At 38.1% G+C, this 55,787-nt stretch carries 64 protein-coding genes and 1 riboswitch (2 of these 65 cut by a window edge); of the genes, 24 read left to right on the top strand and 40 right to left on the bottom strand.

Annotated elements, in window-relative coordinates; translation table 11 throughout:
- Positions 1-242, bottom strand: the 5' portion of a protein-coding gene (locus ACMX9J_RS24090; RefSeq protein WP_034267986.1) for an ABC transporter ATP-binding protein. The gene continues 502 nt to the left of window position 1, outside the view; the window shows 242 of its 744 coding nt (coding positions 1-242); its start codon is at positions 240-242; its stop codon lies off the left edge, out of view.
- Positions 243-933: 691 nt separating this feature from the next.
- Here ACMX9J_RS24090 and ACMX9J_RS24085 point away from each other — a divergent pair.
- Positions 934-1,368, top strand: a complete 435-nt coding sequence (locus ACMX9J_RS24085) for an HIT family protein (RefSeq protein ID WP_014461670.1) — start codon at positions 934-936, stop codon at positions 1,366-1,368.
- A gap of 84 nt (positions 1,369-1,452) precedes the next feature.
- On the opposite strand, the gene ACMX9J_RS24080 is transcribed toward ACMX9J_RS24085, so the two are convergent.
- From ACMX9J_RS24080 to ACMX9J_RS24070, 3 genes are all read right to left on the bottom strand, one after another.
- Positions 1,453-3,348, bottom strand: coding sequence for an acyltransferase family protein (locus ACMX9J_RS24080; RefSeq protein WP_416226279.1), 1,896 nt, complete (start codon positions 3,346-3,348; stop codon positions 1,453-1,455).
- A 302-nt stretch (positions 3,349-3,650) separates the two neighbouring features.
- Positions 3,651-4,094, bottom strand: coding sequence for a GNAT family N-acetyltransferase (locus ACMX9J_RS24075; protein WP_034267989.1), 444 nt, complete (start codon positions 4,092-4,094; stop codon positions 3,651-3,653).
- A gap of 17 nt (positions 4,095-4,111) precedes the next feature.
- The gene (locus ACMX9J_RS24070) at positions 4,112-4,666 is read right to left on the bottom strand and encodes a PadR family transcriptional regulator (RefSeq protein ID WP_028412553.1); all 555 of its coding nucleotides are present in this window, start codon (positions 4,664-4,666) and stop codon (positions 4,112-4,114) included.
- Between the two features lie 253 nt (positions 4,667-4,919).
- Here ACMX9J_RS24070 and serC point away from each other — a divergent pair, with 253 nt between their 5' ends.
- The 4 genes from serC to ACMX9J_RS24050 all read left to right on the top strand — a co-directional run bounded on the left by serC (position 4,920) and on the right by ACMX9J_RS24050 (position 8,327).
- The gene (gene serC, locus ACMX9J_RS24065; protein WP_033580646.1) at positions 4,920-6,017 is read left to right on the top strand and encodes a 3-phosphoserine/phosphohydroxythreonine transaminase; all 1,098 of its coding nucleotides are present in this window, start codon (positions 4,920-4,922) and stop codon (positions 6,015-6,017) included.
- Between the two features lie 124 nt (positions 6,018-6,141).
- On the top strand, positions 6,142-6,672 hold the full coding sequence (locus tag ACMX9J_RS24060; RefSeq protein ID WP_033580647.1) for a tryptophan transporter: 531 nt from the start codon (positions 6,142-6,144) through the stop codon (positions 6,670-6,672).
- A gap of 549 nt (positions 6,673-7,221) precedes the next feature.
- The gene (locus ACMX9J_RS24055; RefSeq protein WP_028412556.1) at positions 7,222-7,617 is read left to right on the top strand and encodes a YtxH domain-containing protein; all 396 of its coding nucleotides are present in this window, start codon (positions 7,222-7,224) and stop codon (positions 7,615-7,617) included.
- 113 nt (positions 7,618-7,730) lie between these two features.
- Entirely contained in the window at positions 7,731-8,327 is a 597-nt protein-coding gene (locus ACMX9J_RS24050) for an HTH-type transcriptional regulator Hpr (RefSeq protein WP_014461677.1), read from the top strand.
- A 3-nt stretch (positions 8,328-8,330) separates the two neighbouring features.
- On the opposite strand, the gene ACMX9J_RS24045 is transcribed toward ACMX9J_RS24050, so the two are convergent.
- Positions 8,331-8,675, bottom strand: a complete 345-nt coding sequence (locus ACMX9J_RS24045) for a DUF1878 family protein (RefSeq protein ID WP_028412557.1) — start codon at positions 8,673-8,675, stop codon at positions 8,331-8,333.
- Between the two features lie 476 nt (positions 8,676-9,151).
- Here ACMX9J_RS24045 and ACMX9J_RS24040 point away from each other — a divergent pair, with 476 nt between their 5' ends.
- The gene (locus tag ACMX9J_RS24040; RefSeq protein ID WP_013055312.1) at positions 9,152-9,331 is read left to right on the top strand and encodes a hypothetical protein; all 180 of its coding nucleotides are present in this window, start codon (positions 9,152-9,154) and stop codon (positions 9,329-9,331) included.
- A gap of 35 nt (positions 9,332-9,366) precedes the next feature.
- Here ACMX9J_RS24040 and ACMX9J_RS24035 read toward each other — a convergent pair whose 3' ends face one another.
- Entirely contained in the window at positions 9,367-9,462 is a 96-nt protein-coding gene (locus ACMX9J_RS24035) for a YjcZ family sporulation protein (RefSeq protein ID WP_016762974.1), read from the bottom strand.
- A 36-nt stretch (positions 9,463-9,498) separates the two neighbouring features.
- On the bottom strand, positions 9,499-9,588 hold the full coding sequence (locus ACMX9J_RS24030; protein WP_074682953.1) for a YjcZ family sporulation protein: 90 nt from the start codon (positions 9,586-9,588) through the stop codon (positions 9,499-9,501).
- 307 nt (positions 9,589-9,895) lie between these two features.
- Between ACMX9J_RS24030 and ACMX9J_RS24025 the strand changes: the two genes are divergently transcribed.
- Positions 9,896-10,819: a peptidylprolyl isomerase gene (locus ACMX9J_RS24025; RefSeq protein WP_013055311.1), complete on the top strand. Its 924-nt coding sequence runs from the start codon at positions 9,896-9,898 to the stop codon at positions 10,817-10,819.
- A 42-nt stretch (positions 10,820-10,861) separates the two neighbouring features.
- Here the strand turns inward: ACMX9J_RS24025 and ACMX9J_RS24020 are convergent, their stop codons facing one another.
- The 5 genes from ACMX9J_RS24020 to ACMX9J_RS24000 form a co-directional block, all read right to left on the bottom strand.
- The gene (locus ACMX9J_RS24020; protein WP_013055310.1) at positions 10,862-11,044 is read right to left on the bottom strand and encodes a sporulation YhaL family protein; all 183 of its coding nucleotides are present in this window, start codon (positions 11,042-11,044) and stop codon (positions 10,862-10,864) included.
- A gap of 65 nt (positions 11,045-11,109) precedes the next feature.
- Positions 11,110-12,051 (bottom strand): 3'-5' exoribonuclease YhaM, encoded by a 942-nt coding sequence (gene yhaM / locus ACMX9J_RS24015; RefSeq protein WP_013055309.1) that lies wholly within the window; start codon positions 12,049-12,051, stop codon positions 11,110-11,112.
- 162 nt (positions 12,052-12,213) lie between these two features.
- The gene (locus ACMX9J_RS24010) at positions 12,214-12,402 is read right to left on the bottom strand and encodes a hypothetical protein (protein WP_186807963.1); all 189 of its coding nucleotides are present in this window, start codon (positions 12,400-12,402) and stop codon (positions 12,214-12,216) included.
- Between the two features lie 118 nt (positions 12,403-12,520).
- Positions 12,521-13,774: an ABC transporter permease gene (locus ACMX9J_RS24005; protein ID WP_048020592.1), complete on the bottom strand. Its 1,254-nt coding sequence runs from the start codon at positions 13,772-13,774 to the stop codon at positions 12,521-12,523.
- Entirely contained in the window at positions 13,767-14,666 is a 900-nt protein-coding gene (locus tag ACMX9J_RS24000) for an ABC transporter ATP-binding protein (protein ID WP_028412559.1), read from the bottom strand. The genes ACMX9J_RS24005 and ACMX9J_RS24000 overlap by 8 nt, the downstream gene beginning before the upstream one ends.
- 141 nt (positions 14,667-14,807) lie before the next feature.
- On the opposite strand from ACMX9J_RS24000, the gene ACMX9J_RS23995 reads away from it, so the two are divergent.
- A complete protein-coding gene (locus ACMX9J_RS23995) occupies positions 14,808-14,993 on the top strand; it encodes a YhzD family protein (protein WP_028412560.1) in 186 nt (61 codons plus the stop codon).
- Positions 14,994-15,033: 40 nt separating this feature from the next.
- On the opposite strand, the gene ACMX9J_RS23990 is transcribed toward ACMX9J_RS23995, so the two are convergent.
- The 6 genes from ACMX9J_RS23990 to ACMX9J_RS23965 form a co-directional block, all read right to left on the bottom strand.
- Positions 15,034-15,306, bottom strand: coding sequence for an HU family DNA-binding protein (locus ACMX9J_RS23990; RefSeq protein WP_013055305.1), 273 nt, complete (start codon positions 15,304-15,306; stop codon positions 15,034-15,036).
- Between the two features lie 112 nt (positions 15,307-15,418).
- Entirely contained in the window at positions 15,419-16,222 is an 804-nt protein-coding gene (locus ACMX9J_RS23985; protein WP_028412561.1) for an enoyl-CoA hydratase, read from the bottom strand.
- Between the two features lie 6 nt (positions 16,223-16,228).
- Positions 16,229-17,842 (bottom strand): long-chain fatty acid--CoA ligase, encoded by a 1,614-nt coding sequence (locus ACMX9J_RS23980; RefSeq protein ID WP_416226278.1) that lies wholly within the window; start codon positions 17,840-17,842, stop codon positions 16,229-16,231.
- A 114-nt stretch (positions 17,843-17,956) separates the two neighbouring features.
- Entirely contained in the window at positions 17,957-19,459 is a 1,503-nt protein-coding gene (locus ACMX9J_RS23975; protein WP_182029536.1) for a coproporphyrinogen III oxidase, read from the bottom strand.
- A 344-nt stretch (positions 19,460-19,803) separates the two neighbouring features.
- Positions 19,804-20,682 (bottom strand): Cof-type HAD-IIB family hydrolase, encoded by an 879-nt coding sequence (locus ACMX9J_RS23970; RefSeq protein ID WP_028412564.1) that lies wholly within the window; start codon positions 20,680-20,682, stop codon positions 19,804-19,806.
- A gap of 179 nt (positions 20,683-20,861) precedes the next feature.
- The gene (locus tag ACMX9J_RS23965) at positions 20,862-21,212 is read right to left on the bottom strand and encodes a YlbF family regulator (protein WP_013055299.1); all 351 of its coding nucleotides are present in this window, start codon (positions 21,210-21,212) and stop codon (positions 20,862-20,864) included.
- A gap of 187 nt (positions 21,213-21,399) precedes the next feature.
- Between ACMX9J_RS23965 and ACMX9J_RS23960 the strand changes: the two genes are divergently transcribed.
- The 7 genes from ACMX9J_RS23960 to ACMX9J_RS23930 all read left to right on the top strand — a co-directional run bounded on the left by ACMX9J_RS23960 (position 21,400) and on the right by ACMX9J_RS23930 (position 28,790).
- Positions 21,400-22,746, top strand: coding sequence for a YheC/YheD family protein (locus ACMX9J_RS23960; protein ID WP_416226277.1), 1,347 nt, complete (start codon positions 21,400-21,402; stop codon positions 22,744-22,746).
- The gene (locus ACMX9J_RS23955) at positions 22,743-23,822 is read left to right on the top strand and encodes a YheC/YheD family protein (RefSeq protein WP_416226276.1); all 1,080 of its coding nucleotides are present in this window, start codon (positions 22,743-22,745) and stop codon (positions 23,820-23,822) included. The genes ACMX9J_RS23960 and ACMX9J_RS23955 overlap by 4 nt, the downstream gene beginning before the upstream one ends.
- A gap of 4 nt (positions 23,823-23,826) precedes the next feature.
- Positions 23,827-25,176, top strand: a complete 1,350-nt coding sequence (locus ACMX9J_RS23950) for a YheC/YheD family protein (protein WP_255899021.1) — start codon at positions 23,827-23,829, stop codon at positions 25,174-25,176.
- Complete coding sequence (locus ACMX9J_RS23945) at positions 25,173-26,333, top strand: YheC/YheD family protein (RefSeq protein WP_416226275.1); 1,161 nt, start codon at positions 25,173-25,175, stop codon at positions 26,331-26,333. The genes ACMX9J_RS23950 and ACMX9J_RS23945 overlap by 4 nt, the downstream gene beginning before the upstream one ends.
- A gap of 66 nt (positions 26,334-26,399) precedes the next feature.
- Entirely contained in the window at positions 26,400-26,609 is a 210-nt protein-coding gene (locus ACMX9J_RS23940; protein WP_028412569.1) for a YheE family protein, read from the top strand.
- Between the two features lie 29 nt (positions 26,610-26,638).
- Positions 26,639-27,541, top strand: a complete 903-nt coding sequence (locus ACMX9J_RS23935; protein WP_033580652.1) for a PucR family transcriptional regulator — start codon at positions 26,639-26,641, stop codon at positions 27,539-27,541.
- 139 nt (positions 27,542-27,680) lie between these two features.
- Positions 27,681-28,790, top strand: coding sequence for an ABC transporter ATP-binding protein (locus ACMX9J_RS23930; protein ID WP_025752961.1), 1,110 nt, complete (start codon positions 27,681-27,683; stop codon positions 28,788-28,790).
- A 23-nt stretch (positions 28,791-28,813) separates the two neighbouring features.
- Here ACMX9J_RS23930 and ACMX9J_RS23925 read toward each other — a convergent pair whose 3' ends face one another.
- On the bottom strand, positions 28,814-29,056 hold the full coding sequence (locus ACMX9J_RS23925) for a hypothetical protein (RefSeq protein ID WP_034268022.1): 243 nt from the start codon (positions 29,054-29,056) through the stop codon (positions 28,814-28,816).
- 292 nt (positions 29,057-29,348) lie between these two features.
- On the opposite strand from ACMX9J_RS23925, the gene ACMX9J_RS23920 reads away from it, so the two are divergent.
- A complete protein-coding gene (locus ACMX9J_RS23920) occupies positions 29,349-29,567 on the top strand; it encodes an alpha/beta-type small acid-soluble spore protein (protein WP_013055290.1) in 219 nt (72 codons plus the stop codon).
- A gap of 65 nt (positions 29,568-29,632) precedes the next feature.
- On the opposite strand, the gene ACMX9J_RS23915 is transcribed toward ACMX9J_RS23920, so the two are convergent.
- The gene (locus ACMX9J_RS23915) at positions 29,633-30,898 is read right to left on the bottom strand and encodes a hemolysin family protein (protein WP_028412572.1); all 1,266 of its coding nucleotides are present in this window, start codon (positions 30,896-30,898) and stop codon (positions 29,633-29,635) included.
- A gap of 184 nt (positions 30,899-31,082) precedes the next feature.
- Between ACMX9J_RS23915 and ACMX9J_RS23910 the strand changes: the two genes are divergently transcribed.
- Positions 31,083-31,703, top strand: a complete 621-nt coding sequence (locus ACMX9J_RS23910) for an NAD(P)-dependent oxidoreductase (protein ID WP_028412573.1) — start codon at positions 31,083-31,085, stop codon at positions 31,701-31,703.
- Positions 31,704-31,741: 38 nt separating this feature from the next.
- Here ACMX9J_RS23910 and ACMX9J_RS23905 read toward each other — a convergent pair whose 3' ends face one another.
- Entirely contained in the window at positions 31,742-31,939 is a 198-nt protein-coding gene (locus tag ACMX9J_RS23905) for a hypothetical protein (RefSeq protein ID WP_016762958.1), read from the bottom strand.
- Positions 31,940-32,120: 181 nt separating this feature from the next.
- On the opposite strand from ACMX9J_RS23905, the gene gpmA reads away from it, so the two are divergent.
- Complete coding sequence (gene gpmA, locus ACMX9J_RS23900; protein WP_047751687.1) at positions 32,121-32,846, top strand: 2,3-diphosphoglycerate-dependent phosphoglycerate mutase; 726 nt, start codon at positions 32,121-32,123, stop codon at positions 32,844-32,846.
- Positions 32,847-32,876: 30 nt separating this feature from the next.
- Here gpmA and thiD read toward each other — a convergent pair whose 3' ends face one another.
- From thiD to ACMX9J_RS23855, 9 genes are all read right to left on the bottom strand, one after another.
- Positions 32,877-33,686 (bottom strand): bifunctional hydroxymethylpyrimidine kinase/phosphomethylpyrimidine kinase, encoded by an 810-nt coding sequence (thiD, locus tag ACMX9J_RS23895; RefSeq protein WP_028412575.1) that lies wholly within the window; start codon positions 33,684-33,686, stop codon positions 32,877-32,879.
- A 22-nt stretch (positions 33,687-33,708) separates the two neighbouring features.
- Positions 33,709-34,728, bottom strand: a complete 1,020-nt coding sequence (locus ACMX9J_RS23890; protein ID WP_028412576.1) for a thiazole biosynthesis adenylyltransferase ThiF — start codon at positions 34,726-34,728, stop codon at positions 33,709-33,711.
- Complete coding sequence (locus tag ACMX9J_RS23885) at positions 34,725-35,492, bottom strand: thiazole synthase (protein ID WP_013055283.1); 768 nt, start codon at positions 35,490-35,492, stop codon at positions 34,725-34,727. Before ACMX9J_RS23885 ends, ACMX9J_RS23890 begins: the two co-directional genes overlap by 4 nt.
- 5 nt (positions 35,493-35,497) lie before the next feature.
- On the bottom strand, positions 35,498-35,701 hold the full coding sequence (thiS, locus tag ACMX9J_RS23880; protein ID WP_028412577.1) for a sulfur carrier protein ThiS: 204 nt from the start codon (positions 35,699-35,701) through the stop codon (positions 35,498-35,500).
- Positions 35,698-36,825 (bottom strand): glycine oxidase ThiO, encoded by a 1,128-nt coding sequence (gene thiO / locus ACMX9J_RS23875; RefSeq protein WP_028412578.1) that lies wholly within the window; start codon positions 36,823-36,825, stop codon positions 35,698-35,700. The genes thiS and thiO overlap by 4 nt, the downstream gene beginning before the upstream one ends.
- Positions 36,809-37,432, bottom strand: coding sequence for a thiamine phosphate synthase (locus ACMX9J_RS23870; protein WP_028412579.1), 624 nt, complete (start codon positions 37,430-37,432; stop codon positions 36,809-36,811). Before ACMX9J_RS23870 ends, thiO begins: the two co-directional genes overlap by 17 nt.
- Positions 37,433-37,553: 121 nt before the next feature.
- Positions 37,554-37,655: riboswitch (TPP riboswitch) on the bottom strand.
- Between the two features lie 158 nt (positions 37,656-37,813).
- Positions 37,814-38,029 (bottom strand): hypothetical protein, encoded by a 216-nt coding sequence (locus ACMX9J_RS23865; protein WP_013055279.1) that lies wholly within the window; start codon positions 38,027-38,029, stop codon positions 37,814-37,816.
- Between the two features lie 51 nt (positions 38,030-38,080).
- The gene (gene crcB, locus ACMX9J_RS23860) at positions 38,081-38,467 is read right to left on the bottom strand and encodes a fluoride efflux transporter CrcB (RefSeq protein WP_034268040.1); all 387 of its coding nucleotides are present in this window, start codon (positions 38,465-38,467) and stop codon (positions 38,081-38,083) included.
- Positions 38,468-38,866: a fluoride efflux transporter FluC gene (locus ACMX9J_RS23855; RefSeq protein WP_028412581.1), complete on the bottom strand. Its 399-nt coding sequence runs from the start codon at positions 38,864-38,866 to the stop codon at positions 38,468-38,470. It abuts the gene before it with no gap.
- A gap of 341 nt (positions 38,867-39,207) precedes the next feature.
- On the opposite strand from ACMX9J_RS23855, the gene ACMX9J_RS23850 reads away from it, so the two are divergent.
- The 3 genes from ACMX9J_RS23850 to ACMX9J_RS23840 are packed head-to-tail and all read left to right on the top strand — an operon-like array spanning position 39,208 to position 41,482.
- Entirely contained in the window at positions 39,208-40,029 is an 822-nt protein-coding gene (locus ACMX9J_RS23850; RefSeq protein WP_013081647.1) for an amino acid ABC transporter substrate-binding protein, read from the top strand.
- A complete protein-coding gene (locus tag ACMX9J_RS23845; RefSeq protein WP_034268046.1) occupies positions 40,013-40,717 on the top strand; it encodes an amino acid ABC transporter permease in 705 nt (234 codons plus the stop codon). Before ACMX9J_RS23850 ends, ACMX9J_RS23845 begins: the two co-directional genes overlap by 17 nt.
- Positions 40,718-40,747: 30 nt before the next feature.
- Positions 40,748-41,482 carry an amino acid ABC transporter ATP-binding protein gene (locus ACMX9J_RS23840; RefSeq protein WP_034268049.1) on the top strand — a complete coding sequence of 245 codons (735 nt, stop codon included), beginning with the start codon at positions 40,748-40,750 and terminating at the stop codon, positions 41,480-41,482.
- 34 nt (positions 41,483-41,516) lie between these two features.
- On the opposite strand, the gene ACMX9J_RS23835 is transcribed toward ACMX9J_RS23840, so the two are convergent.
- Positions 41,517-42,461 (bottom strand): nucleoside hydrolase, encoded by a 945-nt coding sequence (locus ACMX9J_RS23835; RefSeq protein WP_033580660.1) that lies wholly within the window; start codon positions 42,459-42,461, stop codon positions 41,517-41,519.
- 179 nt (positions 42,462-42,640) lie between these two features.
- On the opposite strand from ACMX9J_RS23835, the gene ACMX9J_RS23830 reads away from it, so the two are divergent.
- Positions 42,641-43,636, top strand: a complete 996-nt coding sequence (locus ACMX9J_RS23830; RefSeq protein WP_028412585.1) for an NADPH:quinone oxidoreductase family protein — start codon at positions 42,641-42,643, stop codon at positions 43,634-43,636.
- A 52-nt stretch (positions 43,637-43,688) separates the two neighbouring features.
- Here ACMX9J_RS23830 and ACMX9J_RS23825 read toward each other — a convergent pair whose 3' ends face one another.
- The 3 genes from ACMX9J_RS23825 to ACMX9J_RS23815 form a co-directional block, all read right to left on the bottom strand.
- On the bottom strand, positions 43,689-44,111 hold the full coding sequence (locus tag ACMX9J_RS23825; protein ID WP_328170825.1) for an Rrf2 family transcriptional regulator: 423 nt from the start codon (positions 44,109-44,111) through the stop codon (positions 43,689-43,691).
- Positions 44,112-44,177: 66 nt separating this feature from the next.
- On the bottom strand, positions 44,178-44,507 hold the full coding sequence (locus ACMX9J_RS23820) for an antibiotic biosynthesis monooxygenase family protein (RefSeq protein WP_033580661.1): 330 nt from the start codon (positions 44,505-44,507) through the stop codon (positions 44,178-44,180).
- 125 nt (positions 44,508-44,632) lie between these two features.
- Complete coding sequence (locus ACMX9J_RS23815) at positions 44,633-46,042, bottom strand: SpoVR family protein (RefSeq protein WP_033580662.1); 1,410 nt, start codon at positions 46,040-46,042, stop codon at positions 44,633-44,635.
- A 321-nt stretch (positions 46,043-46,363) separates the two neighbouring features.
- On the opposite strand from ACMX9J_RS23815, the gene ACMX9J_RS23810 reads away from it, so the two are divergent.
- A complete protein-coding gene (locus ACMX9J_RS23810; RefSeq protein WP_013055267.1) occupies positions 46,364-46,615 on the top strand; it encodes a YhdB family protein in 252 nt (83 codons plus the stop codon).
- Positions 46,616-46,825: 210 nt separating this feature from the next.
- Positions 46,826-47,434, top strand: coding sequence for a biotin transporter BioY (locus ACMX9J_RS23805; RefSeq protein WP_311265346.1), 609 nt, complete (start codon positions 46,826-46,828; stop codon positions 47,432-47,434).
- Positions 47,435-47,468: 34 nt separating this feature from the next.
- Here the strand turns inward: ACMX9J_RS23805 and ACMX9J_RS23800 are convergent, their stop codons facing one another.
- The 6 genes from ACMX9J_RS23800 to ACMX9J_RS23775 all read right to left on the bottom strand — a co-directional run.
- Positions 47,469-49,223: a phospho-sugar mutase gene (locus tag ACMX9J_RS23800; protein ID WP_416226274.1), complete on the bottom strand. Its 1,755-nt coding sequence runs from the start codon at positions 49,221-49,223 to the stop codon at positions 47,469-47,471.
- Positions 49,224-49,388: 165 nt separating this feature from the next.
- The gene (locus tag ACMX9J_RS23795) at positions 49,389-51,068 is read right to left on the bottom strand and encodes a glycerol-3-phosphate dehydrogenase/oxidase (RefSeq protein WP_034268068.1); all 1,680 of its coding nucleotides are present in this window, start codon (positions 51,066-51,068) and stop codon (positions 49,389-49,391) included.
- 186 nt (positions 51,069-51,254) lie between these two features.
- Positions 51,255-52,745, bottom strand: coding sequence for a glycerol kinase GlpK (gene glpK / locus ACMX9J_RS23790; RefSeq protein ID WP_033580665.1), 1,491 nt, complete (start codon positions 52,743-52,745; stop codon positions 51,255-51,257).
- Positions 52,746-52,812: 67 nt separating this feature from the next.
- Positions 52,813-53,640, bottom strand: a complete 828-nt coding sequence (locus ACMX9J_RS23785; RefSeq protein ID WP_033580666.1) for an MIP/aquaporin family protein — start codon at positions 53,638-53,640, stop codon at positions 52,813-52,815.
- A gap of 177 nt (positions 53,641-53,817) precedes the next feature.
- Positions 53,818-54,372, bottom strand: coding sequence for a glycerol-3-phosphate responsive antiterminator (locus ACMX9J_RS23780; RefSeq protein WP_033580667.1), 555 nt, complete (start codon positions 54,370-54,372; stop codon positions 53,818-53,820).
- 113 nt (positions 54,373-54,485) lie between these two features.
- Positions 54,486-55,787 carry the 3' portion of a carbon-nitrogen hydrolase family protein gene (locus tag ACMX9J_RS23775; protein WP_013055260.1) on the bottom strand. The gene runs 237 nt beyond the window's last position, so 1,302 of the gene's 1,539 nt are visible here — the last part of the coding sequence; its start codon lies off the right edge, out of view; it ends in the stop codon at positions 54,486-54,488.

Here is a 55,787-nt window from a genome sequence, read left to right as displayed (position 1 = left end):
AACGTAAACTGACTTCGATAGCCTGTTGGGTCTTGTTGAAAGGTTTTATTATTAATGGATACACTTCCTTTTTTTGCTTCCATTAATCCAATGATATGTTTAATCGTTGTACTTTTTCCGGCTCCGTTTAAGCCGATTAACCCAACTAATTCACCTGCATTTACATCAAACGATACATCTTTTAAGACGGGAGTTTTCGTATATCCCCCTGTAATATTGTTAATTTGCAATAAAGAACCCATCACGATCTCCTTTTATTTGTTCTTTTTTGTCTACAAGCGCAAGCGCTATTTGCTCTATTGTACCAAATCTTTTTCGTCCTCACATCGTTTTCAATTCTTTTCGGTTAATTTTTCCAGAATATAATCGAAATATCGGGACATTCTATATAGGGAAGAAGGAAAACAAGTTATTGATTACAACTAATCATTACAAAGCTTCTTACATTTGGGATGAGGTGTCTACAGCAGGCATATTTCAGAAAACCTTATTGTAAATCGATGTATGTTTGATTCATAAGGGGATGGTAGTCATGAACGTAGTAAGAATATATATAATGGGTAGACAATAATGTTCATTTATTACTGTGTAAATGAGGTGTTTGTCAAAGACCAAGAACGATTTCGTTCACATTGTATATTTTTTTAGCTCAATGCTTAAATGAGGTGTTTGTTAAAGAGAATATACTTTTTCAAGTTACTGTTTCATTAGGCAATGTAATTACGTAAATGAGGTGTTCCTTAAAGATCATATGCTGCATTAAAAGCTATTTTTTCCTTCTTCACATGACGGGATGCATAATCGTTTGCATCCCGTTTTTGTGTATAAAATATGAGTGGCTATTTCTTGCCTGCTGATTGCATTTCTACTTTGTGGTAAAATAAACGTACATGTATACCCATACATTTATATTAGTAACGGAAGGTGAACATAATGAGCACACATGATGAAAACTGTATTTTTTGCAAAATTATTCGCGGTGAAATTCCAGGTGCAAAAGTATTTGAAAACGAACATGTATTAGCTTTTTTAGACATTAGTCAAGTAACAAAAGGTCATACGCTGGTGATTCCAAAAGTACATAAAAAAGACATTCACGAACTAACACCGGAAATTGCGCGCAATTTATTTGAAGTGGTTCCTCAAATCGCAAATGCAATTAAAGAAACATACAGCCCAATCGGCTTAAACATCTTAAATAATAATGGTGAAAAAGCTGGTCAATCCGTGTTTCATTATCATATGCACATTATTCCACGCTACGGGGAAGGCGATGGATTCGGTGCTGTATGGAAAGAGCATACAAGCGAATACACGCCTGAAAAACTTCAAGAAATCGCTGGCAATATTTCTTCTCGCCTTTCTTGAAACAAAAAAGCTTACACATGTAAGCTTTTTTTGTTTTATCTATTAATCAGTTTATGATGTAAAACTCAATACGTCTCTCGCTCATTATGAACCATTTTTTTCCTTAACTTCTAAATTCATACGCTCTTCAATCAATTTTGTTAATGCTCTTGATCCTTCAGGTACCAAGTGGACACCATCTGATGTAAAGTATTCAGGGTGCTTAGAAGCCTCAGAGTACCAATCTACAAGCGTGACGTGATCAAACTTTTCAGAAGCAGCTTTCAAGTTCTTGTTCACGGTGCTTTCCCAGGAACGAGGAACGCGCGTATTCACTAAGTAAACGTCCGCTTGTGAAAAAGCTTTTAACAGTTGTTCAAGTTCTTCATTGGTAAAATAACCGTTCGTTCCTAACTCAATAATCACTGCGCTGTTCGGATTATTAAATGCTTGATAACTAGGAGTTAGCTGCAGTGCTTCATTGAGCTGCCTTCCTACTTTTCCGTCAATCGTAATACTAAGCGGCATCTCTTTAAGATTAGGAGCAATATCCAGCATGACCGAATCTCCAATCGCAAGAACATCTCTGTAAGAATTCGGCTGCTGTTCTTCTTTTGCATCAGATTTTTCTTCTGCGGAGTTCTTTTCCGCGTTCTTTGTTTTTTCATCCTCCGCTTTGTTCTTGTCTTTGACAGAAGTTGAAGCATTTTCTTTATGATTCGTTTGAATTTTAACCTCTGTTTGTTTTGTTTCGGTCTCATCCTTTTGCTGCGTACTAATAGCAAAGCTTGTCATATCCGCTGTAAACAACGCCAAAAAGAAAATGAGACTGCCCAAAACCGCTTGTCTCGAACGAGAGAGATTACGCCATTTAAAAAGCTCTCTTGGATGGTAGTGCCGGAAATAATAGCGAAAACCGCGTGTGCGAATAGGCACCTCGATGTAACGGTACGAAAGTTCAGCAATGATAAATGTAATTCCTACTTGTAACAGCGCATGCCAATAGACCGGGCGGCCAATCTCGGCTACAGGTGTTGTAAGAACAATAACCGGATAATGCCACAAATAGATACCGTATGATCTAGTACCAAGCCAGCGAAGCGGTTTAAACGACAAAGCTTTTCCTAAAAAGCTACTAGGGTGACTAATCGTTGCAACCAGCACAGCAGCGTTTAAACAAATCAGCAGCATGCCACCTTGATAAAGAAAAGATGCATGCGTATACTCATCAACGCTCCATACGCAGAGAATAAATACAAAGAAGCTTACCATACTTACTGCGTTTAATACTTGCTTGCCCACAGCTGGAAGATTTTTTGATGATAAACGATACATCGGCCAGACAAATGCAAGTAAACAACCGATTAAAAGGGCAAACAGCCGAGTATCGGTTCCATAATAAATGCGGCTAGGATCTCCTCCTGGCTCATATAAAAAAGACATCAGAATGGCTGAGGCCATTACTCCAGCTAAAATAAATAGAGAAAGAATTCCTCTCTTTTTAATAAATTTCAAACCCAACAATAAAACAAGTGGCCATACAATATAAAACTGCTCTTCAATAGCAAGTGACCATAAGTTTTTTAATGGTGACGGTGATCCAAAACTATCAAAATATGAAACTTTATGAAAAATAAACCACCAGTTACTCATATAAAAAATAGACGATAATGCATCGCCTCGTAGCGTTGTTAACAATGGTCGGTTAAATAAAATAACCCACGCTGCAGTTAATACGACCATCACATACACAGCTGGAAGAAGTCTTCTCGTACGGCTAATCCAAAAATGCTTCAAATTCTTTAAAGGATTTTCCCAAGATTGCACCAGTAAAATTGAGGTAATTAAATACCCAGATAATACAAAGAAAACGTCAACTCCTAAAAATCCTCCAGACGCCCATCCAAAGCCTAAGTGATAAGCAATCACAGCCATGACAGCAAAGGCCCGAAGTCCGTCCAAACTATATATATACCTATTTTTCTTTTCTTTTGCACTCATAAAAATGCCTCCAAGCAATATGTACAACAAATTTCTTTTCCAATAAATATTAAGAATGTTACGTAATTGTTACATTTTTGTTACAAAAATCATTATATACAATATTATTACTTTCTTCAATATATCACTTACTGAAAATCAAAGAATAAGTAAAAAGAAACAAATTCACTATCTATCTTATTCATAAATTACTAATTTAGTAGTAGTCATATCGATTCTATCTGCATGCCACTAAACCCTACACGTTTCTTTCACCTTACCCGTTTTAAAAATAGAAAAACTTCACACAAATGGTGAAGTTTCTAAGGTGTCTTTAGCATATCGACGTGTGGGAGTCCTTCATCTGAATAAATATCGGAAATAGGTCTAAAACCAAACGATTCATAAAATGTTTGAAGTCTGCTTTGAGCTTGAATTTTAATTGTCTTCTCGTGCAATTCATTCTCTAGAAAAGCAATTCCTCTTGCTACTAGTTCTCTTCCGAGACCTGTACCGCGCTGTGCTTGTTTTACAATAATACGTCCAAGAGAAGCTTCCTTATAGCTAATTCCTTTTGGTAAAACTCTAAGGTATGCGATAATTTTCTCATCTTCTTTTTTGAACAAATGATAAGCAAATTTGTCTTTTCCATCTACTTCTAAGTAAGCACACTTCTGTTCCACAACAAAAATAGAGGTGCGAAGCTGTAGAATTTCATAAAGCTCATCGTTTGTCAGCTCTTGAAATGATTTTATGCACCAACTCATGATCTGCTCACCTTTTCTTATTGTTCTTTTTCAATTAAATTCAGCGTACGTTCAAGCCAATTGATATAGCTTGTCTCCCGGTCTTGAGCGCGAGATAGCACCAAGTAATGACCAAATTGAGGAGAAGAAACGGTAATGTGGTGATTAACTTCTTCTAAAAGATCATCCATTCGTTTCTTTAAAAAAGTCAGCTTCATTTTCCTGCTTGATAATTGGTTATCTATTTGTTGCTTTAACTCTTCTATTGACATGGATGAAGCAAAATAAGCTTTTAACATAAATTCATCTTTAGTTGTTTCAGGAATAGGATCAATCGTAGTGAGCCACTTGCTTAGCTCGACTCTTCCTTCTTCCGTTATCGAATACATCTTTTTTTCTAATTTTTTGCCTTGAATCACCGTTTCATAGCGAATAAATCCCTCTTCTGTTAATCGCTTTAGCTCGGGATAAATCTGGCTGTGTTTAGCGCTCCAAAAATTACCAACCTCTTCTTTAAAAAGTCTGGTAATGTCATACCCGCTGAGCTCCTCCTGATTTAAGAGCCCTAATATTGCATATTTTAATACTCTCATTCTGTTCCTCCACATTATTTCTTCCATCAGTATAGCATATAAACATTTCATTTACATGTTTGCCAAAACATGTTTACGTATACTTTTTATTTATCTTTTTTCTATTATTTTCTCTTTACAGATTAATTTAAATTTTTGAAAAGTTACCTCCACAACCAATGGTTTTCATGATAGTATAATGATATTCTTTCTGACATCAGTCATTAGCCATTTTGTATGATGAGTGTTCGAACTAATTTGAGGAGGAATTAATGTGATTACGTTAAACAGAGCTTATAATTTTAATGCAGGTCCATCTGCGCTTCCCCTACCTGTCTTACAACTTGCTCAAGAGGAGCTAGTTAACTTCAAAAATACAGGTATGTCTGTGATGGAATTATCACATCGCAGCAAAGAGTTTGAAGATGTATTAACACATGCTAAAGAAACACTAACGGAATTGCTTAATATTCCAGATACACATGAAATTTTATTCCTGCAGGGCGGAGCAAGCCTGCAATTCTCTATGATTCCAATGAACTTTTTAGCTCCTGATCAAGTCGGGGCATATGTGCTAACGGGATCATGGTCGGAAAAAGCGTTAAAAGAAGCAAAGAAACTTGGAAAAACAGCAGTGGTTGCTTCTACTAAAGAAGAGAACTACCGCTCTATTCCAGCTTTAGATGATATAAAGCTTCCAAAAGAAGAGATTGGATACTTGCATATCACGTCCAATAATACCATTTTTGGTACACAATGGGCTGACTACCCTTCTATTGAAGGAGTAGACTTAATTGCTGACATGTCAAGCGACATTCTTTGCCGTCAAATTGATGTATCTAAGTTCTCACTCATTTATGCTGGTGCTCAGAAAAACCTCGGACCATCTGGTGTAACAGTTGTCATTTTGAAGAAAGAATTGCTTAAACGTATCCCTGAAGGTTTACCAACAATGCTGAACTATGAGACTCACGTAAAGAGCAATTCTCTTTACAACACTCCTCCAACGTTTGGTATTTATATGCTTTCACTTGTTTTAGATTGGATTAAAGAACAAGGGGGCGTTAAAGCCATTGAAGCTCAAAATCATAAAAAAGCTAAGTTACTCTACGCAAGCATGGAACGTTCAAACGGTTTCTATACTCCTCACGCTACAGAGGAAAGCCGTTCAATTATGAATGTCACGTTTACTTTACCAAACGATGAGCTAACGGCTGAGTTTTTACAGCAAGCAAAAGAAAAAGGCTTTGTAGGATTAGCTGGACACCGTTCAATCGGCGGATGCCGCGCTTCTATTTACAATGCTGTGCCGCTTGAAGCGTGTGAAGCTCTTGCCGTCTTTATGGATGAATTTGCGCAGGCAAACGCGTAATTGGCAGAATTAGCTGATTCTTTTTTCACATAAATATGTTATAATCAGTATGTAAATATATGCAATGGGCATAGACGCACTATTGGTATATTTCGAGCTTAGCTTAGAAGAGGAGAGATGAGAAATGAATACAAAAGTTTTAGTTTCTTTAGCGTTATTAGTCGGAATTGGAGCGGTTCTCCACACGGTGGTACCTCCTATTTTATTTGGAATGAAGCCAGATATGATGTTAACAATGATGTTTTTAGCAATCCTGTTGTTTCCTAGCGTAAAAAATGTAGTACTAGTAAGCTTCACAACAGCTTTTATTTCTGCTTTAACGTCTAGTTTCCCGGGAGGACATATTGCAAACATAATTGATAAACCAATTACAGCATTTGTTTTCTTTGCATTATTTATGCTTGTGAAAAAAGCAACAGGCATCAAAACACCAGTTGCCGCTGCTTTAACAGCTGTTGGCACGCTCGTATCAGGAACCGTGTTCTTGTCTGCTGCCGCGCTAATCGTCGGCTTACCGGGCGGAAACAGCGTCATGGCGCTTGTTGCTGCGGTTGTATTACCTGCAACAGTAGTGAATACAATCGTTATGGTCGTTATTTATCCAATTGTTCAATCCGTTCTAAAACGCACAAGCATCAAAGCAAAATTATCGTAACGTCAAGAGCCTGATTTAGTTAAGAATCAGGCTCTTTTTTTACACCAAAAGCTAAGGCCCGCCAAAGCGTGGCGGACCTTTAGATAAAACGGTTCATTTATAGTATGTTGCTGATCTTTTAGAGACAATCTAAAGTCCGGCTCTTAACTTGTTGTTTAAAAAGAAATGATACAGGATGCTTTTCACTTAAATTTCATTTGCAGCTCATACAATAGGTATGAAGACTTACTATGTAATAAAGGTTTAAGTTCCCCATCCTAGGTTACATAATAAAGTATAAGCGCCAATAAAAAACTCGCAAAAGCCACTGTCGCACATGTAAGAGACTTTTGTTTAAGCACATGTTTAGGTGGATATGATGCCGTTCTAGTCGTAAGGCTAAACCATTTAAAGGCAGCCAGAAAAAAACTCAGGCTAATCATCAAAAGAATAAATAAAGCTATCCCATGTTGATAACCTCCTTCTTTTGTATAAATCTATGCTATTTTTTTATGATTATGTCAGAAGGAAGTGTTAGCAATTACTTTACTACATAGGAGGAAATAAATAATGAGTAGAATGAAAAAACTAGCAGCTGGAGCAGCAATCGGAAGCACCGTAGCCGCTATTACAACGCTTCTTATTACTCCATATTCAGGACGAGAACTTAAACAGCGTGTCAGTTCTCGAAAAGACCGAGTTAACGCTTCACAACAAGAGCTCTCAACAAAAATAAAAGCTGTTTCTCAACAAGTACAAATGACCGCCAGAGAAGGAAATACTATAGTGAAAAATATCGCAAGTGACCTTTCTACTACCCTTGGTCAGTTTAAAGAAGAAATTGTCCCTCATAAGGAATCCATTCAGCATCATTTGAAAGAAATCCAAAATTCTTTGTCAAACCTAGAGGAACATGTACAGACAACTAAAAATCCCAATGAAAAAATTGACAAAAAAGAAGGTTAAAGCGCCTTCTTTTTTAATTTTTTAAAATTTTGTAAATTTACATCTTTATAATTTTTTATTTTATTGGCATAATAGAAGATAAATAAAAAAAGAGACTAAGTAGGTGGGAGAAGATGAAAAAGACTAGTGATCAGGATTACAGTTTGAAAGAAGCACTTCTATTTAGCCAACGTATTGCCCAATTAAGTAAAGCCCTTTGGAAAACCGTAGAGAAGGATTGGCAGCAATGGATTAAGCCTTATGACCTTAATATTAACGAGCATCATATTTTGTGGATTTCATATCATTTAAACGGGGCTTCCATTTCCGAAATTGCCAAGTTTGGAGTTATGCATGTTTCTACTGCATTTAACTTCTCCAAAAAACTAGAAGAACGAGGTTTACTTGAGTTTTCTAAAAAAGAAAGCGACAAGCGAAATACGTACATTCAGCTGACAGATAAAGGCGAGGCCATTTTACTGGATTTAATGGAACATTACGAGCCTTCTAATAATTCAGTATTCAGCGGCGCACTTCCGTTGCGCGACTTGTACGGCAAATTCCCTGAGTTTATGGAACTAATGACCGTCATCCGCAAAATTTACGGTGAAGATTTTATGGATATCTTCGAGCGATCTTTCCATCATATCGAAGAAGAATTCACTGAAGAAGATGGCAAGCTTGTCAAGAAAGATAAAGAGAACCACCAGGAGACTATTTCAAACTCTTAATGGTTAGTCCCTTATCCATTGAATAATTTCAAAAAATTCATTCATCACATCTTGATAAGAAGGTTGATAACGAAGCGATTCGACCGTCTCTCTGGGAGTTAATTTATAATTCAGCATACCAACAAATTGTGTAAGAAGCGGAACAAAGTCTGTTAGGCCTTCCGCTTTTTGCTCAATATATTCGTTTTTTGTATCTTCACACAGAATTAAAATTTCCTCTACTTCCCTCTTTGTAAGCTGATTTCTTACCACTAAATCAATAAATGGTTTAGCTTCTTGTTCAGATGTCCCAGATAACAGTTTTATGTAATATTCTAAACGTGATACTCGAGATTCTAAAGTTTCCATCCGCTTCCCCTACTCCTTCAACGTTCATATATCTCTACTCCATATTGTACATGATTCATTCATGTTCTTCCAAATAATTCTTTCTTCGTCAATCACATTTCCTGTTTGAGTAGCACCGTATAAAGATTTTCATATACTGATTATGTACTCACTGCATATATTAATATAAATCCCTCTGTCCTTTTTAACAATCCTTTTGCACAATGGCTGATTGTTACTCATTTCTTATCCATTCACTTTGCTATTTCGTTTAAAACCTATTTCTCAACTTCTTAACTACCCTTTATAAAATAAAAACCGCATTTCTGTGTAAATACCTTTTGAAATTCTTTGCTCAACTGTATATATAACTATCTATTTTACCGCTTTTTTGGTAATGTTAATATAGATATTTGTAAATTCATACAAAGCTGTACTATATAAATGACTATAAGACTTTTTGTCTTCGTCACACTGATTTTGTTAGGGGGATTTTTATGTACATATTCTTTATTGTATTTGCACTATTCATTTTATTCTACATCAATGCACTAACAAATACATTGTGTATTCAAAAAGAAATTCCAGCTGAAAAACAGCCTAAAGTTTTTCGTACGATTAATGTATTAATTACCATTTTATTAGTTTCATCTTATATTGAAGTATCATTTACATAAAAAACGGTGAGATGTCTCACCGCTTTTTTATAGGCTTAGCAAAAACAGCTAGCGCCGATGATAACTAATAAGATGAATAATACGACTAATAGAGCAAATCCACTGCCGTATCCGCATCCGTAAGAACCCATATCTATCGCCCCTTTCCTTTTATATTCACCTGTTTCCTAGTGGTAACATGCACAACCAACAATGACTAATAAGATAAACAGTACAACTAATAGTGCAAAACCGCCTCCATATCCGCATCCGCTCATTTGAGCACCCCCTTTGTTTACTAATACTGCATCTTATGCATCAGCTCAAAAAACGTCTAGGCTTTTAGCCCAAACTCCATAATTTATTTCTCTTGCTTCTCGTTTGGAGATTACTCTGTGAGTTTGTCCACCATTTTGAAAACGCTTTATAAAAAAGCCATCATAAGCGTATAATCACTCCATGCTTAGTGGAAAATAAATGTAAATTTACGTGGTTTTAACTTCATTTGCTAACATCAGGAAATGTGATATAGTAAATCTTGAGTCAAGCTACATAAGTAAAAATGATGAGTAGGAGTGTTTACGTATGAAAAAAAGCTTAGTTGCACTAACAACGGCAGCCAGCCTCGTTGCTTTATCAGCATGCAGTGGGGGAAATGATGCTTCAAATGCTAACGATTCTTCAAAAGTAATTGTAGAAACAAAAGCAGGCAATATCACTCAAGGTGATTTGTATAAGCAAATGAAAGATACAATCGGACAAGACCAATTTAATACACTCGTACGAAGCGTTACCGAAGAAAAAGTATTGAGTAAAAAATATAAAGTAACGGATAAAGAGCTTGATCAGCAGCTGAACATTCTAAGAGAACAATACGGTGATCAGGTGGATTCAGTTATTAAGCAAAAAGGCGAAAAAGAAGTCAAAGATATGCTAAAAGTTGATATTCTCCGTGAAAAAGCTGCTACGGCAGGCATTAAGGTATCGGACAAAGAACTGAAAAAAGCTTATGATGAATATAAAGCTCAAAAACCTCAAATTCGCGCAAGTCATATTTTAGTAAAAGACGAAAAGACAGCAAACGAAGTAGAAGCGAAAATCAAAAAAGGCGAGGACTTTGCTAGTCTAGCAAAAGAATATTCAACGGATCAGCAGTCTGCAGCTAACGGCGGCGATTTAGGCTACTTCGGTGAAGGCCAAATGGTTAAAGAATTTGAAGAAGCGGCTTACAAGCTGAAAAAAGGTGAAGTAAGTAAACCAATCAAAACAGAGTACGGCTACCATATCATTAAACTAGTCGATAAAAAGAAAGTAGAATCGTTTGAGAAAAAGAAACCCGAACTTGAGCAGCAAATCAAACGTTCAAAAGTAGATCAAGCAGAAGCGAACAAGAAGATTCAAAAAGAGCTTGATAAAGCAAAAGTGGAAGTCAAAGATAAAAATGTAAAACCAATTTTCGAAGAAGGTGCGACAGATAGTCAATCTGGCGTAGAAACTCCTCAGCAGTAATGCTAAGAGCCTGTCACTCATGTGACAGGCTCTTTTATATAATCAGATAGAATCGCTGTTGCGTCTTTCTTTTTCCACTTGCATTCTTTCGATGAAGACTTGTCCCTCTTTTTCAATAAACGAATCATCCACTTGCTTATCATGTTGTGCAGCACGAATTGCCATAAATCCACTAAAGAAAATGCCTGCTACAACTAAATAAATCCAAATTGGTAGTGTCACCATATATTGATCCCCCATCACAGTTATTTACAACCACTATATGCGAAGGAAGAAAGACTTATACCTTTTTAATCAATCGTTGGTTTATAAAATGAACGATTATCAAGTGCAAAAATACGCTCTGTAAATTCACCAGGCTTCACTTTTGTTAATGCTCGGTCCAGCATATTCATTTTAGCGTCTACATTGTCAATCAAATGAAGCATCTCAGCCTCTTTAATTAACGGCTTTTTCGGACTTCCCCACTCTTCCTTACCGTGATGCGATAATACAAGGTGCTGAAGAAGCATGACCTCTTCTCCTTCAATCGCTAATTCTTCCGCCGCTTTTCCAATTTCATTCACCATAATCGAGATATGGCCAAGCAAGTTCCCTTCTACTGTGTATATCGTCGAAACAGGACCTGAAAGTTCAAATACTTTGCCAAGGTCATGAAGAATAACTCCAGCGTACAGCAAGTCGCGGTTTAAGCTTGGATAAAGGGTTGAAAATGACTCAGCCAGCTTCAGCATAGACACCACATGGTAGGCAAGCCCCGATACAAACTCATGGTGATTTTTAGTTGCTGCCGGATATTCTAAAAATTCCGTTTGATATTTTTTAAACAAATGGCGAGTAATGCGCTGGACATTTGAATTTTTCATTTCAAATATACTCTTTGTAATATGTTCCACCATTTCTTCTTGAGATAAAGGCGCCACTTCTAAAAAGTCAGATGTGCGCACTCCGTCTTGGGGCTGTGCAGGACGAATGTTGCGTATTTTCAGCTGGTTGCGCCCGCGGTAATTCATTACTTCTCCAGCAGCTCGCACAATCTTTTGAGCAGCATAATTTTCCTCGTCATCTGGAGATGCATCCCACAGCTTGGCTTCAATATCACCTGTTTTATCCTGTAGGATTACCGTTAAAAATGGTTTTCCATTGCTTGCAATTCCTCTCGTTGAGGATTTAATTAAAAAATAAAGATCAACTTGCTCTCCTACTTCGTATTGAGCAATTCCTTTTGTCATGCCCTTTTCCTCCTTACCACTTCATTCTATGTATTTGATAGCAAAGCTCTTATCGCTTCGTCCGCTTATTTACAGCTCTTTACATTTCATTTTACCATCGCTTGGCACCGAATGCACGGGTAGACGCTTTTTCATAAGAGATGAGATTATGACACAACAAAATCAATACAATCTAAAGACAAACAGATTGGATAAAGGAGCTAGTATGAATCGCTTGAGGCACCGCTGTTGATTTCCGTGCAAGACTTCTCTTTCCGGCAGCCGCTGAGCCTCCTCGTCGCTTCCGCTTTCTCCCCAGGAGTCTTCGTCTTGCTCTCCAATACACAGCTTGAAACAACTACATACATGCAAACTATGGTCACCATACCAATAAAAAAATCCGGACGAGTTGGATTCTCCATCAAGAATCTAGATTGTTCGTCCGGACCTCCCTTCAACTAATCTACTTTTGTCTCAGCCTCTCACTTCTTTATGTTTCTTTTTTCGTTAACTGCAGCGCCTTTTTAATATCTTTAAAAGAGGTAGATTGACCATACATAAGGACTCCTCCTTTATACACACGGGCACCAAATATAGCTAAAGCAGTAATCGTCACAACCAAAATCCCTATCGATACACTCACTTCCCACATAGGAACATTTAACATACCTACACGCAAAAACATAATCATCGGAGCAAAAAACGGGATAAAAGATGTGACCGTAATGATTGTGGTTTCAGGATCACCAAGTCCAAACATAGCAATTAAAAAAGCGGCCACAATCACAAGGGTCATGGGCGTAATCATTTGCTGTACATCTTCAATACGGCTCACAAGAGAACCTAAAAAAGCCGCGAGCGTAGCAAAAAGAAAGTACCCTAATATGAAAAAGACAAATGCATACACGAATGTAGTCAGCGGAACATCATTAAATCCGAGATAAGAAAAGATGCCGTTATGATTTGTTTCCACACTGGCTTTTAACGATGTGTAGCCCACGCTCAGTATCACTGCAAGCTGTGTTAAGCTGAGCAGTGCAATTCCAATGATTTTAGCAAACATTTGTGTAATAGGTGATACGCTCGATACGAGGATCTCCATAACGCGGGATGATTTTTCAGTAGCTACTTCCATCGCAATCATGCTCCCATACATGATAACGGCAAAATAAATAACAAACAGCAGAACATACACAAGACCTCTTGCTTGATTTAGCTCTTGTTCTGTTTTGGCATTTTCAACTAACGCTTCTTTTTTAAATGAAACAGGGCTGTAAAGCTGATCAATTTGCTTTTCTTCTAAACCAATTTTCACTGTAGCCATAGCCACTTTTGTTTGCTGTACCGCCTGTTCTAAGGTAGATGAAAGATTTGATTCGGCCAAAGAGTTAGCTTTGTACACAGCTTGAGGCAGCTGCTTATCGTTTAAAGATAAAAGTAAATAGCTATCGAGCTGCCCGCTTTTTACCGCTTGCTTTGCCTTAGCCTCAGACGTAAATTCTTTTAAATGAATGTCTGAATCCATAGCATTTACATTTTGTTTGAACAACGTATATACGCTTTCCACTTCATAGATGACACCCACATTTGTGCCATTATCGTCTGAATTAAAAACGTCGATAATTTTCTCCATATTTGTAAGAGCAACTAGAATAAGAGCAGTAATAATCGTCGTAATAATAAAAGATTTTGTTTTTAATTTATTAAGATATGTATGAAAAACGATGACCCAAAATTTATTCATAGGAAGCACCTACCTTTTCAATGAAAATATCATTTAATGAAGGCTCTTCCACTGCAAATTTAGATACAAATGAAAAATGTTTAAGTTCTTGAAAAATGAGTTGCGATACGGATTCATGCTGAATTTGAACAATCATGCCTTCAACCGTTTTTTTCACCTTTACAACACCTTCAAGCTCCGTAATTCTCTCAAACGGACCTTTCCCATGTATAATGACGTTTTTCTTGCCAAATGAACGCTTGATCTCCGGCAGTCTTCCATATACAACAGGCGTACCATGATGCATAATACATAAATATTCACAAAGTTCTTCCACATGTTCCATTCGATGACTTGAAAAAACAATCGTCGTCCCGCGTTTTTTCAAATCAAGTACCGCTTCTTTTAGTACCTCTACGTTTACAGGATCCAAGCCGCTAAAAGGTTCATCTAAAATAAGCAGCTCGGGACGATGAATAACGGAAGCGATAAATTGAATTTTTTGCTGATTTCCTTTGGATAGCTCTTCTACTTTTTTTGAAGCATATTGAGGAATATTAAATCGAGATAACCAGCGCTCCATTTCTTGCAGCACGTTAGCTTTTTTCATCCCGCGCAGCCGTCCTAGATAAACAAGCTGATCTTTGACTTTTAATTTCGGATATAATCCCCTTTCTTCTGGAAGGTAACCAACTAGATGGCTTCTACTGTAAGTTAAAGATTTATCATTCCATTGGATGTGACCTGAGGTTGGTTCAATGAGCCCTAAAATCATTCGAAACGTCGTTGTTTTGCCAGCACCGTTTGCACCTAAAAAACCAAACACTTCACCCTTTGGAATTTGCAAGGATAGTTCATTTACAGCTGTAAATTCACCGTACCTTTTTGAAACTTCACGGATAGAAAGAGACATTTAATTCCTCCTTTGTAAATAAACCTATGTTTATTGTATGGAAAAAAATGATATCTGTAAACCTTAGCAGGATTTAGAGGAATAAGACGAGAAATATGTTGAATACGCTTACAATTATACTATAAGAGGAGAGTAGATTTTATGAGTACTTATACATTAACCGCTTTTGAAAAGACTGGAGAAAAATTAATAGATGAAAGCTTCGAAGCAGCTTCTGAAACAGAAGCAAAGACAATCGGCACCAAAAAGTTAGAAGAGCTTGCCTACTTAGAAAAAACACATCGATGCGTTAGCTCTAGCGGAAAACTTGTATTATTTCATCGTTAATACAAAACGCCGGAAAGGTTTAGCTTTCCGGCGTTTTATATTACTTTACAGCTTCTTTTAGTTCTTTACCAGCTTTAAATGCCGGTACTTTTGATGCTGGAATTTGCATTTCTTCACCCGTTTGAGGGTTACGGCCTGTACGAGCAGCACGCTCGCGTACTTCAAATGTACCGAAGCCGATTAACTGAATTTTTTCACCTTCACCTAGCGTTGATGAAATTGTTTCTAGTAATGCGTCAACTGCTTTAGATGCATCTGCTTTTGTTAACTCTGATTTTGTTGCCACTGCGTTTACTAAATCTGTTTTGTTCATTTCCAATCACCTCATTAGTTTCTACATTATCTTGTGTTACCACTGTTTTGCAACTTTTAAACATGCTCTATCAATATGATAGACAAAAATATTGGCTTTTAAACTAGTTCACTTAATTTTCGGAAATATCTTTTTCACTTTGATTAAAAACAGGCGCTCGCTTTTCCAGAAACGCACGTACACCTTCCTTATGATCCGAACTTTGGCTCATAGCAAACTGACTTCTTTTCTCAAGCGCAAGCACTTGCTTTAATTGTGAAATAGATGTCTCCACATAAATTCGCTTTGTTTCCTTCAAAGCACGTGAAGGTTTTTTTAGCCAATATGAGAGATAATCTTCTACACGCTTCGCCAAATCTCCTTCTTTTATTTCATCAATTATGCCAAATTGATGAGCTTCCTCTGCTTTTAATGTCTTTCCTTCCCAAATCAGCTGTTTCGCACGATGAGAACCGATGCGCTTTTCTAGTAAAAAGTGACCGCCTCCGTCTGGAATTAGAGCAATGCCGATAAAGTTCATCGCAATTTTCGTGTGTCTTTCTGCAATAATATAATCAGAAGCAAGCGCAATGCTGAGCCCTAGCCCTGCTGCCGCACCGTGCAGTACACTTATCGTCATTTGAGGCAGGCTGTATAAAGTCAGCACGGCTTCATTAATTAAATCCATCACCTGCTCAAAACGTTCTGATTGTGAAGGTGACATCATCATATTAATATCTCCCCCTGCTGAAAACACTTTTCCGTTTCCTTTTACTACTAAGAAGTCCACTTCACTTTCTTCGACAACTTTTAAACATTGAATAAACTGCTCTAGCACTTCTTCGTTTAATGCATTTAACGCATCCGGCCTGTTAAACGAAATTGTGGCGACACGCTCTTGCAAAACTAGTTCTACTACTTTTAATTCGACGGTCATATTTACTCACCCTTTCTGATAATGATTGAGGACTTGTTCACGAAGCGTACGTTTTAAAAACTTTCCGACCGTTGTCTTTGGGATTTCATCCATAAATAAAATGTCATCTGGAAGCCACCATTTTGCGAACTGCGGCGCTAAAAATTTGAGCAGCTCTTCTGACGAAACGACACCTTTATATGCATCTTTTAACACGACACAAGCAACTGGACGCTCTTGCCACACCTTATGAGGGACTGCTATGACACAGGCTTCGAAAACAGATTCATGGGCAATCAGCGCGTTTTCTAGATCAACCGATGAAATCCATTCTCCTCCGCTTTTAATTAAATCTTTTGTTCGGTCTACAATTTTGATCGTTCCCTCTTCGTCAACCGTCACAATATCTCCCGTATACAGCCAGCCGTCTTTAAACGTATCTTCTGTTCTTTTATCCTTGTAATATTCAGAAGCTACCCATGGCCCCTTTAGTAATAGCTCACCCATTTCCACTCCATCCCAAGCAACTTCTCCATTTTGACCTATTACTTTCATTTCAACGCCAGGAACTAAGAAACCTTGCTTCGCTTTTACGCTGAGCTGATACTCAGGGTCTTCGCTGTACTGATAGCTTTTTAAGCGGGAGACGGTTACAACAGGGCTTGTTTCCGTCATTCCGTATGCATGCATAAATTCAATTTGATATTTTTCCTGAAATTCTCGAATGACGCTTTTTGGGGCCGCTGATCCGCCGCATAAAATAGCCCGCAAACTATCAACTGCGTAAGGCTTTTTTTCTAACTCTTGTAAAAAATTTAACCAAACGGTAGGTACTGCTGCAGCAAGAGTTACTTTCTCTTGTTCAATGAGAGAGGCAATCGTCTCTGAGGTACAAAAAGCGCCCGGCAGCACGAGCTTTGTCCCAAACCAGACCGCAGCAAAAGGAATTCCCCATGCATTTACATGAAACATTGGAACGATAGGCATAGCGGTATCACCTTCTGATAATCCAGCACTATCAGCAAGTCCTAGCGCCATACAGTGTAAATAAATAGCGCGATGAGAATATACAACGCCCTTTGGCTCTCCTGTAGTAGCAGAGGTATAACAAAGGCCTACTGGTTCTTCTTCGCTTAAATCTTGAACAAAGGAATGCGATGCATCCCCTTGCTGAATCCAATTTTCGTAATGATACACTGGCAACTCTGTTTCTGGCAGCTCACCTTCATCTGACATAAGGATATAGGCTTCAACATGTGGAAGCCTTTGATGAATGCTTTCAAATAAAGGTAAAAAGCATTCATCAAGTAAAATGACTTTATCGCGTGCATGGTTAATGATGTATACAATTTGCTCAGAATCTAACCGGATATTAATTGTGTGAAGCACAGCGCCTATTCCCGGTACAGCAAAATAAGCCTCTAGATGTCTATGATGATTCCATGCAAACGTTCCGACTCTTTCTCCTCGCTTCACTCCAATTCGTTCTAGCATACTAGAGAGCTGCCGAGTCCGTTTTATTAACTGATTATAAGTTAAACGTTGAATCCCTTTTGAAGATTTAGAAACCACTTCTTTTTTACCAAACAGCTTTTCAGCTCTTTCCATCATAGATGGTACGGTTAACTGTACATTCATCATTAAGCGGCACCTCGCATCGTCATAATAAGAAAACGCTTACAACTTTCTTATATATTCAACAGATTCCGACATTTCCCTGCTGAAAATAAAAAAGATCACTAAAAAGTGACCTTTTTATTTCCTAAACAATTCATCTAAAATCTTGAGTTTCTCTTGCGTATAGTGCTCGAATCCATCGTTGTACGATTTTGGGTCTTTTGGATTCGCAAACCTTGTAATAATGCCTGTTTCTGGATGCACGAACTTACTGGATGCCCCGCACCCAAGGCCAATAATCGTCTGCTTTTCTTCCATGATCATAATATTGTACAGGCTCTCTTGACCAGGGAATGAATATCCAACGTTCTCTAAATTACCTAAAATATTTTTTTGGCGATATAAATAATAAGGTTCATATCCTTGTTCTTGAGTCCACTCAGTCGCTAAATCCATCATTTTACCAATTTCATAGCGATCTGCTACTTTGTATTTCCGTTTATTTTGAGTCATTTCAGACGCGCGTTTAAACGATAGCGTATGAACAGTTAAAGATTCAGGAAGCAATTTTTTAGATTCGTCTAGCGTATGCTGAAATTCTTCTACACCTTCATTTGGAAGCCCAATAATTAAGTCCATGTTAATGTTATTCATCCCCATTTTTCGAGAAAGATGAAATTTATCAATCGTTTCTTCAACTGTATGATGACGTCCAATAGCTTTTAAGGTTTCTTGAATATAAGACTGCGGATTTACACTAATCCGGTCAATATTCCATTTGTTCAAAACAGCTAGCTTTTCTTCCGTAATCGTATCGGGTCTTCCTGCTTCTACCGTAATTTCACGGATATTTTGTACATCAGGGAACGATTCATACATCTCTTCATACAGCATGTCCATTTCTTCAGCCGTAATGCTCGTTGGTGTGCCTCCGCCATAATAGACGGTTGTAATCTTGACGTCATTGTCTTTTAACCATTTCCCTACTTCACGCATCTCATAATGCAAGCCGCCTAAAAATGACGTAACAGATCCTTGACGTCCGTTAATCGCATAGGCTGGGAATGTACAGTATGCACACTTCGTCGGACAAAACGGAATGCCTATATAAATGCTTACCTCGTTCTTTAACTCATGTAAATCGGGAATAGCTGCTAGTTGACGATCCACAATATGCTGCATTAAATTAATTTTGTCATCAGTGATTAAATATTCTTCCTTTAGCTCACGATGTGCTTGTTCTTTACTTTTGCCTGACTGCAGTTTCATATGAAGCAACTTCGTTGGACGTATACCGGTTAAAATACCCCATTTTTGAACAATGTTTGTATACTCCTGTAACACAGATAAGTAGACGCGAAGCACCACATTTTTTATTTGCTTAAATTTTTCTTTTTCTGTTTCATACGGCGTAAACGATTTAGAAAGCTCTTCTGTAAACACCTTGTCCGTTGCAGCATCATGCAGCACTGCTTTCGCATAAATTTCTTCATGAACTTTTAGCTCTACTTCAACCTTCAGCTGAGCTTCGTTATCATCCTCAAAGGAGACGTTGCTTTCTTCAAAAAACAAATCTGAAATTCGGTGAAGCGGACGTAAAAAACGCTCATCTTCTATACCTTTTATATAAATGTTCAATATAATCACCTTTCAAATCAATTCTATCTAAGTAATCAGTTTACAAAACCTACGTATGTCCGGTCAAGGTGCTCAGCTCAAGGGAATACGCGGACAGGAAACAAACGGAAAAAGAGATTGAGCCATAATTACATTAATTCAACCTACAGACGAACAAATGGGATAAATAAGCTCATATGAATTGCTTGTTACACTTCTGTTGATTTACGCAGGAGTCTTCGCCTTGCCCTTCAATCAACAGTTAGAAACAGCTACATACGTGAAGCTGACGTTTATCCTACCAATGAAAAAAATCCGAACGAGTTGGATTCTTCGTTCGGATTTCCCTTCAACTAACATACTTTTATTTATTTTAAACGAAAGCTGTCAATTTGATGAAGATAACCAAGACGCTGCTGCTTTCTAAATAATTCTTTCACCATATAGGCTACACCATTTTCATTATTAGAACGAGTAACCCAATCCGCAAGCATTTTTAATTCCGTTGGTGAATTGCCCATGGCCACACCCATTCCCGCGTGTTCAATCGTTTCTACATCATCATAGCAATTTCCAATGGCTACTACGTCTTCCATCGGTATCCCTAGACGATTTGCTACATAACGAACACCGGCAGCTTTTGTGGCTCCTTTTGGCGTAATATAACATCTATTTTCATTTGGATACGAAAACCATTCAATATCCGGAACTGCACTGGCAATTGTTTGCTCAGCGTATTCTTTTTCTCTACGATCTGCAAAATACACTTCTATTTTTGGAGTAGAAACAGGTTCATCACGAAGCGTATCTCCTAATGAATCTACGAACTGCACGGGATAAAAGAGCGGTTCTCCCGTTTTTAACACGCTTTTAGCTACAATATTATTAGGAAGCTTTACACGATTTCCAATTGAAAACCTTTCATGCAAAATGCGGACATGACAATTAAAATTTTCAAAAAGCTGAATGAGATTAAATGTTTTTTCCTCACTAATTCTCTTATCTAGTATCGGTTTGTCTATCGATGTTCCGATAAAGGCACCGCTATGAGTAATGAGCATTGCTGGATGAACTTTAAGTGATCGAGCAATTTTTTTAGCAGACGGAAAATGCCTGTTTGTTACTAACGTAACGTAAACCCCTTTATTTTTCACAAATTGAATTGCGTCTTTCGTTTCTTTTGTAACGCGCCCTTGGCTATTTAAAATGGTTCCATCAATATTCAACGCTAGCAATCGATAAGCCATATGAGAACCCCTTCTTTCATAGATGTCTAATCCGTTAGGATACGGTTATAAATGACCTTTTCATGATAGTCGGCATGTGTAGCCTTGTTACTAAGCTTATGAGCAGAACTGCACAATTAGAAGGAATTTCCGCATAAAAAAAGAGGAAAAGATTTCTCTTTTCCTCTTTTCTCTATCTCTTATTCAGCCGCACCGTAAAGTTCTTCAAGTGGCTTCATGATAATTTTGTTTAATTCACCAATTACCATGCTCATACGTTGCTCAGCTTCCATTAGCTTCGCGATATTTTGATCTTGTTGAACGATTGCAACTGTTTGTTGAGCTTGCTGAACTTCTTCTTCAGTGATCTCTTGGCCCATCATTTGCTTTTGTTGCAGCTCCATTTGCATTGTACGGAAACGCTCAAATAATTGTTTTGAACCTTGATCAGCGTTTACTGCTGCATATAAGTTTTTTAAGTTTGTGTAATCGTCGCTTTGACGAATTGCTTTTTCTAAATCATTTGCTACATCATGTAAGTTTACAGACACGTTAAGTTCCTCCTAATTCAGTTCTATAATTTCTTGACTTCCCTAACTATAACAAATTATTATATAAAATTCAGCTTAAGACCTTTATTTTCTCAGAAAACGATAAATTCTCTTCACAGATTGGGCTAATTCCTCATAGTATATATCAGCATTCGCCTACTAAAGGAAAGAAAAAGAGGATTCGTTTATGAATACTTTTACCATTTCTCTAAAACCACTAGAGAACCATATGAGCGACGACATTTACATTAGTTCTGCTCTGTTCTCACGTGTGAAATGCAAGCACGAGTTTACGTTAACAGTAGGCTCCATCACGAAAGAAGTCAAAGCCACTGTTTTTCAGCATCGAGAATGCTGCTTCATGATGTCGGAAGCTCTATTTGCAGACTTTTGCTTTCCGTATGAAACGCATCAGCTGAGAGGCATTTACGAAGAGAACACGTTTAGGATGGGACCCGTGATTAGCATCGTAACAGAAGTTCGAGAAGATGAAGAACCCTTTGGCTCCATTTCTGTATTTTGTAAGGAATTTGTTCAAGCTTGCAAGGAGTTAGGGTGTTTTTGCTATGTGAGCAAATTGAGCGACGTGAAGTCATTGTCCCCTAAAGGATATGTTTATCGCGGTGATCGATGGGTTTATTCAGACGTTCCCTTTCCGGGAATCGTACACAACCGGATTCATGCCAGGAAAACCGAGCAAAGCGCTGATTTTCAAACCTTTAAAACATTTTTGAAAGAGCATGACGTTCCTTTCTTTAACGCACGCTACTTAAATAAATGGACGGTTTTTCAACAGCTTAAAGATGTTGTACACTTGCTTCCATATTTGCCAAAAACGTATCAGCTTCGTTCACGTCAAGATCTTCTTGACGCTTTGGAACTTCATGACGATGTTTTTCTGAAGCCTGTTCATGGTAGCCAAGGAAAAAATATTTTTAAAATTTCAAAGAAAGAGAAGTATATTTTAGACTATACAACGTTTACACAGACGTATGAAAAAGAATATGAATCTCTCTATGACTTATTTGAAACGCTTTATAGTCAATTAAAAAGGCAAGGATTTCTCATCCAAGAAGGAATTTCACTGCAGACATACAAACAGTGCCCTTTTGATTTCCGCATTCTCTGTCATAAAAAAGACGACTTGATGTGGAAAATCACGTCCATTGTCACACGTGTATCAAAACCCGGCAATTTCGTCTCAAATCTTGCTCGTGGAGGGGATATTCATCCTCCTCAGCAAGTTTTAACTCAGCTCTATGATTCAAAAACGACGCGCCATATCCTTTCACTTTTAAAAGAGATTGCGATTGAAATTTGCACACAGCTTTCTCACCCGTCTGAACTTTATGCAGAATTTGGTATTGATTTAGCGATTGATCAAGAAGGAAAGCCTTGGATTATTGAAGTAAATGTCAAACCTTCCAAACAATTAGATTCAAGCGCTTTCTCTGTTCGTCCCTCAACAAAAGCACTGCTTGATTATTGTCTGCATGCAACGAATTTTCAATTTGCCAAGGAGGATTTACGATGATTTCATTAGGCTTTTTAACGATTCACCCACAGCAAGAAGTGGAGTATGTGACCGAAATTGCTAAACATGCTTCTGAGTTTTCAATTGAAATATACCGTTTTACTCCTTTTAACATTCATCCTAACACCGAAAATATTGAAGGCTTCCGCTACGATTTACAACAAAAGAAATGGATAGAAGATTCCTTTTTACTTCCTTCGTTTATTTACGATCGCTGCTTTTATCGAAAAGACTCGCTGTCTAATAAGGCTCGCCCTATTGTAAACTGGCTTAAACAGCGGGAAGATGTTACATTTTTAGGCCATGGATTGCCCAATAAGCTAGATGTCTATGAAGCCATTAAAAAAGATAGCTATTTATCTTCATATATTCCTCCTACCACTCCAATCGAAAGTGTAGAGCAGCTTGTTCAGCTGCTTCGAACAAACGATAGCCTAATGATTAAGCCTGCCAACGGCTCACAAGGTAAAGGAATTGTGAAATTAAGACAGCGTGGACGTGAAATTGAAGCTTCTTATCAACAAAATGACATTGTAAACACCATTCTATTTTCCTCTTTTCAGGAGTTTAAGAACTGGTTTACGAAAACGGCCCGTGATGTATTGTATATTGCTCAGCCCCATATTTCATTTTTCCCTTATGAGCGCACTCCTTTTGATATAAGACTGCTATTACAAAAAGGAAACGATGGTGTTTGGAAAGAAATTGGAAGAGGAATTAGACAAGGTGAACGAGACTCCATCGTAACAAATGTAAGTTCAGGAGCCTCTATTGTACCTTTTGAGAACTTGCTGCCTCGCATCCCTCGCGTTCACCGTCAATATGTAATGGATGAAATCAACACCATTTGTAAAACGATTCCGTCCGTGCTGGAAAATCATTTTCCTTCTCTTTTTGAATTAGGTATTGATTTATGTATCTCGAGAGACTTCAGCATCTGGATTCTAGATTTAAATTCGAAACCAGGAAGAAAAATCGTAATGGAGACAGCTCCTGAACAAAAAGAAGTCATGTATAAAAATGTCCTGTCTTACTGCATCTATTTAGCTAACACACTATCGTATCGTAAGGAGTAATGCTATGAAAAAAACTCTTACTCGCCTTGTTGTAGTAGAGCAGCTAGGATGCGATCTTTCTGTTCCTGCATCTCTTTACAAAGACTCCTTGAAACAAGCAGCTTTTGGAACAATGACAGCTCCATGCCTTATACAATCTTCAGAATGTGAAGAAATTCAGATTTCAGCTGAGCTAATGACAAAACTGCAAATTCCTTTCGCTCATATGATGCACCCTATTATTGTGAATGAGACCATTCACTTAGGACCTTTAATTGGTGTGTTATCAGCTGGTTTTACTGGTTCTCTGCTGCGGCCAATTGGAAAGCGTTCCCTTCACTTAGCTAAACTTCTTTCTACTGCAAGTATAACAGGGGGACTTCCTTTTATTTTTGGAACTCATCATATCAACTGGGAAGCCGGGACCATAAACGGCTATTTTTACGAGGAAAGCGGCTGGACACAGCATGAAGTCCCGCTTCCTAACGTTGTATATAACCGTTTGCCAAATCGAAAAACAGAGGGGTTAGCTCCTTTTAAGTTCATTAAAGAAAAGATGATGACTGATTACGGCATTCCATTTTTTAATCCTGATTTTTTCAACAAGTGGGAAATTCATGAGCTTTTAAAACTGAACGAGCAGACAGCCTATTTGTTACCTTACACGGTTGAAAGTCCTTCGTGTGAGCAAATAAAAAAACTTCTGCTTCTTCATCAAACCGTTTATTTAAAGCCGAAAAACGGAAGCTTAGGCCGCGGCATTTATACCCTATCTTTTAAGGATTCCATGTACACGCTGACTTACAAAGGAGAAAAAGGTCTTCATGTTCAAGAAAAAGAAACCTTAGAGGAACTATTATCAGAATTTGAATATTTACTTACTAATCCTTCATACATTGCTCAGCAAGGTATTTCATTAATCAAAAAAGAAAAGCGCTGTGTAGACTTTCGCGTGCATACGAATAAAGACGGGAATAACCAATGGGTGCTTACTGCTCTAGCTGCTAAAGTAGCCGGTCCCAACAGCATCACTACGCATCTTGATTACGGCGGAGAAATTGAAGCTACAGCCAAAATATTCACTAACCCTTCTTACAAAAAAGAAATTGAAAATAAGCTAAAAGATGCCGCTATCTCAATTAGTCATATACTTGAACAGGAGTTGAACGGATTAATTGGAGAGCTTGGATTCGATTTTGGAGTGGATTATCAAGGAAACGTGTGGCTGTTTGAAGCTAACTCTAAGCCCGGTCGCTCTATTTTTTCACACCCTGCCTTACGAAAAGCGGATCAACAAACTAGAAAACTTTCTCTAGAATATGCGATTTACTTATCTGGATACTATCTAAATACACCTGAAGGCATCAGCATATGATTACAATTTACTATCACAAAGAAAAGCAGCAGTGGTTTCATAATAATCCTTCAGCATCTTACACATGGGGAGTTCAAGAAATTGAACTTCCCTTTACTCAAAGCATTTCTTCTACTCAAGCTTTTCTTCGTTTAAAAGGAGAAAAAGCAGGTCCTATTGTGGGAGTTTTAACGAACAAAGCTGTTTTGGAAAAACTGAATGTAAAACAGCGTCCTTTATTAGAACTCTTACATCATACCCTGCAAGAGAAAGGCGGACTTCTTGCTTTATTCGCTGAAGAAACAATGTCTCATCACTTCTTTGAAGGGTATTGCTTTGACGGGGCAAAAAAGCAGTGGATCAAAACAACTTTGCCGCTGCCAAACGTTATATATAATCGTTATCCAGGAAGAAAATCAGAAACCAAAATGCTGAAATCTTTACACAAAAAAATAAAAAGCAGGCACATCCCCCTTTTTAATTCCGCTTTTTTTTCAAAATGGAAAGTGTATCAGTTATTTTCAAAACATCCACTATTATCTTCTCACCTTCCTAAAACCTATCGTTTAACACCAGAAATTGATATTGCTAAGCTTCTGCAAAAACACTCTTCTCTTTATTTTAAGCCTATTAACAGCAGTAAAGGCGCTGGAATTTTCCGATTATCTTCCGATAAGCATACGATTATTTATCAAGATCATACACGCAAAGAAGAATTTTCTTCTTTACAAGCAATTGACCTTCCCAGGTCTGCTTATCTCATTCAAGAAGCAATTGAGACGCAGCCATTCAAAGACCGGCGCTATGACTTACGTATTTTAGCGCATCACAAAGATAGCCGGTATGTTATTAGCGGCGTCGGTATTCGACATAGTCCCTATCAATCCATTACAACACATACGTTAAACGGCGGAAGCATTTCACCTTCTCAAGATCTTGAAGATGAAGTAGATACTTCCTTTCTTTCGTCTTTTGTAAATACGTGCGGGCAAGTCCTTCAAAAGTCCTTCCCTCTCATTGAAGAATTTTCTCTTGATATGGCAAAGTCAGTCCAAGGTCATTATTATCTGTTTGAAGTGAATGCAAAACCGATGATTTTTGATGAAACAGACATTCAAACGCAAGGTGCTAAACACATATGCAACATATTTTACAAATTAACAAAATTTTTAGATTAAATGATTTTTCATCTCCTTTTCTCATGGTAAGCTTATAATAACTACTTGAGAAAGGAGATTTTCTTTATGGTTGCACATTTTCAGGTTAAACCACTGTATCAAAATAATCGAATGCCGGGCTGGCACATCTCGTTTTATATGAATCGGGTTTATTACGAGGCTGATTATTTAAAAGATGGACAAATTGTATGGAAAACTGCGCTTTCTAATCAAATAGATGAAACACAATTAATTGATTATATTCATGAGCTTATGCTTTTTCACGTTTATGAATAGTAAGCTTTCACCGAAGGGAACGAGCACAGATGAAACAGCTGCACACACTATTTGGGGATAAAATGATTAAGGCTAAAATCCCTTCTCAATTTGAACGATACAAATGGTTTTCATGTGATGAAGGCTTCATTGGAATTGAACACACGGCTTTGTCTCAAAAAGAGCAGGCATTACTTTCTGCTTTTTTAACGCCTTATGATGAGGAAGTTTCTTTCCTGACGCCAGAACAATTGTATTGGTCAAACCTGTTATTTAAAGCACCTGAAAAAGTCATTCACTCTCATCATACGCACCATTCTTTTCGCTTTACCCAGTTTTTAATTAAACGTTTGTTTGAACAAAAAATAGAGTTTGAAAATGCGCTTCACGCCTTGTATTCTACCTCGATTACTGTGTTGTGGATTGATAAACAATCAGGTATCGTTATCGAAACCTTTGATGATCCTAATGACTTAACTGAAAATTTATCAGATTCTATCGAGGTGCTATGTCATGATTTTGAAACTTCAATTCAGTTCTTTGAAGGACAAATTCACTTTTTTCCGTCTTCACCGCGATTAATTTTTGAGCGTGAAAAGAAATGGTTTTATCAAATTAAGCATACAGTCGAACAAAACCATGTTATCCATTTTACCGACGTTTTACCCCATTTGGTTCTGCAAGAGTCTTCAGAGGCAATCCAAAATCATATGATACATTTACTTGACTTAGTAAAAGATGATGGAGATCTTTTAGAAACGATTAAAGTTTATTTAGAATGTAATTTAAACGTATCTCTTGCTGCTAAGAATTTGTACATGCATCGCAACAGCTTGCAGTATAGAATTGAGAAATTTATTGATCGCACACACCTTGATATCAAACACTTCACAGGAGCTGTGTCTGCTTACTTAGCTATTCTTGCGTTAAAAAATTCGCAGGATAAAAAATAAAATGAAAGGGTTTTCGTAAATAGTGCACGAAAACTCTTTCTTTTTTTTGTGCATGTTTGCCATTTACCGTTTCATTAAAAAAAATTACACTAGAGTTAAGAAAACGGTTTCAAAGAGTACATACAAGGGGGAAATGGAAATGGCTGAATTACGTTTAGAACATATTTATAAAATGTATGATAAAGATGTGACGGCGGTAAAAGATTTTAACCTTCACATTCAAGATAAAGAATTTATTGTATTTGTTGGGCCTTCAGGCTGCGGGAAATCGACAACGCTTCGTATGGTTGCAGGGCTAGAGGAAATTTCCAAAGGTGATTTTTATATTGACAGCAAGCGTGTAAATGACGTTGCTCCAAAAGATCGCGATATTGCAATGGTATTCCAAAACTACGCATTGTATCCTCATATGAGCGTATATGACAACATGGCTTTCGGCTTAAAACTTCGTAAATTACCAAAAGATGAAATCGAACGCCGCGTAAAAGATGCCGCTCGTATTTTAGGACTTGAGCAATACTTAGAGCGCAAGCCAAAAGCATTATCCGGCGGACAGCGTCAGCGTGTAGCTCTAGGTCGTGCAATCGTTCGTGATGCTAAGGTCTTCTTAATGGACGAACCTTTATCAAACTTAGACGCGAAATTACGTGTGCAAATGCGTTCTGAAATTGCGAAGCTTCACCAGCGTTTGGGTACAACGACAATTTACGTAACACATGACCAAACCGAAGCAATGACAATGGCTTCTCGTCTGGTTGTTATGAAAGATGGGATTATCCAGCAGGTTGGTACACCAAAAGAAGTATATGAAAAACCTGAAAATGTATTTGTAGGCGGGTTTATTGGTTCTCCTGCTATGAACTTCTTAACCGGAACGTTAAAAGACGGAAAGGTTCAAGTAGGCGATTCTCTTCTTGCAGTTCCGGAAGGTAAAATGAAAATACTTCGCGAGCAAGGATATTTAAATAAACAAATTATTTTAGGCATCCGTCCTGAAGATTTCCATGATGAACCTGTATTTATTGAATCTTCACCCGGCACAAAAGTTACCATTAAAGTCGATGTATCCGAGTTAATGGGAGCTGAAACCATGCTTTATTCTAAACTTGGCGGACAAGATTTTGTAGCACGCGTAGATTCAAGAACAGATATTAAACCGCTTCAGTCTCTAGACTTAGCATTAGATATGAACAAAGCGCATTTCTTTGATGCAGAATCCGAACAGCGCATCCGTGCTGAACACGAATAAAAAAGACCCTTAGGGGTCTTTTTTTATTCCTGTATTTGCTTCAATTCCTCACTGTGACAAGTAGAGCAGTAAAAGAGATGAATACATTGGTGATTTGCTAAATCACTAGGATACCCATTTTCTACTTTTAACTGATCGATTTCCATGTAAGCACTGTAATCATCAAAATAATCGCTGACTTTTCCCATATCCCCTAGCACTTCTCCACATGCTTTGCACGTCATTTGTACATCACTAAACCCATTACATAAAGAACAAATCGACATCCGCACACCTCGCTTTACCTGATCAATATGTACCTATAATATGCACGGAATAAAACTCTCTTACTCTTTATCAAACTCCACACAAAATTTTCTATAAATTACCAATAAAATTCTATGTATATGTTTTTTTCCCTTTCGCCATAATACTAGTAACAACCGAGCACAACAGCTCGCAAACATTGAGTTACGCCGCGGTAGGCAAGCAGATCTAATCGATGCATCTGCTCGGCTGGTTCAACTCCAGCTAACTCAACCATTAAATCTATTTTATCTAACGAGGAGATGAATACACATGGCAAATTATCAAAACGCATCAAACAGAAATTCATCAAACAAGTTAGTAGCGCCTGGTGCTCAAGCTGCTATCGATCAAATGAAGTTCGAAATCGCTAGTGAGTTTGGTGTAAACTTAGGACCAGATGCAACAGCTCGTGCGAACGGATCTGTTGGTGGCGAAATCACAAAACGTTTAGTACAATTAGCTGAGCAAAACTTAGGCGGCAAGTACTAATATTAACTAATTTCATATTATGGCTTTAGCGCTCCAAGATCTCTTGGAGCGCTTTCTAATTTCTTTTAATCAGCTTCCTCATTCTTATTCGCAAAGGATTTTACAGAAACTTTGCGAATGCGTCGATTTTCTACTTCCTTAATGGTAAACAATATCTCTTCATATGAGAAAAAGTCTCCTTTAGCAGGAATATGATCAAACTGCTCATATATCCATCCCCCTAAGGTATGGCACGTACTGTCAGGAGAACTAACTGCTACATAGGTTAAAAATTCATCAATAGGGATGTCTGCGTTAAATTCGTACTCCTTTTCCCCTATCTGATGTACATACTTAACAGCTTCATCATGTTCATCCCAAATCTCTCCCACAATTTCTTCTAATATATCCTCTAAGGTCACAAGACCGGCCGTTCCACCAAACTCATCAACTACAATTGCCATGTGCACCTTACTTTTTTGAAGCTCTGGCAATAGTACAGATATTTTCATGGATTCTACTACAAAAATAGGTTGTCTCAACAAATCACGAATAAAAATCTCTTTTCTTTGGACTAAACAGGTTAAAAATTCTCTTTCTGATAAAATGCCAATAATGTTATCAATATGATCTTCGTATACAGGGACCCTCGAATATCTCTCTTCAAGAAACATTTGACAAACCGAATCAATATCAGCATTTACGTCAACTGCTGTGACATCTATTCTAGGTTTTAAAATTTGCCCCACCACAATGTCATTAAAATTGAGTGAACGATGAACTAGCTCTTTTTCAATATTATTAATCGTTCCTTCTTCTTCGCTTAAATCTACCATCACTTTAATTTCATCTTCTGTGATCGTTGGTGTGGGAGCAGACGCTAACAAGTGAGAAGCTCCTTTTCTCACCTGTAAAAATAAGAAGGAAATCGGGGTTAATAATTTAATAATAAGAAATAACAAGGAAGAAATCATCAGCGCAAAAGATTCGGCATGCTCTTTCGCTAACGATTTCGGTAAGACTTCACCAAAAATCAAAATGATGATGGTCATAACGATGATACTAATCACAAGTGCTAGGTTTCCTTTAAACACATCGAGGGCAATTTTAGCTGCCAAAGAGGACGCAGCAATGTTTACGACAACATTTCCTACTAAAATTGTCGATAGCGTCTGCTCAAAGTGTTCAGCAATATGCAGCGCTTTTTTACTTCCTCGATACTTTTTCTCAGCGTAATGTTTTAAACGAATTTTATTTACGCTTGAAAAGGCTGTCTCAGCAGATGAAAAGAAAGCTGATAACATAAGCAAAACGACTAATATCATCATTTGATTCAGAGGCAAGTCTCCCAAAAGACATTCACTCTCCTATTTTTTGATTTTTCTGTCTTTTTATCATATCAAATTTTTTTGATGTTGAATATTTTCTTCATCAACTTTGTATTACTTTATGCTACGCATGCTTTTTATTATGAATAAGTATACAAATTGTATATTCTAAAGAATAGATACTATCTTTTATAGAGGGGTGCAACCAATGAAAATTTTACTATTAGGCTCAACAGGACGAGTTGGACAGTCTTTATTAAAAATGATGCTAAAAGATGAAAACGACGTTACGGTACTTGTTAGAGACCGCAATAAGCTAAAGATTAGTCATCCAAACCTACATATCTTACAAGGCGATGTCCTTGATCAAGAAAATATCAGCTTTGCCCTCAAGCACCAAGATATCGTAGTCAGCGCGTTAAATACAGATGGTGCAGAGACCATTTCAAAAAGTATTCCGCTTATTATAAACAGCATGAAGCATTACGGCGTTCATCGTATTCTTACTATCGGAACTGCAGGTATTTTACAGTCACGAACGGAACCGGAAAAGTATCGTTTTCAATCAAATGAATCAAAGCGTAAAACGACCAGAGCAGCAGAAGATCATTTAAAAGGATACTTACACTTGAAGGAAAGTGACCTAAACTGGACCGTTATATGCCCAACCTACTTGCCTGATGGTGAAGTAACAGGCACATACCGAGTGGAAAAAGATATTTTGCCAGCAGATGCCGTTAAAATTTCAACGGGAGATACCGCTCATTTTACCTACCATGAAATATGGGCTCAAAAATTCCCAAAATGCCGCGTTGGAATTGCTTATTGAAAAATCAGGAGAACTTTTCGTTTTCAAAACGAAAAGTTCTACATCCAAAAAATACCAATTATAGCTAATCCACCTAGAACAAAACCTCCTATTTGACCAACGAGAGCCGGTGTCAAAACAGGCTTTCCTTTTTCTTTCTCTAATGTGCTAATATCAAGCTTCATCTGATACATTTCTTCTTTTAAATCTTCAATCTGGCCGTGCAGCGCTTGAATCTGACGTTCTTGGTCACTCATCCACTATCTTCCCTTCCCTTTTTTATTTTTATCATATGCGTAAAAAAGTTAAAGCTTTACTTTTCAGCATCACTTTTTCTAAATGTTAAAAACTCCTTTCCCCGGCTTTAGGATAAAAAACACTTTCCTTCTCATAATAAAAAAGAATAGAGTCCTTAGTCACTGTTGAAAGGAGAACATGATGATAAAACTTGTGTTGATTAGGCATGGACAAAGCGTATGGAACCTTGAAAATAAATTTACAGGCTGGACGGATGTAGACCTTTCTAAAAATGGATTGCAAGAAGCGCGAGAAGCCGGAAAAGTGCTAAAGAAAAACGAATATGCTTTTGATATCGCCTATACTTCTGTTTTAAAACGATCCATTCGTACTCTATGGATTGTCTTACATCAAATGGACTTCATGTGGATTCCTGTATATAAATCTTGGAGACTGAATGAACGACACTACGGGGCTCTTCAAGGTTTGAACAAAGAAGAAACCGCAAAAAAATTTGGAGAAGAGCAGGTGCATTTGTGGAGAAGGTCGATGGACGAACGCCCTCCTGCTTTAGAGACAACAGATATTCGCTATGAAGCTTCCAACCCTAAGTATAAGGAATTAGCTAAGGGACAATTTCCTGTAACGGAAAACTTAGCCGATACAGAAAAGCGGGTTCTAGAATATTGGAACAAAACTATTGCTCCTTCTATTAAAGCTGGCAAAAGAGTCATTATTTCCGCTCACGGTAATACGATCAGAGCTCTGATGCAGTATTTGGATAACATTTCACCTGATGGCATTGCGAACTTGAATATTCCCACAAGCGTACCGCTTGTGTATGAGCTTGATGATAATTTAAAGCCCATTAGACATTATTATTTAGGCATCGATGGAGAGATTCCGACACATATTCCTTCTTCATAAAAAACGTGCCTAGATTGTAGGCACGTTTTTTTATATGTTTGAACGAAAGTATTTTCTATACGCCCAATGATTAGTAGGACCGTGTCCCGAACCAAGTTCAAGCGTATGCTTAATCGCATAGTGAACAAAATCCGAAGCGGTTTGAACTGCTTCAACTACGCTTTTGCCTTTCGCTAGTTCAGCCGTGACGCAAGCAGCAAACGTGCATCCCGTCCCGTGTGTATGCTTTGTATTCATCTTTTCATGCTTGATTTCAACGTACGTATGACCATCATACACTAGATCAATCATATCTTGATGAGATTGATCATGTCCGCCTTTAATTACCACGTGCTTTACACCTAGCTCATGCATCTGTTTTGCCGCTTCTTTTCTGTCTTCAATCGTGTGAATTTCTTTCCCCGTGATGACTTCCGCCTCCGGTATGTTCGGCGTAATGACTTCACAAAGAGGCAATAATTCTTTTAGAGCCTGTATAGCTTCTCTTTGAAGAAGAGATTGACCTCCTTTTGCAATCATAACGGGATCAACTACAACATTTTGCAGTCCGTGCTGTTTGATTTTACGAGCCACTGCGTAAATAATATCAGCACTGAACAACATACCTGTCTTCACTGCATTAGGAAATAAGTCAGTCGCAATTGAATCTAACTGCGTTTCAACTGCTTCTACTTCTAAAGGATAAACTCCTTGAACGCCAACTGTATTTTGTGCAGTCACAGCTGTAATAACAGACATGCCAAAAACGTCACGCTCTTGAAATGTTTTTAAATCTGCTTGAATGCCTGCTCCTCCACCGCTGTCTGATCCAGCAATGGTTAATGCTTTTGGTACTGTCATGCTTGAAACCTCCATCTCTTTCTTACCCAATATACCGATGATAAAGTGACTTTGCTTCTACTATATCGTTTGTTCCATGGACAAAGACGCGCCCGTCTTGAAACATCACTAAACGGTAATCATCTACATAAAAAGAAAGCAGATACGGATTTTGTTCAATTTTATATCCTTTTTCTTTTAATCGTTCACCTAAAGACTGCAGTGGCTGCTTGGCTGATTTGCCCGGACGGATTTGTACCGTGTTTCTTCCGCATAGCACAGCTGTTTTCGTTTGATTTTCATATTGTAAAAAGGGATACGTTTGTTCACTGCCGCATGAGCGGCAAGCAGATTTGCGAAATACGTTCACATTGATGCTCGTATACTCATTTTTCCATACGTCAAACGAAACAAGTTCCCTCCTGAGCGCATTCCAGTCTCCAACTAATATTTTTAACACCTCTGTTACTTGATGAGCGACTACCATTTGTACAGCAGGACTAATAATCCCCACTGTATCACATGTTAACCCTCCAAGCGGTACAGATTCAAGCAAACAGGATAAACACGGTGTTTCACTTGGTATGATAGTATAACTAATTCCGTAACTTCCTACACATGCTCCGTAAATCCAAGGAATATCATATTTTTGTGATAAATCATTCATTACAAGGCGTGTGTCAAAATTATCGGTTGCATCAATCATAACATCTACCCCCTCAACAAGCTGTTCTAAAACTTGAGGGGTACCGTCCGCTACGTGGGCTTCTACTTTTACATCATGATTAATATCGTGAAGCCTTTTTTTAGCGGCAACTGCTTTTGGGATTCTTTTATCAGCATCTTTTTCACTATACAATTGCTGACGCTGAAGGTTGCTCCACTCTACATAATCGCGGTCAATGAGCGTTATTTTCTTTACTCCCGCTCGTGCAAGGGCCTCGGCGTTCCCTGTTCCAAGAGCACCTGCTCCTACAATCAGAACATGCTTTTCTTGAATTTGCTGCTGTCCGCCTTTTCCAATAGGTTGAAACAATTCTTGGCGGGAATAACGATTAATCAACCGATACTCATCCCTTCTGTTGGACTGCTTGCCGTTGCATATTGTTTCTTTTCAATACGTCCTGCTTCAAATGCTGCTCTTCCTGCCTCAATCGCTAGCTTCATAGCACGAGCCATTTTCACAGGATCTTTTGCTCCTGAAACAGCTGTATTTAATAACACACCATCTGCTCCTAGCTCCATAGCTTGAGCTGCGTCTGAAGCCGTTCCAATACCTGCATCTACAATTACTGGAACGGTTGATTGTTCAATGATAAAACGCATGTTCAACGGATTAATAATACCTTGACCTGAACCGATAGGCGACGCTCCTGGCATAATGGCATGTACGCCTAACTCCTCTAAACGACGCGCAAGTAAAACATCATCTGATGTGTAAGGTAAAACGGTAAAGCCCTCTTTTAACAGTTCTTCACTAGCTTTTAATGTTTCAACTGGATCAGGAAGCAGCGTCTTATCACATCCAATTACTTCTACTTTCACCATGTCACAAAGTCCAGAAGCCTTTGCTAATTTAGCAATACGTACGGCCTCTTCTGCATTTTTTGCTCCAGCAGTGTTAGGCAAAAGAGTGAAACGCTTCACATCAAGTGCTTCTAATAAATTAGGCTGATTTTGATCAAAAATATCCATTCGTCTAACAGCAAATGTTAAAATTTCTGTTTCCGACTCTTCTACCGCTTGACGCTGAGTCGTAAAGTCCGGAAATTTCCCTGTTCCTAATAATAAACGTGAATTAAATGTATATTGTCCAATTTTTAACATACTCTTCATCCTCCTCCAACAAATGAAACAACTTCTAATGTATCTCCATCTTTTAAGCATGCATCGCTATGTTCTTCTTTTTGCAAAATATTCTTGTTTAATTCAACAATTACAACTCGCTCATGCAGACTCTGAGCCTGCAGCAAGTGCTCGACCGTTTCAATTTCATCTCCGACAGTGACGGTCTTACCGTTAATAATTAGATTCAATGAACTCCCTCCATTGCTCTCGTTAGCTGAAATGATGTAAAGAATGAATGATTTGGCTTTTTCCCTAACAAAGCATCAGCCATAATTTTTCCAGTTGCAGCGCTTAATAAAATACCGTTTCGGTAGTGGCCAAAAGCCATGTGCAGATTCGCTATTTCAGGGTGCTCTCCTAAATAAGGCCAGCCATCATTTGTTTGTGGACGAAGACCAGCCCATGCTTTTTCAAATGTGGCTTCTTTAATGGCCGGCAGAAGCGCAGAAGCTTTATTCAGCAAAAATTGAATACCTTGTGCAGAAACGGTCTTAGTAAAATCATGCTGCAGCTTAGTTGCCCCGATTACGATTCTTCCACCAGTCTTAGGGACTAAGTAAAAACCTTCATCTAAAAAAATCGTTTTAGAAAGCAGGGGCTTATGACTTTGCAGAGCAATACACTCTCCTTTTACAGGAAACACCTCGCCTAAATGTTCAGAAGAAATAAAGCGTTTAGCCCATGAGCCTGCTGCAATCACTACTTTTTCTCCATAAAAAGAGCCTTTGGACGTCTGTACCCCTTTTACTGTTTCATTTTCCATAATAAGAGAGTGAACGTCACAGTATTCGAATACATCTGCTCCGTGATACAAGGCTCCATGAGCAAGAGCTTGTGTTAACTTAGCCGGAGCTAGCTGGCCGTCTCCCGGTATTGTAATGGCTCCGTATATGTCTGGAGAGAGCCCGGGTTCTAACAAACGCGCTTCTTTTACATCGATCCATCTTACATCTTTGTCCCACCGGTGGTGCTGAGCGGCTTTTTTCTTTAATACGTGTGCATCTTCTTCTGTTACAGCGACTTTTAATAAGCCTTTTTGAATGAGCTCTACGTCGATAGCCGTTTTTTCTTTTAGTTCCTTCACCAGTTCAGGAAACATGCTTCTGCTCTTAATAGCAAGGTCTAAAAGAGGACCTTCTTCATCAATTTCAGCTTGAGCACCTAAAATACCAGCGGCTGCACTTGAAGCTTCACAACCAACTTGATTGCGTTCAAGAATAGCTACTGACGCTCCTTGTTTTGACAAATGATAAGCGATAGAAGAGCTGATTATACCTCCTCCGATTAACAGTACATCATAATGCTGCTTCATTTTCTCCACCTCCAGATGTCCATATATGAGAATATTGTTTAATCGCTTTCAGGGGATCTTGCGCAAGCATGACACCAGACATCACGGCTATACCGTGTGCTCCTGTTTGAAGTACCTCTTTGGCATTTACAGGTGTAATTCCTCCAATGGCAATAACCGGTATCTGCACAGCGTCTACTACTTCTTTTAGTGCCGCTATCCCTCGACTTTTTAATTCTTTTTTTGAATGTGTTGAATAAATATGTCCGTATAAAATGTAGTGAGCACCATCTTTTTCAGCTTCTAAAGCCTCTTCCACAGAGTGAACTGACTTTCCAACAATAAGAGAAGGAAATGCGTCTATAACAAACGAAACGTCTAAACTATGATAGGCAAGCTGTACACCTTTTGCTTTTAAAGCATGCGCTACATCAACTCGGTCATTCACAATAATTTTAGAGCGACAAAATGGTAGGCTTTCTAGTAAACATTGAATCTGCTTTGCCGTTTTCTTTTTTTCTCTAATGTGAATGGCGCCCGCAAAAGGCGCGATAGCCGTTAAAATTTTTTGAAGCTCTTCGATTGGCTGCTTATCTGTTGTAATGACATGAAATTTAGGAATATCCACATGATCGAAACCTTTCCATTCAGAATAAAGAGAAATTTCAATCACTTCATCTTGTGCAGAGGGCTTTATTACATACAAAAAACCACTCTACAACGTAGAGTGGTTAGCATGCATCGTTATGTAAACATGATCGCCACTTCCCTACGCTGGTCCAAACCAGATCAGGTTCAAAGGGTCCGAAATACATCCGTCTCAGCTTCAAAAAGCTCCCCTAGTGATTGCTATTTATTGATTTTGTTTTTGCACTTAAAATTATAACACAACTAGATGTAAATACAATATCTCTTTATGCTCTTACGGCTCTCTTCCTTTTATAGATGTATCTTTTAAGCTTCTTTACTAAGAGGCCCGGCGCACCGAATCATTCTGCTTTTTATATAGTTAGTAATCGGTATAGTCGTCAAATTCTTCTTTGTCTTTTTCCTTTTTCCGATCCCATATAAACAGCAGGAGTAACATAATAAAAGTTAGAATATAAAAACCGTAAAAAATAAAGGCCGCCACAACATTTATAAATAAAAATAAAAAACCAATGATCTGACCTGCAACAGCTACAATCAACAAAATGTATTTCCAAACTTCTGCTTTTCTATCCATTCTCTACTTCTCCGTCTTTTTGTTTTTCCCTACTAGAAACGTTCTCTTTACTTATAATAAAAACGTTCCTGCCAGTAAACCGACTGTAAATAAACCAACTGTTCCAAATGCTGAAATCCCCACGTACGCCAACATTTTCCGATAAGATTTTTCCCGAATTAACTGTACGGTTTCCACACTAAACGTTGAAAAAGTGGTAAAGGCACCAAAAAACCCAATGCCAATCATTAAAAATATTGAATCATCATAAGCATGACTCGGAACCTTTCCATAATAACTACCGTAAAAAAGACCAAGCCCAAACGCACCGAGCAAGTTTACAAACAGCATTGAGACTGGAAAAGGAGGGTTTGAAACTGTTTTTGTAACTTTTAAACCCAAAAGATAACGGCATATTCCTCCAACTGCCCCGCCAAGTGCCAAGCTCACTATGCTCATTTACTTCACCTCATGTACTTTCACTAAATTTTTCCCTGCCGCTTCACCGCATAGATAGCCTGCTAAAGCAAGAAGGATTCCACCTACTAAAGAGACAATGACATAAATGGCTCCCCAAAATAAATGGTGCTGAGTGAGAGAAATGACGTCTCCTGCAAAGGTTGAATACGTTGTAAAACCGCCGCACACGCCAACTCCTAGTCCAAGCTTTATCCATTCTTTTGGCTTTTTCCACGCAAAAAATCCTGTTAATAGGCCTAGTATGAAGCTTCCTAATAGGTTTTCAATTACCGTTCCTATTGGATAGCCCGTATATAATAAGGAAAGATTTAGCAAATAACGCGCATATGTACCAGCGATAGCACCAAAGGCAATTGAGATTAAGTTTATGGCTTTCATCATATCGCTCCGTTTCATAAATTCTTCTTTAAGTGTACCATAAGGAATTTATTTCTACCTTAACATTTAACTATATGTTTATTGCACCAAAAGTCATGAAAAAATGAAAGAGAAAATCGTCGCATGAAACTTCCTTTTTACTCCTCAAATATCCCTTAAAAATCCACTTAATCCAAATTTTAAAATCTTTCTGTATCCTTATGACAAACCGTGTATAGAAGGTATATTTCCCTTATTTTAAGTCACATTAATCGTATAAGTTTTTTTTGTTGACTTTTGCTGTGTTCTTGTTTAGTATCACAGAGTATCATTTCCTATCAGAATACTAGGGGGTTTAGAAAATGAAGAAATTTGCTGCACTTTTGTCGCTACTATTAGCTTTCACAGTTGTGCTTGCCGCATGCGGTTCTAGCTCAAAAAATGAAGCAAACAATGGAGACAATAAATCTTCACAAGAGGATTTATATAATAAAGTGAAAAAAGATGGCGTATTAACAATTGGAACTGAAGGTACATACCCTCCGTTCACTTTTCATGATGACAAACAAAAGCTAACTGGGTTTGATGTAGAATTGGCTCAAGAAGTAGCTAAACGTCTTGGCGTAAAAGCTGAGTTCAAAGAAACACAGTGGGATGGCATGTTTGCCGGATTAGATGCTAAACGCTTTGACATGATTGCTAATGAAGTGGGTATTCGTGAAGATCGTCAAAAGAAATACGATTTCTCTGACCCATACATCCAGTCAGGCGCCGTATTAATTGTTCGTAAAGACGAAAAAGATATCAAATCATTTAAAGATTTAAAAGGAAAAAAATCAGCACAGTCATTAACAAGTAACTACAAAGACATGGCTCAATCTTATGGTGCAAACATTACGAGTGCTGAAGGTTTTGCTCAAGCAGTAGAACTAATGAGCGCAAACCGTGTTGATGCTACAATCAACGATAAATTATCGTTCCTTGACTATAAGAAAAAGCACCCTAACGCACCTATCAAAATCGCGGATGAAAAATCCGATGGTGCTGCAAGCGGCTTTATGTTTAGAAAAGACAGCGGTAAGTTAGTGGATGAAGTAAACAAAGCATTGAAAGATATGAAAAAAGACGGAACATACGCAAAAATTTCTAAGAAATGGTTTGGCGAAGATGTTTCTCCTAAATAATATTTTTCCTGATGGAGAGCGATTGAATCAATTGATTTCAATCGCTCAATCATCTCTCTTACCAATGCTAAAGGGAGCTATTCAATATTCTATTCCACTAACATTAATAAGCTTTGCCATAGGCATTGTGTTAGCTGTTTTAACAGCACTTGCTCGCTTGTCTTCAAGTAAGATATTAAACATAATTGCACGTGTATATGTGTCAATTATTCGTGGAACACCTTTGCTTGTGCAATTATTTATCATTTTCTACGGATTACCTAACTTAGATATAACAATTGACCCATTCATCTCTGCTGTTATTGGATTTTCATTAAGTGTAGGTGCGTATGCATCTGAAATTATCCGAGCAGCGATTCAATCTATTCCTAAAGGACAGTGGGAAGCTGGCTACTCACTCGGTATGACCTATTCCCAAGCGTTAAGACGGATTATCTTACCGCAAGCAGCACGTGTATCGATTCCGCCATTATCTAACTCTTTTATTAGTCTTATTAAAGACACGTCACTTGCATCGCTTATTCTTGTTTCTGAAATGTTCCGTCAAGCTCAAGAAATTGCTTCAACTAACTATGAGTTTTTACTTCTTTATAGTGAAGCAGCGCTCTTGTACTGGGTTATGTGTACAATCTTATCCATTATCCAAGGACGTATTGAAATAAGACTAGATCGTTACGTGTCTAAATAACCGTTTCAAGTAGCTAAAGGAGTTTTTTATATGATTAATATCAAAAATTTGCATAAATCATTCGGTGATTTGCAAGTATTAAAAGGGATTGATTTGGAAGTTGAACAGGGCAAAGTAATTGTATTAATCGGCCCTTCTGGATCGGGTAAAACTACTTTTTTACGTTGCTTAAATCTGTTAGAAATCCCAACAGACGGTACAATTGAACTTGATAAAAAAAGCATGAATTTTACCAAACCTGTTCGTAAAAAAGACATTACTTCATTTCGAAGCCTAACAGGTATGGTCTTTCAAAACTATAACTTGTTTCCTCATAAAACTGCGCTTGAAAATGTTATGGAAGGTCCTGTAATTGTAAAAGGCATTTCTACTCAAGAAGCAGAAAAAAGAGGGAAAGAATTATTAACACGAGTTGGTTTAGGAGATAAGCTTGACTTTTATCCTTTCCAACTATCAGGCGGACAACAACAGCGTGTTGGCATCGCTCGAGCAATGGCGATGGACCCAAAAGTTATGCTATTTGATGAGCCTACTTCAGCTCTTGACCCTGAGCTTGTAGGAGACGTTCTTCAGGCCATGAAAGACCTGGCGAAAGAAGGAATGACGATGGTTGTGGTAACTCATGAAATGCGCTTTGCCCGCGAAGTAGCAGATGAAGTTATTTTTATGGATCAAGGTGTCATTATGGAAAGAGGTACACCGGATCAAATATTTTCAAATCCTCAACAAGAGCGAACACGTCAATTCTTGAATATGATTCATTAAAAAGGTTGCACATTTTCACGTGCAACCTTTTTCTTTATTTGGCTACTGCTTTTTTCATTAACTCTGTAATGTACGTAAAGAATGCTTCAGCTGTGACGTCATACACGACGTCTACAGGTCGCCCCTCTTCAGAAATTTCTGTTCTTCCTTGTCTTGGTGTTTCCGTATACACAATACTCGAAACGGTTTTTACCTTCACAAGTGTTGAATTCCCTGTAAATGCTGTTGTGAGTACATCCCACAAATAATAAGTCGAATTGGTTTCAACATGCACAAGCGGCGGGCAAGCCGCGTAGCACTGCCCTACAAAGTCTACTCCTTCATACCTGCGAAGTGAAGCCCACATTTGGCGAATAGCCGGCGTTAATGGAACTTGATTCGTGCTTTCTAAAGCAACCATCTCAATTTTAATGCTGCTTTCCCATACTGTTGCTACTGCTTCTGGATCCCAAAAAGCATTCCATTCCGCCGTTCCATCATGTTCAGGCTCCTGCACATTTCCTACTTCTTGAAATGTACCGCCCATCCACACTAACTTATCAATTTTCTCTTCTATTTCCGGCGCTTTTTCAAGTGCTCTTGCTAAATCAGTTAGCGGTCCTGTAAATAATAAAGTCGTTTTTCCGTCTGTGTGCTGCAATGTTTCAATTAAATGATCATGTGCAGGCAGCTGACTTATTTTTGTTTGCACTTTCCCTTTTTCATTTAAAATCGGCAGTGCATCTACATAAAACGTATGCATGCGCCATTCTTTTGGAAATGGGTTCATACCACGTGAAGTAGATTTAGCTACCTCGATATCATAACTTCCAAAACGATCAATAATTTTTTGGCTTGCGCTGATACCTGGCTCTAAGTATCCGTCAGCAGGAATGACAGATACCCCCGTTACCTTTACATCATCCATTTGCAGCAGTAAAAAAAGGGATACTAAATCATCAATCCCTGCATCATGGTTAAAATATATGTTTGTGCTCATGTCTCTTCTCCTCTTTTCTATGTATCGCTACGTAATAGCTGTACCACTATTTTATAATGAAATGGCCTCTTTGGTAATCAAAGTATTATGAACTTCTTTTACTATTTTCTATAATGGGTATAGAAATAAGGTAATCTATGTATAGGCATATACATCTCGGTATAGAAAGGAGAAATAAAATGAAGCAATCATTTTCAGCATTAGTAGTAGATAAAACAGGTGAAGAACAAGTGGAGGCGTCTGTCCAAGAACTGACGCTAAACGATTTGCCAGAAGGCGATGTACTTATTCGCGTTCATTATTCAGGGGTGAATTATAAAGATAGCTTAGCCAGCATCGCAAACGGCAATATTGTGACAAGCTATCCGTTTGTTCCAGGTATTGACCTAGCAGGAATCGTTGTATCTTCTGACAGCCCTGATTTTAAAGAAGGTGATCGTGTCATCGCAACAAGCTATGACATTGGCGTATCACACTTTGGAGGCTACAGTGAGTATGCGCGCTTACGCAGCGAATGGATTGTCCCTCTTCCTGAAAATTTGACGTTAAAAGAAGCAATGATTATCGGAACAGCTGGCTTTACAGCTGCTTTATCTGTGCATCGCTTAGAGGAAAACCATACTAGTCCATCTAACGGCTCTGTGCTTGTAACAGGGGCTACGGGAGGTGTAGGAAGCTTTGCGGTTGCCATTCTTTCAAAATTAGGCTACACAGTGGAAGCAAGTACAGGAAAAAGCTCGGAAGCAGCTTATTTGAAAGAGCTTGGCGCTTCCTCTATTGTAGCGCGTGAAGACGTTTATAACGGCAAATTAAAAGCATTAGGCAAGCAAAAATGGGCCGCTGCAGTGGATCCTGTGGGTGGAGAGCCCCTAGCTTCTGTCCTCAGTCAAATTCAGTACGGAGGCTCTGTAGCGGTCAGCGGGCTAACAGCTGGAGGCAAAGTGCCAACAACGGTCTTTCCCTTCATTTTGAGAGGGATTAATTTACTCGGCATCGATTCTGTTTACTGTCCAATGCCTACTCGAAAAGAGATTTGGAATAGACTCGCTAATGACTTTAAACCTGAAAGCTTCGAACCTTTCATTCAGCAGGAAGTTTCTTTACAAGATCTCCCTCAGGTTCTTCCTACTTTATTAAAAGGACAAGCTCGAGGACGAACAATTGTGAAGCTATAAAAAAACGGAGAAACCTGGGTTTCTCCGTTTTTTTACGAACAGACGCATGTTATTATGCATCTATTTTTGCTATTAAATCCGTCACTAATTCTTTCATCGTCACATCGGCTAAGACTTGTTCCATGGCATCTTGAGAACGTTTTAAAATCAATTCAAGGACACTTTGAATATTGGCTCCTACAGGACACTCCACATTAGGATTTTCATGCATTTGAAACAATTCTCCTTCTTCCACAGCCGCTACCGCTCGATAAACGTCTAACAACGTTATCTCTTCTAAATCTTTCAATAGATAAGCTCCGGCTTTTACGCCCACAAGTCCAGCTTTCTTTAACATCCCAATTACTCGTCTTATAACAACAGGATTTGTATTTACACTGCTAGCAATCCACTCTGAAGTACTAGGATGACTGCTATCTACTTTAATTAAAGACAGTATGTGAACGGCCACGGTGAATCGACTGCTAATTTTCATTACTCTCACTCCTATTTTGTTGTAATCATTATAGTTACAACATTTATGAAAGTCAAGCGTGCTTTTTTAGGAAAGAATGTCTTCTTCTACCGCCTCATAAAAACGCAGCGTTTTTTTGATTTCCATAGCTTCAGAAAATGCTTTCGTTTTCTTTTTATTCGCTTCTTTATGTTCATTCACATGTTCTTCTCTTGAAATCCAAGCTTGAAAGAACTGTTTTTCTTCCCACTTGGATACAAAGATATATTCGACTTTATCCGCGGAATCTTTTTTCCAGCATTCGAACGATAAATTTCCTTTGGCTTCCTCAATTTCTGTTTTGTTTTTCTTAGCTTTTTGCTTGAGCCGTTCTTCAAATTTCTTTTCCGTTTCAAAACTTGCGTTTACAACAAACATCTTATCTTCCTTTCTAATTGAAAATAATTCTCATTTAATTATCACATACTCATTTTATTTTTTCAATTTATACGGATAACAAGTTACAGAAGCACAAAAAGACCGCTATTTAAGCGGTCTCCTTTTTATAAATGTTTTCGATGCACTGTTTTCCCATCATACGTGAAGGCAATTGGCTTGCCTTCCATCATCGTTTCTAAATGAACCGGTCGGCCCCAAAGCTGATGAACATAAGGTACCACTTTTTCTAAGTATTTAACATCTAATTCAATTCCTTCATACCAGTGTTTTAAATAGAGCTCTCCATTTTTTAAATAGTCTCCATTGGTTACTGTGATGTAAGGAAATCCTCCGTTTACGCGCATATTAACAAGCTGATCTCTAACTTCTGTCCACTCTTTATCGACGATTTTATAGTCTTTTCCTTGTTTTTGGAATAAGTACATATCCTCCCGCATAACTAAATCTTTTGTTAAGTAATTGCGGATAAAGGAAATATCTGATTCAACCTCACGTACCTCAAACATCTTCTCTCTTCCTGACCCGGGCTCGACGCCCCGGCGAATCATATCTTCGGTTGGATTGTTGTAGCGTTCTTCAATGTCTTCGAAGATTTTTAATCCCAAATAATATGGATTGATTCCCGTCTTGGACGGCTGCACAACCCCTGCATTTAGCTTCGCGAATTCTATCGCTTCATCACTCGTTAAGTCCATTTCTCGAATAATGCGTTGATGCCAGAAAGAAGCCCAGCCTTCATTCATAATTTTTGTTTCAAGCTGCGGCCAGAAATAAAGCATTTCTTCTCGCATCATCGTTAAAATATCCCGCTGCCAATCCTCTAAATAAGGACTGTATTCTTCAATAAATAATAAGATGTCTTTTTCAGGCTGAGGCGGAAATTTTTTAAAAGACTTTGGAGGTTTTGGTTTTTTCTTTTCTTTATAATCCAAATTCCATAAATCATCATAAGGAGAAGTGATTTCTTCTTCCGATGATTCTACATCATCTATGCTCCAAGAAAGCTTGGCACGCATAAGAGACGGATCAATATGTTCCTGAATCGATAAGACAGCATCCAAAAACTTTTCTACTTCACGCTTACCGTGCTTTACTTCGTATTCTTTAATTCGATCAGCGGTCGCTGCCATACTTTCTACCATATCCCGTTTAGTGTTGGCAAAACGGCTGTTATTTTTAAAGAAGTCACAGTGAGCTAACACGTGAGCTACAATTAATTTATTCTGAATAAGCGCATTGGAATCCAATAAAAATGCATAACAAGGATCTGAATTGATAACTAATTCATAAATTTTACTCAATCCAAGATCGTAGTGTAATTTCATTTTGTAAAATTGTTTTCCAAAGCTCCAATGTGAAAAACGAGTTGGCATTCCATATGCACCAAACGTATAAATAATATCTGCCGGGCAAATTTCATAGCGCATCGGATAAAAATCCAAACCGAAACCGCTAGCTATTTCCGTAATTTCATCAATCGCACGGTATAATTGCTTATAATCTGCTTCTTTCACGACAGCTCCCCCTTTCACTCCTTACTTCAATCTATGTACAAACATGTCAATTCATGTGTTTTCATCAAAAAGAAGCTTTATTTTTTCAAGAAAAGGGGATTTTTATTTAGTTGTCTTAAATAATGGATGTAATGTAACTGTTACGCTTCGTTATTCTTTGCCTTTCTTATCATTTATCCGGTGCTGTACGTTTATTCTTCTTACATAATGACTACAACCTCTTTTAATTATGCACTGGTCTTTTGCCCAACATTTACAGCGTAAGAATTCCCGCAAATATCATACACTAATTTCAACTCCTCAAAAGGAGGAACGTTATTAATGGATGTAATTGATTATGATCGAGCTTTATATTACACACACCGTTCACAATGGGATAACTTATTAATTTTAATGGTTCGAACAGACGACGATTTTCTTTCAAAAAAGATTGAACATTTTTTGCACGCCTACAATTTTGAACGAAACTACCGCATCATTCAAGAAGAGCTTTATTCTTTACTACGCTACATTGATCATGCAACGGAATATTCGGAGCACAACCCGGAGCTTCTGGAAGAATCATTGTACTAGTATTTTTGATACACACACTTGGACAAAGAAGGGATGAATTCCCTTCTTTATTTTTTTATGTTGCACTAAAAATATGCATATTTCATTTCAAAAAACATCAAATAATATATGTAAACATATTTATTTTTATCGTTGACATAAAAGTGAATTCGACGTACAATCTTCAGTACATACGCTAAGATATTTCAGTACATACTGGGAGGAACATATATGAATACTAAAAGGTTTCGCACATTAGATTTAACATTAGCCGGTATGTTTGCAGCTCTTATGGCTATTGGTGCAAACATTACTTCTTGGGCACCTTTTTTACAAGTAGGCGGCGTGCCTCTTTCGCTTCAGCCTTTTTTTGTTATATTAGCAGGACTTTTACTTGGGAGCCGAATGGGTTCTATTTCGATGATTGTATATGTATTAATTGGCATTGCCGGCGCTCCGGTATTTGCTCAATTTAAAGCAGGAATTGGTATTTTATTTGGAAGCACCGGCGGCTTTTTGCTTTCTTATATTGTCGCTGCATTTATCACAGGAAAAATTATGGAAATGCGCGGCAAGCCGACTTTTTCTATCTTTTTAATTTCATCGCTGGTTGGTATTGCAGTTATTTATTTAATTGGTACTACGTATATGTATATAGCGGTTAACTACTGGCTTGAAGCTCCTACAATGACATATGCAGCTGCTTGGAAGATTATGTCGTGGTTTGCTGTAAAGGATCTTATTTTCACTGTTCTTGGGGCTATGCTTGCTCCGAGAATTTATAAAGCTCTACGATCTTCTTCATATTTGTCAAATACGCAATCAAATAAAGTATCATAAAAGAAGCCTGCTCAAGTTTGAGCAGGCTTTATTTTTATACCGTTTTCACTTTATCTAGTACACGCTCCACTTCACCCATTACAGCTGTTTGTACAGCTTCTAAATGGGCAATGCTCGTTGCTTCATCTTCTGACACAACGCCAAAATAGAACTTCACCTTTGGCTCTGTACCAGACGGACGAAGGCAGAACCAAGAACCGTCCTCTAAGATATATTTTAATACATTTGATTTTGGTAATGTAATCTCTTCTACTTTTCCTGCTTTAATATGCTGGCGCTCACTTAATGTATAATCCTCTACAACCGAAACATTTAACCCTGCAATGTCAGTAGGAGGCTCATTTCTAAATGTAGCCAAAATATGCTGAATTTGCTCAGATCCTTCTTTTCCTTTAAGCGTTAAAGATTTCAGACCTTCACGATAGAAACCATATTTAGTAAACACTTGCTGAAGCGCTTCATATAGCGTCATGCCCTGCTTTTTATAATAAGCACAAGCTTCTACCGCTAGAATGGCTGCTTGTACAGCGTCTTTGTCACGAGCAAAGTCACCAATTAAATAGCCGTAGCTTTCTTCATAACCGAATTGGAATGTATACTCGCCCGTTTGCTCATATTGCTTAATTTTTTCACCGATAAATTTAAAACCTGTTAGAGTGTCAACAACTTGCAATCCAAATGAACGAGCAATTTGTGCGCCGATTTCTGACGTTACAATCGTTTTTAACACAACGCCATTAGCAGGCAGCACGCCTTTTTCTTTCTTTTGAGAAAGCAAATAGTGAAGCAATAAAGCACCGGTTTGATTTCCTGTTAATAACGCATATTCGCCGCTTGGATCTTTGACAGCAATTCCTAAACGGTCTGCATCTGGATCCGTTGCGATTAAGAGATCTGCATCAATTTCTTTTCCTTTACGAACAGCATATTCAAATGCAGCCGGCTCTTCAGGATTCGGAGATTTAACCGTCGAGAAATTCGGATCAGGAAGTTCTTGTTCTTCAATAACCGTAACATTTTCGTAGCCGATGGATTGAAGCGCGTTGCGAACTGGCTTATTAGCTGTACCATGTAGAGGTGTAAAAACTACCTTTAAGTCTTTACCTGTTTCAGAAGCTAGCTCTGGATTAATTAAAATCGTTTTTAGTTTCTCATTGTATGCTTCGTCAATCGCTGAACCAATCATTTCAATAAAACCTTTTTCTTTTAGCTCCGCTTCAGATTGAACAGCTAATGTAAGTTCATTTTCCACAGCATTTACAAAGCCAACTAGTTCATCAGCTTCTTTTGGCGGCAGCTGACCACCGTCTGGACCATATACTTTGTATCCATTATATTCAGGAGGATTGTGGCTCGCTGTAATAACAATACCTCCAAATGCGTTTAACTCACGCACTGCAAATGAAAGTTCAGGTGTTGGTCTTAGCTCTTCAAATACATACGTTTTAATTCCGTGACTTGCTAATGTTTTTGCTGCTTCCATCGCAAATTCAGGCGATTTGTGGCGAGAATCATATGCAATGACTACGCCTTGCTTGATAGCTTCTTCACCAGCTTGTTTAATGTACTCAGCAAAGCCTTCAGAAGCTTTTCGGATTGTATACGTATTCATACGGTTTGTACCCGCTCCAATTTCTCCACGCATTCCGCCTGTTCCAAATTCCAATGTTTTGTAAAAACTATCTTCTAATTGTTTTTCATCACCTTTGATTGCATCCAAATTTTGACGTAATTCAGGATCTAAATTTGGGTGATTAATCCAAGATGTATACGTTTCTTTCCAACTCATAAAAAAAAGCCCCCTTATATAAATGTAAATATGTATGAAAAGAGAAAAACGAGTAATCGTCTTTCTCTTTTTTTAACAGTCATATTATATTTCTTCGTCAAAATTTGACTTCCTGCTATTATATTATGGCTGTATTGACAAATTTTGAGGTACTTTTTTATTTTATCATGAAATACCTGTCATACGGTTAACTTTTTCATCTACTGGTACAACTGCGTCATGAAGGTGCTGTTCTAATTCATCGGTATAAGCTTTTGTTTGCTCAGGCGTCCACTTTAACTCTTCGGCCATATGAGCAATCACTTGTTTTTTCCAGCTTCTTACCCAGTTGATATCAAAGAATAAAGCGCCCGTACGTCGAATGAAGAAGTCCACTGGTTTTGAAACCATTTCTTCTTCTATGCCATATTGAATTTGCAAAAATACACTAGCTGGAAGGTCGCTGTTTTTTAGCTGATCCGGACGTTCAATCATGTAGCGGTATACTTTGTCTACGTTTGAGCCATAGCGTTTTACAAGCTTTTCAGCAGCGTCACGTGATAACCCTAGTTTGATGCCTTCTTTGACTTTTTGCTCTACAAACGTTGGGAACCCGCCTGAACCTCCTACATTACCTCCAGAAATCGGTAAATGTTTAGTTTGACAGCTTTCAAATTCGCGTCCTTCTGCTTTAAAATCTTCAGCTACGCGATTTACGACAATTTCAGCCATTTTACGGTACCCAGTTAATTTCCCTCCAGCGATTGTAATTAAACCTGATTCTGATGTCCAGATTTCATCTTTACGCGAAATTTCAGAAGGATCTTTTCCTTGTTCGTGAATAAGTGGACGAACACCCGCCCAGCTTGATTCTACGTCGTCTACTGTAATATCAACCGTTGGGAACATATAGTTAATCGCATCAATAACATATTGACGGTCTTTTACAGTCATACGCGGATGTCTAGCGTCTTCTTTATAGACCGTGTCTGTTGTGCCTACGTATGTTTTTCCATCACGCGGAATTGCAAATACCATACGTCCGTCAGGTGTATCAAAGTAAATGGCTTGTTTTAACGGAAAGCGCTCTTGATCAATAACTAAGTGAATTCCTTTTGTTAATTGAAGCTGCTTGCCTTTTTTTGAATTATCTTTTTCACGCAGCGTGTCCACCCATGGACCTGCAGCATTGACGATTTTTTTTGCATAGATATTATATTCTTTATTCGTAAGCTGATCGCGAACAACAGCCCCTACTACTTTTCCTTTATCGTAGATGAAGTTTTCCACTTTTGTGTAATTGACTAAATCTGCTCCTCTTGCGGCAGCTTCTTTAGCTACTTCAATCGTTAAACGTGCATCATCTGTTTTATATTCAACGTAGTAACCGCCGCCTTTTAACTCTTTAGATTTCACTAGTGGCTCGCGTCTAAGCGTTTCTTCTGCGCTAAACATTTTGCGGCGCTCTGCACGTTTTACTCCTGCTAAGAAATCATATACGCGCAATCCAATTGAAGTTGAGAATTTCCCAAATGTTCCACCCGTATGGAAAGGTAACAGCATCCACTCCGGAGTCGTTACATGAGGGCCATTTTCATATACAATGGCACGTTCTTTACCAACTTCGGCTACCATTTTAACTTCAAACTGTTTTAAATAGCGTAGACCGCCGTGAACAAGCTTCGTTGAACGACTAGATGTTCCTGCTGCGAAATCCTGCATTTCAACTAATGCCGTTTTCATGCCTCGATGAGTCGCATCAAGTGCAATACCTGACCCAGTAATTCCCCCACCAATTACTAATAAATCATATTGATTTTGTGTCATGTCTACCAATTTATTCGAACGTGTTTGACTTGAAAACATACGTCATTCCCCTTTCATTTTTCAAAGATATCAAAATTTTCCAATATACAAAAAGAGAGACCACAAATCACATATATAGTATGCCTACATATGGATCTGTGGTCTCTCCGATTCTCCAACCAATTTATTAACTTGAATACATTATATCATACATGCGCTTTTAATTAAAGGATTTTCATCAAATAATTACTTAAAAGCCATTGTTGCATGTACGGCTTTTTTCCAGCCGCTATATAATTCTTCACGTTGTTCTTCTTCCATATTTGGTTCGAAAGATTTTTCCATATTCCACTGCTGCGCAATTTCATCACAATCTTTCCAGTAGCCGACCGCAAGACCCGCTAAATATGCTGCCCCAAGAGCGGTTGTTTCATTCACTTGAGGACGCTCAACAGGAACATCTAACACATCACTTTGGAACTGCATTAAGAAATTATTTTTAACTGCTCCTCCGTCTACACGCAATGTTTTTAATGTAATTCCAGAGTCTGCTTCCATCGCGCTTAATACGTCTCTTGTTTGATAAGCTAATGATTCAAGCGTTGCACGGATAAAGTGTTCTTTTTTTGTACCTCGAGTTAATCCAAACATCGCTCCACGTACATCGCTATCCCAATAAGGTGTTCCAAGTCCTACGAAAGCTGGCACAATATATACGCCGTCTGTAGACTCTACTCGTGTTGCATAGTTTTCAGTTTCAGCCGCATTTTTAAACATTCTCAAACCGTCGCGAAGCCACTGAATAGCAGATCCTGCTACAAAAATACTGCCTTCAAGCGCGTATTCTACTTTGCCGTTGATCCCCCATGCTAATGTAGTTAACAAACCGTGATCCGACTTAACTGCTTTTTCACCCGTATTCATTAACATGAAGCAACCTGTTCCATACGTGTTTTTCGCCATTCCTTTTTCATAGCACGCTTGTCCAAATAAAGCGGCTTGCTGATCCCCTGCTGCTCCAGCAATTGGAATGTTTTGACCAAAGAAATGATAATCTACGGTATGAGCGTATACTTCAGAAGAAGGCTTTACTTCCGGAAGCATAGATTTTGGTACTCCTAAAATATCTAGTAGTTCATCATCCCATTTTAAATCGTAGATATTGAACATAAGCGTGCGAGAGGCATTTGAGTAATCCGTTACATGCGCTTTTCCGCCTGATAACTTCCAAATTAACCATGTATCAATTGTTCCAAATAACAATTCACCGTTTTCTGCTTTTTCTCGTGCACCTTCTACGTTATCTAAAATCCACTTTACTTTCGTTCCAGAGAAGTATGCGTCAATTAATAACCCCGTTTTGTCGCGGAACGTATCGTTTAATCCTTTTGCCTTTAATTCTTCACAAATACCAGACGTTTGACGAGACTGCCATACGATAGCATTATACACGGGTTTTCCTGTTGCTTTTTCCCATACTACGGCTGTTTCACGCTGATTCGTAATCCCAATTGCTTCAATTTGGTCCGCGTGAACGCCTGACTCAGATAAACAAGATGCGATAACAGCAAGGATAGAACCCCAAATTTCACTTGCATTATGCTCTACCCAACCTGGTTTTGGAAAGTACTGCGTAAACTCTTTTTGAGCTACATGCACAACTTCACCTTTTTTATTAAATAACATTGCTCGTGAGCTCGTTGTTCCTTGGTCTAAAGATAAAATAAATTTTTCCATATCAATATCCCCTATTCTCTGTATAGTGTCGTTTCTTTATTGTACATAGTTAGATGGTAAAGCGCATTCATTTTTTCGGTACTACTGCTGATTGAATTTGCGCTGCTTTTTGTTTAGAAACCGCGTAGATAACCGCTAAAACAATCACTGCAATACTTAAGACAATCCATAAGCTGTTAGACATTTTATTTAAGAATGCTGCTTGATAAAAGACTGCGCCAATTGATCCCCCTAATAGAGGCCCCACTACTGGCACCCATGCATATTTCCAGTTCGAGCTGCCTTTACCCGGTATCGGCAAGATAGCATGAGCAATACGAGGTCCTAAATCACGAGCAGGGTTGATAGCATACCCTGTTGTTCCTCCTAATGATAAACCAATACTTACGATTAAAAATCCTACTACTAAAGGATTTAATCCATCTGTAAATTTATTTGCTCCAATTGCTAAAATTCCTACTACTAATACAAATGTTCCAATCGCCTCACTTAAAACGTTTGCAAATGGGTTCGCAATTGCTGGCCCCGTTGCAAATACGCCTAGTTTTGTACCAGCATCTTTTGTTTCTTTCCAGTGTGGAAGATAGTGTAAATAAACAACTGTTGCACCAAGAATCGCTCCAATAAACTGAGCTAAAATGTACATCGGTACTTGCGACCATGGAAAATCACCTGTAATAGCAAGCGCTACTGTTAGCGCTGGGTTTAAGTGTGCTCCACTCATATTACCAACCGCATATGCTGCCATGGCTACTGCCATTCCCCACCCCATTGTGATAACAATCCATCCTGAATTAGCAGCAAACGATTTTTTTAAATTGACGCCCGCACATACACCAGCGCCAAGGATAATTAGTATCATTGTTCCAATTACTTCTCCTAAAAATGCTTGCATATAAATACCTCCCCTTTGTATAAACACGGTTAACATTACAAGAAAATAAGAAAATCCACCATACATCCCCCTAATAAAATCATTAAAAGGCTATACCGTGGATCTCCTATTCTCCCTCACAACTATTAACTTATCTAGAAGTTTACTAGATGATGAAAGCGTTGTCAAACAGTTTTTTTAAGTTGAAATACTCCACAGTTCTCTATTTGATGTTGTAACAGCAGAAGCCCCGGCTCCTAAAGCATTACGAACTTCTTCTTCGGTTCGTATTAAACCTCCGGCTAACACCGGAATGCCTGTTTCAGCTTTGACTTCTTGGATTAAAGTGGGCACAATTCCAGGAAGAAGCTCAATATAATCGGGTTTTACTTTCTTCATTAACTCGTAGCTTTTCTTCAAAGCCGTGCTGTCTAATAAAAAGACCCGTTGAATGGCATAGATTCCTCTTTGTTTAGCTTTTAAAATGACGTTTGTTCTTGTCGAAATAATCCCCGCAGGCTTAAACTCCTGACACAAAAAATCAACCGCATACTCATCGTGCTTTAAGCCATGAATTAAGTCTAAATGAATGATTAGCTTTTTTTCATGCTTATGAACCTCTCTCATAATTCCTTTTAGCATGCCCACTTGATTGTCTAAAAGAACTCCGTACTCGTAATTGCTTACTAAAAAATTTTCCAATTGCTTCATATCTCGAACAGCGGGTAATACCGATTGTCCATGAAAACTCATGTTTTCCCCTCTTTTCCATGGTTAGTCCACAAAATTCATTGTAATAGTTTTTATTATGGCAAAAGTTGAAATAAAAAACACCATGCATTTGCATGATGTTTTTAGAAACTGCGTTATTTTTTATATTTAATATTGTAAACGTCATGGCGTCGATCTTTTAATTGACGAACCGTTCCTGATTGACGCTGGCGACGAAGAATTTCTAAATCTACATCTCCAATAACCACCATTTCAATATTAGGGTTACATTCTCCTACAATACCGTCTCGTGCAAATTCAAAGTCAGACGGTGCAAAAATAGCAGACTGAGCGTACTGAATATCCATATTTTCTGTTTCAGGCAGGTTTCCAACCGTACCTGCGATAACCGTATAAATTTGGTTTTCGATCGCACGAGCCTGAGAGCAGTATCTTACGCGCAGATAGCCTTGACGATCTTCCGTACAGAATGGTGTAAAAATAATATTTGCACCTTTATCTGTAGCAATACGAGCAAGCTCAGGAAATTCAATGTCATAGCAAATTTGGATCGCAATTTTCCCGCAATCTGTATCAAACACTTCAACTTTATCTCCTGGGCTAATTCCCCACCATTTTCTTTCATTAGGTGTAATATGCACTTTGTACTGCTTTTCAATTGTTCCATCTCGGCGGAATAGATAGGCAATATTAAAGATATCTCCATTATCTTCTTCGACGAAGTGGGATCCTCCAATAATATTTACGTTATATTTAACCGCTAAGTTAGTAAATAACTCAATGTACTCTTCCGTATATTCTGCTACGCGCTGAACCGCTTTGCTTGGAATCTTTTCATTCAAGAAAGACATGAGCTGAGTTGTGAAAATTTCCGGGAATACGCAGAAGTCGGCTTTTGCATCATAAGCAACATCTGTATAATATTCTACCTGTGTTGCAAACTCTTCAAATGAATTGATCTGTTTCATCATATACTGAACAACACAAATACGCACTGGGAATGATGTTTTAAAATGGCGTTTTGAACGGCGAACATAATCTACGTTGTTCCATTCCATCAGCGTTGCATACTTATTAGAAGCTAGGTCATCAGGAAGATAACCAGGGTTTATACGCATAAGCGTAAATCCGTTCATTAGCTGAAAAGATAGTACTGGATCATAAATTTTATGATGAATAACTTGCTCTACATACTCTCTAGGCGACATTTCAGCTGAATGCTTATGGTAATTAGGAATTCTTCCTCCGATGATGATACTTTTAAGGTTCAATTCACGTGCTAAATCTTTACGCGCTTCATATAAGCGGCGTCCTATTTTCATGCCGCGATACTTTGGATGAACCATTACTTCAATTCCATACAGATTGTAGCCTTCCGGGTTATGATTTGTAATGTATCCTTCGTCTGTAATATCGTCCCACGTATGCTGATCATC

It is taken from the genome of Priestia sp. RMT2NF4, assembly GCF_047872835.1.
GTDB classification, from domain to species: domain Bacteria; phylum Bacillota; class Bacilli; order Bacillales; family Bacillaceae_H; genus Priestia; species Priestia zanthoxyli.
This window is presented reverse-complemented; position numbering and strand designations above follow the sequence as displayed.

What these genes read in the sequence shown, in the direction of transcription:
- ACMX9J_RS24085 (WP_014461670.1), top strand. Translation starts at nt 934, where the DNA reads ATGAGCACACATGATGAAAACTGTATTTTTTGCAAAATTATTCGCGGT.
- ACMX9J_RS24080 (WP_416226279.1), bottom strand. Translation starts at nt 3,348, where the DNA reads ATGAGTGCAAAAGAAAAGAAAAATAGGTATATATATAGTTTGGACGGA.
- ACMX9J_RS24075 (WP_034267989.1), bottom strand. Translation starts at nt 4,094, where the DNA reads ATGAGTTGGTGCATAAAATCATTTCAAGAGCTGACAAACGATGAGCTT.
- ACMX9J_RS24070 (WP_028412553.1), bottom strand. Translation starts at nt 4,666, where the DNA reads ATGAGAGTATTAAAATATGCAATATTAGGGCTCTTAAATCAGGAGGAG.
- ACMX9J_RS24060 (WP_033580647.1), top strand. Translation starts at nt 6,142, where the DNA reads ATGAATACAAAAGTTTTAGTTTCTTTAGCGTTATTAGTCGGAATTGGA.
- ACMX9J_RS24055 (WP_028412556.1), top strand. Translation starts at nt 7,222, where the DNA reads ATGAGTAGAATGAAAAAACTAGCAGCTGGAGCAGCAATCGGAAGCACC.
- ACMX9J_RS24050 (WP_014461677.1), top strand. Translation starts at nt 7,731, where the DNA reads ATGAAAAAGACTAGTGATCAGGATTACAGTTTGAAAGAAGCACTTCTA.
- ACMX9J_RS24045 (WP_028412557.1), bottom strand. Translation starts at nt 8,675, where the DNA reads ATGGAAACTTTAGAATCTCGAGTATCACGTTTAGAATATTACATAAAA.
- ACMX9J_RS24040 (WP_013055312.1), top strand. Translation starts at nt 9,152, where the DNA reads ATGTACATATTCTTTATTGTATTTGCACTATTCATTTTATTCTACATC.
- ACMX9J_RS24035 (WP_016762974.1), bottom strand. Translation starts at nt 9,462, where the DNA reads ATGGGTTCTTACGGATGCGGATACGGCAGTGGATTTGCTCTATTAGTC.
- ACMX9J_RS24030 (WP_074682953.1), bottom strand. Translation starts at nt 9,588, where the DNA reads ATGAGCGGATGCGGATATGGAGGCGGTTTTGCACTATTAGTTGTACTG.
- ACMX9J_RS24025 (WP_013055311.1), top strand. Translation starts at nt 9,896, where the DNA reads ATGAAAAAAAGCTTAGTTGCACTAACAACGGCAGCCAGCCTCGTTGCT.
- ACMX9J_RS24020 (WP_013055310.1), bottom strand. Translation starts at nt 11,044, where the DNA reads ATGGTGACACTACCAATTTGGATTTATTTAGTTGTAGCAGGCATTTTC.
- yhaM (WP_013055309.1), bottom strand. Translation starts at nt 12,051, where the DNA reads ATGACAAAAGGAATTGCTCAATACGAAGTAGGAGAGCAAGTTGATCTT.
- ACMX9J_RS24005 (WP_048020592.1), bottom strand. Translation starts at nt 13,774, where the DNA reads ATGAATAAATTTTGGGTCATCGTTTTTCATACATATCTTAATAAATTA.
- ACMX9J_RS24000 (WP_028412559.1), bottom strand. Translation starts at nt 14,666, where the DNA reads ATGTCTCTTTCTATCCGTGAAGTTTCAAAAAGGTACGGTGAATTTACA.
- ACMX9J_RS23995 (WP_028412560.1), top strand. Translation starts at nt 14,808, where the DNA reads ATGAGTACTTATACATTAACCGCTTTTGAAAAGACTGGAGAAAAATTA.
- ACMX9J_RS23990 (WP_013055305.1), bottom strand. Translation starts at nt 15,306, where the DNA reads ATGAACAAAACAGATTTAGTAAACGCAGTGGCAACAAAATCAGAGTTA.
- ACMX9J_RS23985 (WP_028412561.1), bottom strand. Translation starts at nt 16,222, where the DNA reads ATGACCGTCGAATTAAAAGTAGTAGAACTAGTTTTGCAAGAGCGTGTC.
- ACMX9J_RS23980 (WP_416226278.1), bottom strand. Translation starts at nt 17,842, where the DNA reads ATGATGAATGTACAGTTAACCGTACCATCTATGATGGAAAGAGCTGAA.
- ACMX9J_RS23970 (WP_028412564.1), bottom strand. Translation starts at nt 20,682, where the DNA reads ATGGCTTATCGATTGCTAGCGTTGAATATTGATGGAACCATTTTAAAT.
- ACMX9J_RS23960 (WP_416226277.1), top strand. Translation starts at nt 21,400, where the DNA reads ATGAATACTTTTACCATTTCTCTAAAACCACTAGAGAACCATATGAGC.
- ACMX9J_RS23955 (WP_416226276.1), top strand. Translation starts at nt 22,743, where the DNA reads ATGATTTCATTAGGCTTTTTAACGATTCACCCACAGCAAGAAGTGGAG.
- ACMX9J_RS23950 (WP_255899021.1), top strand. Translation starts at nt 23,827, where the DNA reads ATGAAAAAAACTCTTACTCGCCTTGTTGTAGTAGAGCAGCTAGGATGC.
- ACMX9J_RS23945 (WP_416226275.1), top strand. Translation starts at nt 25,173, where the DNA reads ATGATTACAATTTACTATCACAAAGAAAAGCAGCAGTGGTTTCATAAT.
- ACMX9J_RS23940 (WP_028412569.1), top strand. Translation starts at nt 26,400, where the DNA reads ATGGTTGCACATTTTCAGGTTAAACCACTGTATCAAAATAATCGAATG.
- ACMX9J_RS23935 (WP_033580652.1), top strand. Translation starts at nt 26,639, where the DNA reads ATGAAACAGCTGCACACACTATTTGGGGATAAAATGATTAAGGCTAAA.
- ACMX9J_RS23930 (WP_025752961.1), top strand. Translation starts at nt 27,681, where the DNA reads ATGGCTGAATTACGTTTAGAACATATTTATAAAATGTATGATAAAGAT.
- ACMX9J_RS23925 (WP_034268022.1), bottom strand. Translation starts at nt 29,056, where the DNA reads ATGTCGATTTGTTCTTTATGTAATGGGTTTAGTGATGTACAAATGACG.
- ACMX9J_RS23920 (WP_013055290.1), top strand. Translation starts at nt 29,349, where the DNA reads ATGGCAAATTATCAAAACGCATCAAACAGAAATTCATCAAACAAGTTA.
- ACMX9J_RS23910 (WP_028412573.1), top strand. Translation starts at nt 31,083, where the DNA reads ATGAAAATTTTACTATTAGGCTCAACAGGACGAGTTGGACAGTCTTTA.
- ACMX9J_RS23905 (WP_016762958.1), bottom strand. Translation starts at nt 31,939, where the DNA reads ATGAGTGACCAAGAACGTCAGATTCAAGCGCTGCACGGCCAGATTGAA.
- gpmA (WP_047751687.1), top strand. Translation starts at nt 32,121, where the DNA reads ATGATAAAACTTGTGTTGATTAGGCATGGACAAAGCGTATGGAACCTT.
- thiD (WP_028412575.1), bottom strand. Translation starts at nt 33,686, where the DNA reads ATGACAGTACCAAAAGCATTAACCATTGCTGGATCAGACAGCGGTGGA.
- ACMX9J_RS23885 (WP_013055283.1), bottom strand. Translation starts at nt 35,492, where the DNA reads ATGTTAAAAATTGGACAATATACATTTAATTCACGTTTATTATTAGGA.
- thiO (WP_028412578.1), bottom strand. Translation starts at nt 36,825, where the DNA reads ATGAAGCAGCATTATGATGTACTGTTAATCGGAGGAGGTATAATCAGC.
- ACMX9J_RS23865 (WP_013055279.1), bottom strand. Translation starts at nt 38,029, where the DNA reads ATGGATAGAAAAGCAGAAGTTTGGAAATACATTTTGTTGATTGTAGCT.
- crcB (WP_034268040.1), bottom strand. Translation starts at nt 38,467, where the DNA reads ATGAGCATAGTGAGCTTGGCACTTGGCGGGGCAGTTGGAGGAATATGC.
- ACMX9J_RS23855 (WP_028412581.1), bottom strand. Translation starts at nt 38,866, where the DNA reads ATGAAAGCCATAAACTTAATCTCAATTGCCTTTGGTGCTATCGCTGGT.
- ACMX9J_RS23850 (WP_013081647.1), top strand. Translation starts at nt 39,208, where the DNA reads ATGAAGAAATTTGCTGCACTTTTGTCGCTACTATTAGCTTTCACAGTT.
- ACMX9J_RS23845 (WP_034268046.1), top strand. Translation starts at nt 40,013, where the DNA reads ATGTTTCTCCTAAATAATATTTTTCCTGATGGAGAGCGATTGAATCAA.
- ACMX9J_RS23840 (WP_034268049.1), top strand. Translation starts at nt 40,748, where the DNA reads ATGATTAATATCAAAAATTTGCATAAATCATTCGGTGATTTGCAAGTA.
- ACMX9J_RS23835 (WP_033580660.1), bottom strand. Translation starts at nt 42,461, where the DNA reads ATGAGCACAAACATATATTTTAACCATGATGCAGGGATTGATGATTTA.
- ACMX9J_RS23830 (WP_028412585.1), top strand. Translation starts at nt 42,641, where the DNA reads ATGAAGCAATCATTTTCAGCATTAGTAGTAGATAAAACAGGTGAAGAA.
- ACMX9J_RS23825 (WP_328170825.1), bottom strand. Translation starts at nt 44,111, where the DNA reads ATGAAAATTAGCAGTCGATTCACCGTGGCCGTTCACATACTGTCTTTA.
- ACMX9J_RS23820 (WP_033580661.1), bottom strand. Translation starts at nt 44,507, where the DNA reads ATGTTTGTTGTAAACGCAAGTTTTGAAACGGAAAAGAAATTTGAAGAA.
- ACMX9J_RS23810 (WP_013055267.1), top strand. Translation starts at nt 46,364, where the DNA reads ATGGATGTAATTGATTATGATCGAGCTTTATATTACACACACCGTTCA.
- ACMX9J_RS23805 (WP_311265346.1), top strand. Translation starts at nt 46,826, where the DNA reads ATGAATACTAAAAGGTTTCGCACATTAGATTTAACATTAGCCGGTATG.
- ACMX9J_RS23800 (WP_416226274.1), bottom strand. Translation starts at nt 49,223, where the DNA reads ATGAGTTGGAAAGAAACGTATACATCTTGGATTAATCACCCAAATTTA.
- ACMX9J_RS23795 (WP_034268068.1), bottom strand. Translation starts at nt 51,068, where the DNA reads ATGTTTTCAAGTCAAACACGTTCGAATAAATTGGTAGACATGACACAA.
- glpK (WP_033580665.1), bottom strand. Translation starts at nt 52,745, where the DNA reads ATGGAAAAATTTATTTTATCTTTAGACCAAGGAACAACGAGCTCACGA.
- ACMX9J_RS23785 (WP_033580666.1), bottom strand. Translation starts at nt 53,640, where the DNA reads ATGCAAGCATTTTTAGGAGAAGTAATTGGAACAATGATACTAATTATC.
- ACMX9J_RS23780 (WP_033580667.1), bottom strand. Translation starts at nt 54,372, where the DNA reads ATGAGTTTTCATGGACAATCGGTATTACCCGCTGTTCGAGATATGAAG.